This window comes from Paenibacillus sp. cl123 (genome assembly GCF_900101595.1).
Lineage (GTDB): Bacteria > Bacillota > Bacilli > Paenibacillales > NBRC-103111 > Paenibacillus_G.
Genome location: NZ_FMYY01000031.1, coordinates 1 through 57,671 on the forward strand (window position 1 = coordinate 1; position 57,671 = coordinate 57,671).

General features: G+C 56.4%; 45 protein-coding genes and 2 pseudogenes (1 of these 47 running past the window's edge). 31 read left to right on the top strand and 16 right to left on the bottom strand.

Annotation, left to right across the window (positions count from 1 at the left end; translation table 11 throughout):
* Window positions 1–312: 312 nt before the first annotated feature.
* The 20 genes and pseudogenes from fliW to argH all read left to right on the top strand — a co-directional run bounded on the left by fliW (window position 313) and on the right by argH (window position 21,954).
* Complete coding sequence (gene fliW / locus BLR08_RS27970) at window positions 313–762, top strand: flagellar assembly protein FliW (protein WP_072337870.1); 450 nt, start codon at window positions 313–315, stop codon at window positions 760–762.
* Window positions 763–765: 3 nt separating this feature from the next.
* Window positions 766–993, top strand: coding sequence for a carbon storage regulator CsrA (gene csrA / locus BLR08_RS27975; RefSeq protein WP_072337869.1), 228 nt, complete (start codon window positions 766–768; stop codon window positions 991–993).
* A gap of 154 nt (window positions 994–1,147) precedes the next feature.
* Window positions 1,148–1,504: pseudogene (locus BLR08_RS27980) on the top strand (flagellin); the annotation flags it as partial.
* Window positions 1,505–2,968: 1,464 nt separating this feature from the next.
* Window positions 2,969–3,208, top strand: a pseudogene (locus BLR08_RS32205) (flagellin); the annotation flags it as partial.
* Between the two features lie 132 nt (window positions 3,209–3,340).
* Window positions 3,341–5,233, top strand: coding sequence for a flagellar filament capping protein FliD (gene fliD, locus BLR08_RS27990; protein WP_176835625.1), 1,893 nt, complete (start codon window positions 3,341–3,343; stop codon window positions 5,231–5,233).
* Window positions 5,234–5,252: 19 nt separating this feature from the next.
* Complete coding sequence (locus tag BLR08_RS27995; RefSeq protein ID WP_072337866.1) at window positions 5,253–5,630, top strand: flagellar protein FlaG; 378 nt, start codon at window positions 5,253–5,255, stop codon at window positions 5,628–5,630.
* A 44-nt stretch (window positions 5,631–5,674) separates the two neighbouring features.
* On the top strand, window positions 5,675–6,079 hold the full coding sequence (fliS, locus tag BLR08_RS28000; RefSeq protein WP_072337865.1) for a flagellar export chaperone FliS: 405 nt from the start codon (window positions 5,675–5,677) through the stop codon (window positions 6,077–6,079).
* On the top strand, window positions 6,072–6,410 hold the full coding sequence (locus BLR08_RS28005; RefSeq protein WP_072337864.1) for a flagellar protein FliT: 339 nt from the start codon (window positions 6,072–6,074) through the stop codon (window positions 6,408–6,410). Before fliS ends, BLR08_RS28005 begins: the two co-directional genes overlap by 8 nt.
* Before the next feature lie 363 nt (window positions 6,411–6,773).
* Entirely contained in the window at window positions 6,774–6,971 is a 198-nt protein-coding gene (locus tag BLR08_RS28010; RefSeq protein ID WP_010496818.1) for a cold shock domain-containing protein, read from the top strand.
* Between the two features lie 220 nt (window positions 6,972–7,191).
* Entirely contained in the window at window positions 7,192–7,743 is a 552-nt protein-coding gene (gene hpf, locus BLR08_RS28015; protein WP_072337863.1) for a ribosome hibernation-promoting factor, HPF/YfiA family, read from the top strand.
* A 250-nt stretch (window positions 7,744–7,993) separates the two neighbouring features.
* Window positions 7,994–10,501, top strand: a complete 2,508-nt coding sequence (gene secA / locus BLR08_RS28020) for a preprotein translocase subunit SecA (protein ID WP_072337862.1) — start codon at window positions 7,994–7,996, stop codon at window positions 10,499–10,501.
* Between the two features lie 127 nt (window positions 10,502–10,628).
* Window positions 10,629–11,748 (top strand): peptide chain release factor 2 gene (prfB, locus tag BLR08_RS28025; protein ID WP_143014485.1). Its coding sequence is split into 2 segments (ribosomal slippage): window positions 10,629–10,700 and window positions 10,702–11,748, totalling 1,119 coding nucleotides; the frame shifts between segments, so codons are not numbered across the junction.
* 593 nt (window positions 11,749–12,341) lie between these two features.
* On the top strand, window positions 12,342–13,166 hold the full coding sequence (locus tag BLR08_RS28030) for a YitT family protein (protein ID WP_072337877.1): 825 nt from the start codon (window positions 12,342–12,344) through the stop codon (window positions 13,164–13,166).
* A gap of 279 nt (window positions 13,167–13,445) precedes the next feature.
* Window positions 13,446–14,495 carry an N-acetyl-gamma-glutamyl-phosphate reductase gene (gene argC / locus BLR08_RS28035; protein WP_072337860.1) on the top strand — a complete coding sequence of 350 codons (1,050 nt, stop codon included), beginning with the start codon at window positions 13,446–13,448 and terminating at the stop codon, window positions 14,493–14,495.
* Window positions 14,496–14,521: 26 nt separating this feature from the next.
* Complete coding sequence (gene argJ / locus BLR08_RS28040) at window positions 14,522–15,748, top strand: bifunctional glutamate N-acetyltransferase/amino-acid acetyltransferase ArgJ (RefSeq protein ID WP_072337859.1); 1,227 nt, start codon at window positions 14,522–14,524, stop codon at window positions 15,746–15,748.
* Window positions 15,749–15,812: 64 nt separating this feature from the next.
* Window positions 15,813–16,595 (top strand): acetylglutamate kinase, encoded by a 783-nt coding sequence (gene argB, locus BLR08_RS28045; RefSeq protein ID WP_072337858.1) that lies wholly within the window; start codon window positions 15,813–15,815, stop codon window positions 16,593–16,595.
* An 81-nt stretch (window positions 16,596–16,676) separates the two neighbouring features.
* The gene (locus tag BLR08_RS28050; RefSeq protein WP_072337857.1) at window positions 16,677–17,867 is read left to right on the top strand and encodes an aspartate aminotransferase family protein; all 1,191 of its coding nucleotides are present in this window, start codon (window positions 16,677–16,679) and stop codon (window positions 17,865–17,867) included.
* 332 nt (window positions 17,868–18,199) lie between these two features.
* Window positions 18,200–19,159, top strand: a complete 960-nt coding sequence (argF, locus tag BLR08_RS28055; protein ID WP_371117788.1) for an ornithine carbamoyltransferase — start codon at window positions 18,200–18,202, stop codon at window positions 19,157–19,159.
* Window positions 19,160–19,225: 66 nt separating this feature from the next.
* Complete coding sequence (locus BLR08_RS28060; protein ID WP_072337856.1) at window positions 19,226–20,464, top strand: argininosuccinate synthase; 1,239 nt, start codon at window positions 19,226–19,228, stop codon at window positions 20,462–20,464.
* 74 nt (window positions 20,465–20,538) lie between these two features.
* Window positions 20,539–21,954, top strand: coding sequence for an argininosuccinate lyase (gene argH, locus BLR08_RS28065; RefSeq protein ID WP_072337875.1), 1,416 nt, complete (start codon window positions 20,539–20,541; stop codon window positions 21,952–21,954).
* A gap of 230 nt (window positions 21,955–22,184) precedes the next feature.
* Here the strand turns inward: argH and BLR08_RS28070 are convergent, their stop codons facing one another.
* Window positions 22,185–23,663 carry a VanW family protein gene (locus BLR08_RS28070; RefSeq protein WP_072337855.1) on the bottom strand — a complete coding sequence of 493 codons (1,479 nt, stop codon included), beginning with the start codon at window positions 23,661–23,663 and terminating at the stop codon, window positions 22,185–22,187.
* A gap of 361 nt (window positions 23,664–24,024) precedes the next feature.
* Between BLR08_RS28070 and ftsE the strand changes: the two genes are divergently transcribed.
* The 5 genes from ftsE (at window position 24,025) to BLR08_RS28095 (ending at window position 29,967) form a co-directional block, all read left to right on the top strand.
* Entirely contained in the window at window positions 24,025–24,711 is a 687-nt protein-coding gene (ftsE, locus tag BLR08_RS28075; protein WP_072337854.1) for a cell division ATP-binding protein FtsE, read from the top strand.
* Window positions 24,701–25,618 carry a permease-like cell division protein FtsX gene (gene ftsX, locus BLR08_RS28080; protein WP_072337853.1) on the top strand — a complete coding sequence of 306 codons (918 nt, stop codon included), beginning with the start codon at window positions 24,701–24,703 and terminating at the stop codon, window positions 25,616–25,618. Before ftsE ends, ftsX begins: the two co-directional genes overlap by 11 nt.
* Before the next feature lie 63 nt (window positions 25,619–25,681).
* On the top strand, window positions 25,682–26,902 hold the full coding sequence (locus tag BLR08_RS28085) for a murein hydrolase activator EnvC family protein (protein WP_072337852.1): 1,221 nt from the start codon (window positions 25,682–25,684) through the stop codon (window positions 26,900–26,902).
* A gap of 151 nt (window positions 26,903–27,053) precedes the next feature.
* Complete coding sequence (locus tag BLR08_RS28090) at window positions 27,054–28,505, top strand: S41 family peptidase (RefSeq protein ID WP_072337851.1); 1,452 nt, start codon at window positions 27,054–27,056, stop codon at window positions 28,503–28,505.
* A 169-nt stretch (window positions 28,506–28,674) separates the two neighbouring features.
* Window positions 28,675–29,967 carry a PDZ domain-containing protein gene (locus BLR08_RS28095; protein WP_072337850.1) on the top strand — a complete coding sequence of 431 codons (1,293 nt, stop codon included), beginning with the start codon at window positions 28,675–28,677 and terminating at the stop codon, window positions 29,965–29,967.
* A 204-nt stretch (window positions 29,968–30,171) separates the two neighbouring features.
* Here BLR08_RS28095 and BLR08_RS28100 read toward each other — a convergent pair whose 3' ends face one another.
* Both BLR08_RS28100 and BLR08_RS28105 read right to left on the bottom strand, forming a co-directional pair.
* Window positions 30,172–30,933: a flagellar motor protein MotB gene (locus tag BLR08_RS28100; RefSeq protein WP_072337849.1), complete on the bottom strand. Its 762-nt coding sequence runs from the start codon at window positions 30,931–30,933 to the stop codon at window positions 30,172–30,174.
* Window positions 30,917–31,711, bottom strand: a complete 795-nt coding sequence (locus tag BLR08_RS28105; protein ID WP_072337848.1) for a flagellar motor protein — start codon at window positions 31,709–31,711, stop codon at window positions 30,917–30,919. Before BLR08_RS28105 ends, BLR08_RS28100 begins: the two co-directional genes overlap by 17 nt.
* A gap of 236 nt (window positions 31,712–31,947) precedes the next feature.
* Here BLR08_RS28105 and uvrB point away from each other — a divergent pair, with 236 nt between their 5' ends.
* The 3 genes from uvrB (at window position 31,948) to BLR08_RS28120 (ending at window position 37,301) form a co-directional block, all read left to right on the top strand.
* On the top strand, window positions 31,948–33,945 hold the full coding sequence (gene uvrB / locus BLR08_RS28110; RefSeq protein ID WP_072337847.1) for an excinuclease ABC subunit UvrB: 1,998 nt from the start codon (window positions 31,948–31,950) through the stop codon (window positions 33,943–33,945).
* 22 nt (window positions 33,946–33,967) lie between these two features.
* Window positions 33,968–36,850, top strand: a complete 2,883-nt coding sequence (gene uvrA / locus BLR08_RS28115; protein WP_072337846.1) for an excinuclease ABC subunit UvrA — start codon at window positions 33,968–33,970, stop codon at window positions 36,848–36,850.
* A gap of 238 nt (window positions 36,851–37,088) precedes the next feature.
* Window positions 37,089–37,301, top strand: coding sequence for a DUF2759 family protein (locus BLR08_RS28120; protein WP_072337845.1), 213 nt, complete (start codon window positions 37,089–37,091; stop codon window positions 37,299–37,301).
* A gap of 73 nt (window positions 37,302–37,374) precedes the next feature.
* Here BLR08_RS28120 and BLR08_RS28125 read toward each other — a convergent pair whose 3' ends face one another.
* A complete protein-coding gene (locus BLR08_RS28125; protein ID WP_072337844.1) occupies window positions 37,375–38,343 on the bottom strand; it encodes a sugar phosphate isomerase/epimerase family protein in 969 nt (322 codons plus the stop codon).
* 551 nt (window positions 38,344–38,894) lie between these two features.
* Here BLR08_RS28125 and BLR08_RS28130 point away from each other — a divergent pair.
* Entirely contained in the window at window positions 38,895–39,113 is a 219-nt protein-coding gene (locus tag BLR08_RS28130) for a hypothetical protein (protein ID WP_143014486.1), read from the top strand.
* A gap of 118 nt (window positions 39,114–39,231) precedes the next feature.
* On the opposite strand, the gene BLR08_RS28135 is transcribed toward BLR08_RS28130, so the two are convergent.
* The 6 genes from BLR08_RS28135 to BLR08_RS28160 form a co-directional block, all read right to left on the bottom strand.
* Window positions 39,232–40,386, bottom strand: a complete 1,155-nt coding sequence (locus BLR08_RS28135) for an MBOAT family O-acyltransferase (protein ID WP_072337842.1) — start codon at window positions 40,384–40,386, stop codon at window positions 39,232–39,234.
* A 156-nt stretch (window positions 40,387–40,542) separates the two neighbouring features.
* A complete protein-coding gene (locus BLR08_RS28140) occupies window positions 40,543–41,457 on the bottom strand; it encodes a hypothetical protein (RefSeq protein WP_072337841.1) in 915 nt (304 codons plus the stop codon).
* Between the two features lie 23 nt (window positions 41,458–41,480).
* Window positions 41,481–42,677 carry a class-II aminoacyl-tRNA synthetase family protein gene (locus BLR08_RS28145; protein ID WP_072337840.1) on the bottom strand — a complete coding sequence of 399 codons (1,197 nt, stop codon included), beginning with the start codon at window positions 42,675–42,677 and terminating at the stop codon, window positions 41,481–41,483.
* 6 nt (window positions 42,678–42,683) lie between these two features.
* Window positions 42,684–42,935: an acyl carrier protein gene (locus tag BLR08_RS28150; protein WP_072337839.1), complete on the bottom strand. Its 252-nt coding sequence runs from the start codon at window positions 42,933–42,935 to the stop codon at window positions 42,684–42,686.
* Between the two features lie 130 nt (window positions 42,936–43,065).
* Window positions 43,066–46,401 carry an FG-GAP repeat domain-containing protein gene (locus BLR08_RS28155; protein ID WP_256257825.1) on the bottom strand — a complete coding sequence of 1,112 codons (3,336 nt, stop codon included), beginning with the start codon at window positions 46,399–46,401 and terminating at the stop codon, window positions 43,066–43,068.
* Window positions 46,402–46,511: 110 nt separating this feature from the next.
* Window positions 46,512–48,029, bottom strand: a complete 1,518-nt coding sequence (locus BLR08_RS28160; RefSeq protein WP_072337838.1) for a sensor domain-containing diguanylate cyclase — start codon at window positions 48,027–48,029, stop codon at window positions 46,512–46,514.
* Window positions 48,030–48,350: 321 nt separating this feature from the next.
* Here BLR08_RS28160 and BLR08_RS28165 point away from each other — a divergent pair, with 321 nt between their 5' ends.
* Window positions 48,351–50,870 (top strand): U32 family peptidase, encoded by a 2,520-nt coding sequence (locus BLR08_RS28165; protein ID WP_072337837.1) that lies wholly within the window; start codon window positions 48,351–48,353, stop codon window positions 50,868–50,870.
* Window positions 50,871–51,407: 537 nt separating this feature from the next.
* On the opposite strand, the gene BLR08_RS28170 is transcribed toward BLR08_RS28165, so the two are convergent.
* The 6 genes from BLR08_RS28170 to BLR08_RS28195 form a co-directional block, all read right to left on the bottom strand.
* On the bottom strand, window positions 51,408–52,097 hold the full coding sequence (locus BLR08_RS28170; RefSeq protein WP_072337836.1) for a response regulator transcription factor: 690 nt from the start codon (window positions 52,095–52,097) through the stop codon (window positions 51,408–51,410).
* Window positions 52,094–53,584 carry a sensor histidine kinase gene (locus tag BLR08_RS28175; protein WP_072337835.1) on the bottom strand — a complete coding sequence of 497 codons (1,491 nt, stop codon included), beginning with the start codon at window positions 53,582–53,584 and terminating at the stop codon, window positions 52,094–52,096. The genes BLR08_RS28170 and BLR08_RS28175 overlap by 4 nt, the downstream gene beginning before the upstream one ends.
* A gap of 5 nt (window positions 53,585–53,589) precedes the next feature.
* On the bottom strand, window positions 53,590–54,342 hold the full coding sequence (locus tag BLR08_RS28180; protein ID WP_072337834.1) for an ABC transporter permease: 753 nt from the start codon (window positions 54,340–54,342) through the stop codon (window positions 53,590–53,592).
* Window positions 54,335–55,072 (bottom strand): ABC transporter ATP-binding protein, encoded by a 738-nt coding sequence (locus tag BLR08_RS28185; protein ID WP_072337833.1) that lies wholly within the window; start codon window positions 55,070–55,072, stop codon window positions 54,335–54,337. The genes BLR08_RS28180 and BLR08_RS28185 overlap by 8 nt, the downstream gene beginning before the upstream one ends.
* A 19-nt stretch (window positions 55,073–55,091) precedes the next feature.
* Window positions 55,092–56,030: a hypothetical protein gene (locus BLR08_RS28190; RefSeq protein WP_072337832.1), complete on the bottom strand. Its 939-nt coding sequence runs from the start codon at window positions 56,028–56,030 to the stop codon at window positions 55,092–55,094.
* A 253-nt stretch (window positions 56,031–56,283) separates the two neighbouring features.
* A complete protein-coding gene (locus BLR08_RS28195; protein WP_072337831.1) occupies window positions 56,284–57,351 on the bottom strand; it encodes a glycine-rich domain-containing protein in 1,068 nt (355 codons plus the stop codon).
* Window positions 57,352–57,625: 274 nt separating this feature from the next.
* Here BLR08_RS28195 and BLR08_RS28200 point away from each other — a divergent pair, with 274 nt between their 5' ends.
* On the top strand, window positions 57,626–57,671 hold the 5' portion of the coding sequence (locus BLR08_RS28200) for an ABC transporter ATP-binding protein (protein ID WP_083537542.1). The gene runs 1,058 nt beyond the window's last position; the window shows 46 of its 1,104 coding nt (coding positions 1–46); its start codon is at window positions 57,626–57,628; its stop codon lies off the right edge, out of view.

A 57,671-nucleotide genomic window follows, 5' to 3' on the forward strand; every position in this document is an offset into this window, starting at 1 on the left:
ACCCCGTAAAGGAGCAAGAATCGGCATCCACCCCTTGAGAGGTAGAACGAAGGAATGTGAGGGCATAGACCCAGCGTGACATGGGAGGGTAAACCCCGAGGGTGAATGTGGATATCCAACTGTGCGATCATACCGAATCATCCACAGTTTTGGAATCTGACATCCTAAGCTCTATTCCCGCCTACGCTCTGACTCCAGTCAGTTGCATAGGCTACATTCTCCGCTATTACCGCTCAAGCTGTCAAAGTTGAAATATTGAGAATACGTGAGAAAACAGAAGAAAACATTACTTTATAGTGGGAGGCATATGAGATGAAGGCGAATACCCGTTTTTTTGGGGAAGTTACGTTCGAAGAGAAGGACTTGTTCATTTTTGTCCAAGGAATGCCAGGTTTGGAGGCTTACACACGGTATCTACTAATCCCCGTGGAAGAAGGGGTGCCGTTCTATTATATGCAGTCTATCGAGGAACCTAACCTCGCTTTTATGATAACCGATCCGTTTCAGTTCTTCCTTGACTACGACTTCTCCGTCGACGAGCTTCTGCAGCAGGAGCTAAAGCTTGAAGGGGCCGGGGAGGTTGAAGTATGGTCGGTCGTAACCGTTAATGAGAATTTGGAAGAGGCCACGATTAATCTGCTGGCTCCTATTGTTGTGAACTCCGGCAAGAAGCTGGCCAAGCAGATTATTCTTCATGACTCTGCCTATCAAGTCAAAGAGAAGCTGCTTCTTCCAACGGAAGCCGCAGCCAAGGGGGAATAAGCGATGCTTGTCCTGTCCAGGAAAAAAGGCGAGTCCATCATGATCGGAGAGCAAGTCGAGATCGTAGTTCTATCGTCAGAAGGCGACAATGTTCGCATAGGCATTAAGGCACCCAAGCATATTCAGGTATACCGGCATGAGGTCTATCAGGCTATCAAGGAATCCAACAAACAGGCCAGCGAGCAGCTGCTGAACCCGAAGAGCATCAGCGATTGGTTAAAAAAACGATAAACTTCGGAAAAATTTTCTGAGTCCCTCTTCATTTTCAAATTGTCCCGTACGATATATATAGTATTGGGGTCAGCTAGGGCGGCCGACCTATGGCTAACCCCACTATAAATCCACACGGACGTGGAATTTCGTACATTCAGGGAGGAAGAGAACAATGAGAATTAACCACAATATTGCGGCATTGAACACTCACCGTCAACTGACGGGCAACACAGCTTCCGCAAGCAAAGCCATGGAAAAGCTGTCTTCCGGTCTTCGCATCAACCGTGCAGGCGATGACGCTGCAGGTCTGGCGATCTCCGAAAAAATGCGCGGCCAAATCCGCGGCTTGGATCAAGCTACACGGAATGCTCAAGACGGTATCTCGATGATCCAAACAGCTGAGGGCGCGCTGAACGAAGCTCACTCGATCCTCCAACGTATGCGTGAACTCGCCGGCCAATCCGCGAACGACACGAACGTTAACATCGACCGTGATGAGATTCAAAAGGAAATGAACCAGCTGACTTCTGAGTTGAACCGTATTGGTAACACGACGGAGTTCAATACACAGAAGCTGCTTGATGGCGGCGGCAGCAAGAAAACTGACCTGACGGTTGGAGTTACTACCGAAGGTGGTAAAAAAGGCGCTATTTCTTCGTTCTCCACAATCACAGGCAGTGAGACTGGTAAGTCCAAGCTTGATATTACACTTGCTAACGGCATGACCTTGTCGATTGAGGCTCAAAATGTTGGCACAGATTTAAATGGTTTGAACATTACATTTGCTGATAATGGTGGCGGAGCTACAACCGTAGCTAAATCGGGGTCTACAGTTACAGTAAGTCTGGATGCTGCTGGCGCAGGCGATACGCTAGCTAATATCCAAAACGCATTGAACAGTTCTGGACTAGTAACAAGCCCTGTCAATGTCACCCTTACCAATGCTGCAGGTACAGTACAAGCTGGTACAACTGCAATCGAAACGGCTACTCATGCAATTGTTGGTAAAAACGGCACGTTCGCCAAAGGCTTGGATGCTGAAGTACGCGGCAGCTTCTCCTTCGACATTACAGAGAAGTTTAAAAACACTGGCGAAACGATTGATTTCAAAATCCCTACTGCCGGGTCCCCTAGCGAGCTGACAACTGTTCAACTGACATCTGTTGCTACCGGCGCAGGTGCTGGCCAGTTTAACATTGGCACTGCCGGCGACTTGCTGAGCGTAGAAGAGCAAGCTAAGAGCATCCGCGATGCACTGGCAAGCGACGCTACAGTAAGCGGCGTTTATGACGTCACTGTCGTTAAGAACAAAATCGTCCTGACCGAAAAAGCAGGAGCAGCTCAAGGCGTAGGTTTGGAAAAAGGCGTAGTAAACTCTGCTGCCAAAGCAGGTGAGTTCACTTATACCCATACTGGCGGCAAAGTAGTCGAGGCTGGCGGTAAATTCGAGATCGACGGACAAGAAATTCTTGTTGTTGATGGTAAGGGCGAGGATGACGCAGCTTTGGTAGCTGCAGGTAAAGCGATCATCTTTGATGAAACTCTCTCAGCTGGTTCGACAACTGCCAATGGCCAAGCTGCATTGCTGGCAACTGCCATCGGAACTAACAACGCCGCATTGAGCGCTAAGTACTCTGCTGCCGCTGTTGCTGGAACGATCACGCTGACACAAAGAGCGAATGTCGAATCCGACAATGCTCCAACTATCAAGTCGTCCGACAAAGCGGGCAACGGCTTCGAAGCTAGCTTCCAAATCGGCGCTAATACAGGTCAAAGCATCACAATCCAAATCGACGATATGCGTTCCGAAGCTCTTGGTATCAGTGGAACTACTGCCGGCGGTACGGCAACAGCGAAAAATGGCTCCGTAGCTTCCTTCGTTGCTACGAAAAACGTTACTAACGGTACGAACAACACAGCTGTTGAGTACTCCCTGGACGTGTCCACACATGAAAAAGCTTCCGCAGCGATCAGCGTAATCAACGACGCTCTGGAGAAAGTATCTGCACAACGTTCGACGCTTGGTGCGTTCCAAAACCGCCTTGAGCACACGATCAACAACTTGGGCACTTCCTCCGAGAACTTGACTGCTGCTGAATCCCGTATCCGCGATGTGGATATGGCGAAAGAAATGATGGAGTTCACAAAGAACAACATCCTTTCCCAAGCTGCTCAAGCGATGCTGGCTCAAGCCAACCAACAGCCGCAAGGCGTACTTCAACTGCTTCGTTAATTTTAACTTTCGAAGAAACTCTAGGATCCCTAGAGTTTCTTTTTTTATACCTGCAAACATTTTCCTAAATAAATGGCCGGATTATGCCGATAAAGCTAGTAATAGCTATGCATGAAGGGTGGCGCTACGAAGATGCCAGTAATGCGGATTAACGGTTTTTCGTCAGGTATGGATATCGATGAGATGGTCAAGAAGCTGATGCAGGCGCATCGCGTTCCGTCAGAGAAGCTGGTACAGAAGAAGGCTCAGCTGGAATGGCAGCGTGATGACTACAGAGCTTTGAACACGAAAATGATGGATTTTCGTAATACAGCTTTCAATATGAAGCTGCAATCTTCTTATACAGCCAAGAAAGCAACCTCCTCGAACGAGGGTGTCGTTACGGCTTCCGGTACATCCGGCGGGACAGATGGTACCTACACCTTGAGAATCAAGCAGCTGGCCGAGACGGCTTCGCTGACTTCTGGCGACGTTGTTACTTCCGGTCCAGGAGACTCCAAAGCCAGTCTGGAAAGCATCGGGTTGACGCTGGATACGTCGATGTACATCAGCGGGGAAAAGGGTTCCTCCGTGATCAAGCTCAGCAAAACCGATACGGTCACCGATGTAGTGAACTCTATCAATTCCCGATCTTCCCAAACGGGAGTAAAAGCAAGCTACGATGCCAACTTGGACCGTTTCTTCTTTAGTTCTACCAACACCGGTGATGATGCAAATGTAACGCTACGGCTGTTGAACGAAGGCTCCGCCAGCAATCTGCTGAGCACGGTATTCAAGCTGCCCACAGCGCCAGCTGTGCCAGGCGCCAGCCTTAAGATGGATGCGGCGAAAACGATCGAAGCCGGGGGAACGGCGACATTTGATTCTCTCAGTCAGATTGTTAATAAAAGCATGACCGGAGTTCAGAAGCTTAAGGTAAAATACGGAAGCGAAGAGATTGAGCTCAATTTCACAAATAAGACCACGGTCGGGCAAGTCATCGATACGATCAACGGTTCGAAGCTGGGCAAGGCGGGATTAACGGCCTCGCTGGACCCTACAACCAAAAAGCTCGCTTTTTTCAATCCCGATAGCGGTAAAGACTTAAACTTCGAGAACGTCGACTCGGGAACAGTAGATGCTAATCTCGGACTAAATTCGCTTTCCTCTCAGCCGAATATGGATTATTCCGAAATATCGGTAAGCGGCAAAAGCGCTATCGTCGATTACAACGATGTGGAGAACGCCAAGTTTGCCTCCAATACGTTCAGCATCAATGGAATTCAGTTCACAGCCAGAAAAATTCAGGCTGCCAGCGAAGATCCGGTTAAAATAACGGTCAATCAGGATATCGATGCGGTTTTCAATTCAATCAAGACTTTTATTGATAAATACAACGACACGATAGCTACGATCAGTAAAAAAATCTCCGAGCAGAAGTATCGGAGCTTCACTCCGCTGACCGATGAGCAAAAGAAAGAAATGAAGGAAAATGATATTAAACTTTGGGAGGAAAAGGCGAAAAGCGGGATGCTTCGCAGAGATCCGATTTTCACTTCGGCCTTATCCGGCTTCAGAAGTGCATTTAACAACACCGTATCGGGCATACCCTCAGGTGATATTAACGAACTTTCGTTGATCGGCATCAAGACAGGCGCGTATTTCGAAGAAGGGAAGTTGAATATTGACGAACAGAAACTGAGGGAGGCCATTACTAACAATCCGGAGCAGGTTATGGCGCTCTTTACACGTAACGATAATGACCCCGACTCCCAGGCCGGCGACGGACTTGCCGTTAGGCTGTACGATCAAGTATCTGCGGTTATGAAGCAAGTGTCCGAGAAGGCGGGAAGTACATCTGATGTAACAAGTGTAGAAACGATCCTCGGTAAACAGCTTAGGGACGTAGAGACTCGAATTACCAGATATACAAGTAAGCTTGGCGCACTCGAAGAGCGGTACTATAAGCAGTTCACTGCCATGGAGAAGGCATTGCAGCAAATGAACACGCAGAGCAGTTGGTTGTCCCAACAACTAGGCGGCTAATGAATCGGGGGTCCCACACATGAGTATTTCAATAACTGGAAACCAATATCCCAGGCCGGATGATACAGGGAGCGGCGAGCCTGCTGCGAAAGCGGCTCCTGCTGTCCCCATATCTATCACTAACACAGTAAAGCTGAAGGAAGCTGAGCTGAAGGGCGAATACTACACGTTAAGTGACGAGCAGTTTGTTAAATCGATAGAACGTGCCATTAAAGCCATTCAGGGGAAAACAACTACTTTGGAATTTGGCGTGCACGAACAAACGAAGAGTATTACGGTTAAGGTTTTGGACAAAGAAACCGGTGAAGTCATTAGAGAGGTTCCCCCTGAAAAAACGCTTGATTTCGTTGCTAAAATGATGGAGATGGCCGGTATCATTATTGATGAACGCAGATGATGACAGCATACCTGTGAAAATTTCAGGATTAAGAGGGGATAGCTATGATCAATCAACCTAGAAATAAGTATATGGAAACCTCCATCCAGACAGCTACGCCTGCCCAACTGCTCATGATGCTGAGCGATGGAGCTATCCGATTTTGCAAGCTTGCCGTCGAAGCGTTGAATCAAAGAAATTATGAGGAAGCCAATCTCAACATCGGAAAAGTACAGGCCATTCTGGGGGAACTCGCGGCGACTTTGGATCACACTGCTCCTATAGCTGAGGGGCTGCTGAAGTTGTATGATTACTTTATCCATCGTTTAATTGAAGCCAATGTGAAGAAGTCTCCGGAAATCGCAGAGGAAGTGCTTGATTTTCTAAGAGAATTGAAGGAAACATGGCTGGAAGCAGCTAGAATTAGCAAGGCAACAACCCCAAACGCCGCGGGAATCCAGCATGCCTGAGTCAACGGAACTGCTACAGTTGTTGCTTCAGCTATCTCTAGAGATTGCCGGTGACTTGAAAGATGCCACTTTTGAAGAATTGGAGCAGTTTGTAGAGAAGCGAGAAGCAGTTCTGACCGCTCTTCAGCGGAAGGGAGCGGAATTCAGCCTTGCCGACCGGAAACTGATCCAAAGCATTGTGGAAATGGATAGCCAAATTGCTCAGCGGATGCAGTCATTACAAGAGGAGGCGTCCGCTGAACTAAGTAAAGTAAGAGGCTCACGCGTGCATCGAAATGCTTATGAAAGCAGCTATAATGGGGAGAGTTTGTTCTTCGACCAAAAAAAATAGCTTTATATACAATATAGAAGACAGATTTTTTCAATGCTGCTGTTCTCCACGGAGATAGCGGCTTTTTCGTATTTGTTATAAAATATTCAGTTGTGGACGGGAAAAGAGCTTTAAATGTTTCTCCACACCCACCTGTGGACAATGTGGATAACTCTGTTGACAACTTCGCGGAAAATGTCGGAAAACCGCGACGGGACAAGGTTTTTCGATGTGAATAAATTATCAACGGGATGTTAATACTGGAATTTTCTAAATATTTAGCTAACATGGTGGATGTTGGATTGACAGCGGTTACTTGCGGTGATATATTCGAAATGTGGGCAGATGCTTGCAGTTATTTGACGATGAAGGGAATGTTATTGCATGCAAGGTAAAGTGAAATGGTTCAACGCAGAAAAAGGCTATGGTTTCATTGAGCGTGAAGACGGTGGCGACGTATTCGTTCACTTCTCCGCGATCCAAACAGACGGATTCAAGACTTTGGAAGAAGGCCAATCCGTTGAGTTTGACATCGTAGAGGGCGCGCGCGGTCCTCAAGCAGCTAACGTCGTCAAGTTGTAATCATCCCGCCGTCATCGGCGGCCCGTATAGATGGTTATGGTTTTGAGTGAATGTGGCAGCGATAACCAACACCCTGGGGAACCGGGGTGTTTTTTTGCGTGTCCTATTGTTCGTCCCAAATTGTACAAATATTTTGTGAATTTACCGTGTCGATTATGAAGGATTTTTGAAGGTCGAGGGGGAATATAGTATACTGTAGGTATGAAAGGAGGAGTTGTACATGAAATTCAATATCCGTGGTGAGAATATCGAAGTGACTGAGGCTTTGAGGGACCATGTGGAGAAGAAGCTTAGCAGGCTGGAAAGGTACATCGAAGCTCCCCCTACATCTGAAGTACATGTTACGCTTAGCGTCCTGAAGGGCCTCCAAACGGTCGAGGTGACCGTACCGCTTCCGGCCTTCATGCTGCGTGCCGAAGAGAAGCATTCCGATCTCTACGCGGCTGTGGACCTCGTGGTGGACAAGCTGGAGCGTCAGATCCGCAAGGCTAAGACCAAGGCCAACCGCAAGGTTAGACAGGAAGGCAGTTTGAAGGACCTGTTCCGTATCGAGCCTGCAGCTACGGCGGTCTATGACGAGGACGAAGAAGAGTTCGAGCTGGTGCGTACCAAGAAATTCACTTTGAAGCCGATGGATATCGATGAAGCCATCCTTCAGATGAATATGGTTGGCCATAGCTTCTTCGTATTCGCAAATTCCGATACATCTCAAGTGAATGTAGTGTACAAACGTGATGACGGCAAGTACGGTTTGATCGAGCCTGCCCGTTAATCCTCTTAAACTAGCACATACGATATGACTGAGCCTGTCTGGACGCATATGCGACTGGACAGGCTCTATTTGGCATGCCCGAGCGCCCCATGAAACTTTTTCACGCCGGGAGCGTCTGTATGTGTAGATCGAGCGGTGAGATACTAAAAGAATCGGTGTCCGCGCCCAGCGGCTGGTTGCGGGATATGTCGCAAAAATGATACAATTTAAGTTAACGATTATGGTTCGATAAAGGAAGGGGTTTAGCAGCATGCTAGGACTCGTTAAGAAGCTTTTTGGCGATCAGAATGAACGTGAGTTAAAGCGGTTGTGGAAGGCCGTTGAGCATATCAATTCGCTGGAGCCGAGTATTGAGGTGCTATCGGACGAGCAGCTGAAGGGCAAGACGGCCGAGTTCCGCGAGAGACTAAACAATGGGGCGGACCTGGACGAACTGCTGCCCGAAGCATTCGCTGTCGTACGGGAAGCTTCCAAGCGCGTGCTCGGCAAGCGGCATTATGATGTACAGCTGATCGGCGGCATGACGCTTCATGAGGGCCGGATCGCCGAGATGCGCACAGGGGAAGGTAAGACGCTGGTCGGAACGCTCCCTGTATATTTGAACGCGCTGACGGGCAAGGGCGTCCATGTAGTTACGGTCAACGACTACCTGGCTACGCGGGACAGCGGCGAGATGGGCAAAATCTATGAATTCCTGGGTATGACGGTCGGGGTCAACCTGCCGAATCTGTCGCACCCGGAGAAGCAAGCGGCTTACGCCTGTGATATTACGTACGGAACGAATAACGAGTTCGGTTTCGACTATCTGCGTGATAACATGGTTGTATATAAAGAGCAGATGGTACAGAAGCCGCTTTACTTTGCGGTTATTGACGAAGTCGATTCGATTTTGGTCGACGAGGCGCGGACGCCGCTTATTATTTCCGGACAGGCTGCCAAGTCGACGGATATGTACTATATGGCGGATCATTTTGTGAGTAAGCTGACCGAAGAGGAAGACTACACGATCGACGTGAAGCTGCGCAGCGTAGCGCTGACGGAAGAGGGCGTGGCTAAGGCGGAGAAGGCATTCGGCGTAGAGAACTTATTCGACCATGAGAATGTCACGCTGAACCATCATATCCAGCAAGCGCTGAAGGCCCATGTTATCATGCGTCTGGATGTTGACTATGTGGTGCAGGAAGGCGAGATCGTCATCGTTGACGAATTCACCGGGCGTCTCATGGTCGGCCGCCGCTACAGCGAAGGGCTCCATCAGGCGATCGAAGCGAAAGAAAAACTGCAGGTGCAGAACGAGTCGATGACGCTGGCGACCATCACGCTGCAGAACTACTTCCGGATGTACCGCAAGCTGTCCGGGATGACCGGTACGGCGAAGACGGAAGAAGAGGAATTGAAGAAAATCTACGGGCTGGACGTTATTGTCGTACCGACAAACCGCCCGATGATTCGTAAAGATATCCCTGACGTCGTCTACAAGTCGGTGGGCAGCAAATTCCGCGCCGTCGTCAATGAGATCGTGGAACGGCATAAGAAAAACCAGCCGGTGCTGGTCGGTACGGTATCCATTGAGAACTCCGAGCGCTTGTCTGAAATGCTGAAGAAGAAGGGCGTGCCGCATAAGGTCCTCAATGCTAAATACCATGCCGAGGAAGCCGAGATCGTATCGCGCGCAGGTCAAGCTGGCGCTGTTACGATCGCCACGAACATGGCCGGCCGGGGTACGGATATTACGCTGGGCGAAGGAGTAGCCGAGATCGGCGGTTTGCATATTATAGGTACGGAACGTCATGAGAGCCGCCGGATTGACAACCAGCTTCGGGGCCGGGCAGGCCGTCAAGGCGATCCGGGCTCGTCGCAGTTCTACCTCTCGCTTGAGGATGAATTGATGAGAAGGTTCGGCGCCGAGAATATTATGGGCATGATGGACCGCCTCGGCTTTGAAGAAGACCAGCCGATCGAGAGCAAGCTGATCTCCCGGGCTATCGAGTCGGCGCAGAAGCGCGTAGAGGGGAATAACTTCGACGTTCGGAAGGTCGTCCTTCAATATGACGATGTGATGAACCAGCAGCGCGAGATTATTTACAAGCAGCGTCGCGAGGTGATCGAGTCCGAGAATATCCGGGATATTGTGCTCGGGATGATGCTGCCGGTGGTGGACCGCATCGTGGAAGCGCACTGTCCGGCTGATCTCGTACCGGAGGAATGGGATCTGCAGGCGATCATCGATTATGCCAACGGCACCTTCCTGCATGAAGGTCAGCTGACGGCCGAAGAGCTGTGGGGCAAGGAGAAGGAAGAAGTGGCCGAGCTGATCAAAGACCTGCTTACCCGGTTGTACGAAGAGCGGGAGCAGCAGATTGGCGAGGAATTCTTTCGCGAGTTCGAGAAGGTCGTTGTGCTTCGCGCAGTAGACAGCAAGTGGATGGATCACATCGATGCGATGGACCAGCTGCGCCAAGGGATTCATCTTCGGGCCTACGGCGGTACAGATCCGCTGCGTGAGTACCAATTCGAAGGCTATGAGATGTTCCAGGAAATGATCCAAAGCATCCAGGAGGAAGTTTCCACTTATGTCATGAAGGCACATGTGGAGACGAACATGGTGCGGGAAGCGGTCGTGGATGAGCATGAGATGGCTACGAATGCAGAGCCTGCGGTGAAGAAGCCGACGGTTAACAAGCAGGACGTTATCGGCCGCAACGATCTGTGCCCATGCGGCAGCGGCAAGAAATACAAGCAATGCCACGGCGTATAAAGTCTGTGCGATAATTATCGCAGAAGCGGATAGCAAGAGGGAGGTCGGGGCGCTGCTCCGGTCTCCTTTTTCCACGAATAGGCGCAGCGGCAGCGGACAACTAATCCAAATAAAGAGGTGCTTACGTATGTTGGAAGCGGAAGTAAAGCGGGATTTACAAGAAACGGCCAAGCGATTGGCTGAGCTTAGGGGGTCACTTTGACTTAGATCTGAAGCTGGAGCAGATCGCGGACTTCGAAGAGAAGATGTCGGCGCCGGATTTCTGGGAAGACAATGAGAAGGCGCAGAAGCTGATCGCCGATATGAATGCGGTGAAGGGCGGAGTCGAGCAATTCCAGAAACTGGAGTCGGAATTCGAGGATCTGGAAGTGATGGTTGAGCTGATGGCGGAAGAGCAGGACGAGAGCATGATCGCTGATATCGAGTCGGGCCTGTCCGGCTTGGTCCGCAAGCTGGAAAATTTCGAGCTGCAGCTGCTGCTCAATCAGCCGTACGACCGGCTGGATGCGATATTGGAGCTGCATCCCGGGGCAGGCGGCACGGAGTCGCAGGACTGGGCCGAGATGCTGCTCCGCATGTACCGCCGCTGGGCGGAGAAGCGGGCCTTCAAGGTCGAGGTGCTGGATTATCTGCCTGGCGATGAGGCTGGGGTGAAGAGCGTCACGCTTTCGATCAAGGGCTATAATGCCTATGGATACCTGAAGGCGGAGAAAGGCGTACACCGGCTGGTGCGGATCTCGCCCTTCGACGCATCAGGCCGGCGCCATACGTCGTTCGTCTCCTGCGATGTAATGCCGGAGATTGACGACGATGTCGAAGTTGAGATTCGTACGGAGGATTTGAAGATCGACACATACCGGTCATCCGGAGCGGGCGGCCAGCATATCAACACCACGGACTCGGCCGTGCGGATTACGCATATTCCGACCGGTGTCGTCGTCAGCTGCCAGACGCAGCGCTCGCAGATTAAGAACAGGGAGCAGGCGATGAAGATGCTGCGCTCCAAGCTGTACGAGAAGAAGATCGAGGAGCAGCAAAAACATCTGGCCGAAATACGCGGCGAAGTGTCGGATATTGCCTGGGGAAGCCAAATTCGTTCTTACGTTTTCCACCCTTACAGCATGGTGAAGGATCATCGGACGCTGGAGGAGACGGGAAATATCGGGGCGGTGATGGACGGAGATCTGGACCCGTTTATCGATGCGTATTTGCGTCAGCAGATCAACAAGCCAACGAAAGAACAATAGAAATCCTGTAACTATAACCGGCAAGGAGATTTGGGCTATCACCTACACAAGCTGCGATCACACTCCACGCGCCATCCGGTAGCGACTGGGTACGAGGAGGAGCGGGATCGGGCAGCTGTGTAGGTCTTTGGCTTGGAGACGGGGTGAAGTCCTTGGAAAGTAGAAGCGATCGGAAGAAAGGCAAGAAGCTGTGGCGTAAGGACGGGCGGGACCCCGCTTCTGCTGAGGTGTGGACACGAACTCCTCCGGCTGCCGCCCACAAGGCAGATTCGGCCGCTTCACGCCGCACGGATCACCCTGCTTCTCTCCGGGATTCGGGGCCGGTGAGCGATTATCCGTCTTCGGGAGCGGCTGGTCCGGAGCGGGAGAAAATCGCGCTGGGCAGCCCGGTGCAGCCGGGACTGACAGAGCCGTTAGGGGCTGCACAGCAGAAGTCCGCCGGCCTGGAGAAGGAAGAAAGGCTGACCAGAGCAGGGCGGGGAAAACGGCACCCGGGCCAGCAGCCGTCAGCTCCGGCAGGGACGCCGGGCGAGCCGGGCAAGCGCAACCGGCGCAGAGCCAGGACCCGTCTCGACAGTCCCTGGCACCGGGTGATGGAATACATACTGCTTGTAATCGGTTCCTTATTGATCGCGCTGAGCTTCAATTTATTTTTCTATCCGAATCAGCTGGCGTCGGGGGGCGTATCGGGGCTCAGCATTATTGCCGATTCGATGTTCGGGCTGGAACCTGCGCTCACACAGTGGGCGCTGAATATCCCGCTTTTCTTCGCGGGTCTTCTGCTTATCGGGCGGAACTTCGGGGTCAAGACGGCCGTCGGCTCCGTCCTGCTGCCGCTGCTTGTGCTGCTGACCCGGGAACTGCCGAGCCTGACGACAAACATACTGCTTGCGAGTATTTACGGAGGCATCCTGCTGGGGATCGGGATCGGACTGGTGTACCGCGGACGGGGATCGACCGGTGGCTTTTCGGTAGCGGCGCAAATTTTGCACAAGTATACGGGTATCGGCTTCGGGTTGTGTGTGGCGCTCTTGGACGGTCTGGTTATTGTAACGGCTGGTATATTCATCTCCCCGGAGAAGGCGATGTATGCGTTGATTGGTCTATTCGTCACAAGCAAGACAATCAATGTGGTGCAGATCGGGCTCAGCTATTCCAAGGTGGCGTTTATTATCTCGGATTCGGTGGAAGAGATCCGGGAAGCGATTCTGTACGAACTGGACCGCGGCTTGACGAAGCTGCAGGCGACAGGCGGCTATACGGGCGAGGACCGGACAGTGCTCATGGTCGTAGTCGGACAAACCGAGGTTACCCGGCTGAAAGAGCTGGTGCGCTCGGTCGACCCGCAGGCGTTCGTCATACTGAGCGATACGAATGAGGTATTGGGCGAAGGCTTCAAGCTCACAGGTCCTTCGTAGAAGAAACGTCAGGCGGAGCATGAGGATTGCGCTTGCCTGACGAACGCCGGCTGAGTTACGATGGACAAGCGCAGGGGTAAGCTGGAAGACTGCTTGCTGGCAAAAGGCCAGGGACGAGCGGCAACTGGGCAATAGATCAAAAGCAACAGATGAGAAGCAATAGGCAGCTGAGCAATAGATTTAAGAAGCAAGAGGCGTAACAGGGGAAAATACCGATTGAATTTTTATACCTACGAATGTATAATAATACAATAGTTTTCATGTGGAGGGACGGAAACCATGACTACCCGATTAAGAGCCGCCATCGTAGGATCGACCGGATATGGCGGCGTTGAGCTGATCCGGCTGCTGCTTACGCATCCGAATGTGGAGATTACGTCCGTGATTTCGTCGTCGACGGCCGGCGTACCTATAGCGGATGGCTATCCGCATCTGAATCAGATCGTAACCGATCATCTCGACGGGATCGATATTCCGCTTATAGCGAGCAAAGCCGATGTGGTGTTCCTGGCCACGCCGCATGGGGTAAGCATCGACTTGTCGCCCAAGCTGCTGGATGCCGGCCTTAAGGTGATCGATCTGTCCGGCGACTTTCGCTTGCAGGACGGCAGCGTCTATGAGCAGTGGTATAAACATAAGCCGGCTGCTCCGGACTATCTGGCGAAAGCGGTATACGGACTATGCGAGCTGTTCGGCAATGAGGTGCCGGGCGCCTCGTTTATCTCCAATCCGGGGTGCTACCCGACGGCTTCTATCCTGGGGCTGGCGCCGCTTGCAGCCAAACGCTGGATCGATCTGAAGTCCATCATTATCGATGCGAAATCGGGCGTATCCGGGGCGGGGCGCGGCTTGAGCCAGACCGTGCATTATGCGGAGATCAACGAGAACTTCCTGGCGTATAAAGTGAACCGCCATCAGCATACGCCCGAGATCGAGCAGGCGGTCAGCCGTCTGGCGGATGAGGAAGTCACCATCACGTTCACGACACACCTGGTGCCGATGACAAGGGGTATCATGGCGACGATCTATGTGAACCTGAATCAGACGCGCAGCGAGCAGGAGATTCATGACCTGTTCCGCAGTTATTATGAAGGAAGACCGTTCGTCCGGGTACGCCCGCTGGGCAAATATCCGGGGACGAAGGAAGTCGCCGGCTCCAACTACTGCGATATCGGGCTCTCGCTCGATGCGCGCACCGGCAGGCTTACGATCGTGTCTGTCATCGACAACATGGTCAAGGGCGCGGCCGGGCAAGCGGTACAGAATTTGAATATCATGATGGGCTGGGATGAGGCAACTGGACTTGCATTCACCCCGGTGTATCCATAAGGCAAGAGGGACGGGGGAAGGTCTATATGTCGAATCAACAATCATTTACGGTGATTCCGGACGGTACGGTAACGACGCCTAAGGGGTTTCGGGCCGGGGGGCTGCATTGCGGCCTGAAAAAAACGGAGCGCCATGATCTGGGCGCCATTTATTGCGAAGTGCCCGCTAACGCGGCGGGCGTTTATACGCTGAACCAATTCCAGGCGGCTCCGCTGCGCGTGACGCAGGAGAGCATTGCGGCGGGCGGCAAGCTGCAGGCTATGCTCGTCAACAGCGGCAATGCCAACGCCTGCACCGGCCAGCAGGGCGAAGACGACGCACGCGCGATGCGCGCGGCGGGCGCGAGGGCTTTCGGCGTCGCCGAGCAGCTCGTGGGCGTTACCTCCACCGGCGTGATCGGCGAGCTGCTGCCGATGGGCAAGGTGCTCAGCGGCATCGAGAAGCTGCCTGCGGCGGTGAAGCTTGAAGGCGGAGACGACTTCTGCCAGGCGATCCTGACCACGGACCTGGTGAAGAAGGAAATCTGCGTGCAGGTAACCGTAGGCGGCCGGACGGTACATATCGCAGGGGCGGCCAAAGGCTCCGGCATGATTCATCCGAATATGGCGACCATGCTCGGCTTCATGACGACGGATGCGAATATTGAAAGCGCGCAGCTCCAGAAGCTGCTTAACGATATTACGGACTCTACCTTCAATATGATCACGGTGGACGGCGACACCAGCACGAATGATATGGTCGTTGTCATGGCCAGCGGCTTGGCCGAGAACGAATCGCTTACACCGGAGCACCCGGACTGGGCGGCGTTTGCCGCCGGCTTCAACTATGTCGGCGAAGTGCTAGCCAAGGCTATCGCCCGCGACGGCGAAGGGGCCACCAAGCTGATCGAGGTTACCGTGGCGCAGGCTGATTCGCGCGAGGCGGCGCGGGCTATCGCCAAGACCGTCATCGGCTCCAGCCTGGTGAAGTCGGCCTGCTTTGGCGCTGACGCGAACTGGGGCCGCATCATTGCGGCGGTCGGGCGCGCCGGGCATCCGGTGCAAACGGAGACGGTGGATATTCGTCTCGGCGACATTCCCGTGCTGGTGCAGTCGCGTCCGGTCCGATTCGACGAGGAGCGCGCGGCCGAGTACCTCAAGGGCGAGCTTGTTCAGATTTACGTCGATCTGCATATGGGCGGAGCTAACGCGACGGCTTGGGGCTGCGATCTGACGTATGATTATGTGCGCATTAACGCCGCTTACCGGACGTAGGCTGGCGTAGAGGTTTAGCAATAGAAATTTAGAATCCCTTGGGAATCAGGAGGACCGATCACTTATGTTCGTCATGAAATGCGGCGGCAGCACGCTGGCCGCTTTGCCCGATGCGTTCTTCGAGGACCTGAAGCAGCTGCAGGAAGAAGGCGACATCCCGGTTATCGTCCACGGCGGCGGTCCGGCCATCTCCGATACGCTCGGCAAGCTGGGGATCGAGACGGAGTTTGTGGGCGGCCTGCGCAAAACGAATGAAGCCGTTCTCGACGTCGTCGAGATGGTATTGGCGGGGAAAATCAACAAGGAAATCGTCCGCAAAATCCAGCAGTCCGGCGCCAAGGCAGTTGGCCTGTCCGGCGTGGACGGCAATCTGCTGCAAACGCAGCCGGTTGCGAACGCCCATGAGGTCGGTTTGGTTGGCGATGTGACTCATGTGAATGCCGAGCTGGTCCGGGGAGTTGTAGCGATGGGCTACATGCCGGTCATTGCGCCGGTCGGGATCGGAGCGGATGGCAGCCAGCGCTACAATATCAATGCCGACACGGCGGCGGGAGCCGTAGCGTCGCAGCTCGGCGTGGAACGGATGATCGTCGTCACGGACGTGCCGGGCATCATGAGGTCAGTGGACGGCGAGAAGCGCGTTCTTCCCTCTGTCACCGTGCAGGAGATTGACGACATGATCGCCAGCGGCGAGATTTACGGCGGGATGATACCCAAAGTACGGGCAGCCGTACAGTGCATCCAAGGCGAGGTGCGCGAGGTGGTCATCGTTAATGGAGCGGAGCCGCAGGTGCTCAGCAAGGTTTTGAAAGAGGGCAGCATCGGCACGCGCATCGTCAGGGCTTAATCAGGAGCAGGCTGTGCTCATGAGCCTGTGCTCGGAGGCTTTAACGGCATCATTTATACTTAATATAAAGGAGTGAACGACATGGGAGAGGCTCAAAGCGCATTGTTTCCGAATTACGCCAGATATCCTTTTACGTTTGTGAAGGGGGAAGGCAGCCGATTATGGGATGAGAACGGCAAGGAGTACCTCGACCTGATGTGCGGCCTGGCCGTCACGAATTTGGGGCATGCCCCGAAGCGGGTAACCGAGCGGCTGAAGGAGCAGGCGGATACGCTTTGGCATACGAGCAATCTGTTCCATATTCCCGGTCAGGAGAAGCTGGCGGAGCTGCTTGTGGCGAACAGCTGCGCAGACGCGGTCTTCTTCTGCAACAGCGGCGCGGAAGCGAACGAAGCGGCGATCAAGATCGCCCGCCGGTATTTCTCCAAGGTGCTGGAGCAGCCGGAGCGCTATGAGATCATTACTTTCGACATGTCGTTCCACGGACGGACTCTGGCTACCTTGACGGCTACGGGACAGGAAAAGGTGAAAGAAGGCTTTGCTCCGCTGCCGGCAGGGTTCGTGTATGCGCCCTATAACGATGCGGCAGCGGTGGAGAAGCTGATCTCGCCGCGCACCTGCGCCGTCATGCTGGAGCTGGTGCAAGGAGAGGGCGGCGTGAATCCGGCCGAACCCGGCTTCGTGAAGACTGTCGCCGAGCTGTGCGAACGCCATGGTCTGCTGCTGATCCTGGACGAAATTCAGACCGGCGTAGGACGCACCGGCAAGATGTTTGCCTATGAGCATTATGGCATCGAGCCGGATCTGTTTACGCTCGCCAAAGGTTTGGGCAGCGGGATGCCGATCGGCGCTATGCTCGGCAAAGAGAAGCTGCGCGGGGCGTTCATCGCGGGCTCCCACGGCACGACATTCGGCGGCAACTACTTGTCGACGGCGGCGGGCGTTGCTACGATGGAGACGATGCTGGAAGAGGATGTCCCGGCCAAGGCGGCGGCCATGAGCGATTATATCTTCAGCGAGCTGAAGACCAAGCTGGCGGGCAATCCGCTGGTCGGGGAGATCCGCGGCCTCGGGATGCTGATAGGCATCGGCTTGACGGTACCGAATACGGAGCTGATCAAGTCGATTCATGAGCAGGGTGTCCTGGTCGTGCCGGCAGGCCCGAATGTGATCCGGCTTGCTCCAAGCCTGCTGATCAGCAAGGAAGAGATCGACCGCGGGCTCGAAACGATCTGTCAGACGCTGGCCAAGGCCGCTGCCGCAGCGGTTTAAGCCGCAGGCCGATAGGCCGCCGGAGGAGCAAACGCAGGCTGCGCTGCAGCCGGAAGCGGGCAGCCCAGGCAGGGAGCGGGCAGACCGGTCGGCGAAAAGGAAGCGCCCGGGCAGTTAGAAGCGGTCCCGGCACCTGCCGGACCGTACTCCTGCGCTATGAGCCTTAGAAATCCAGTGAACAAGAGGCCAGAGAGCCGATAGGGAGTTGAAACAGCGAGTGGAAACCCCGATCGGCCGCAGGCCGCGTGTTATTCACCGGACTTCTAGCGCGCAGAAACGAGTGAATGAAGGCAGCACCCGATAGATTCAGCGGAAACAGAAGGGAGATGAACATGTTGGCTGGAACGACAGAGCAAGATTTGGCGATGCAGTTGAAGGGCCGGGATTTCATCGGTCTCGTCGACTATACGTCGGAGGAGATTCGTTACTTGATCGATCTGGCGATCGATCTGAAGAAAAAGCAAAAGGCGGGCGAGATTTACCAGCCGCTGAAGGGCAAGACGCTCGGGATGATTTTCGAGAAGTCGTCGACGCGTACGCGCGTATCCTTTGAGGTCGGGATGTACCAATTAGGGGGCCACGCGCTGTTCCTCAGCAAAAATGACCTGCAAATCGGCCGCGGCGAGACGATCGCGGACACGGCGCAGACGATGTCCCGGTACTTGGACGGCATCATGATCCGTACGTATGCGCACCGCACCGTGATCGAGCTGGCGCGCAATGCGACGGTACCGGTCATCAACGGCCTGACCGACTTGTCCCACCCATGCCAGGCGCTGGCGGACTATCAGACGGTGCTGGAGAAGAAGGGCCGTTTGGAAGGGCTGAAGGTCGCTTACATCGGAGACGGCAACAATATGGTGCATTCGCTGCTGATGGGCGCCGCCAAGCTGGGCATCAACTTCGCCGTAGCTACTCCGGAAGGCTATGAGCCTGACGGCGAGGTGCTTCAGCTGTCGCGTGAAGCGGCTGCGAAGACGGGAGCGGGCGTGCTGTTCACCAACGATCCGCGCGAAGCGATCGCAGACGCCGATGTGGTGTACACCGACGTATGGGCGAGCATGGGCTTTGAAGCGGAGCAGAAGGAACGGGAGATCGCGTTCAAGCAGTTCCAGGTCAACGAAGCGCTGGTGAAGTATGCGAAGTCCGATTATTTGTTCATGCATTGCCTGCCTGCTCATCGCGGGGAAGAAGTGAGCGAAGGCGTAATCGACGGAAGCAACTCGGTTATTTTTGACCAGGCGGAAAATCGTCTGCATGCGCAGAAGGCGGTCATGGCTGCTATCATGTAAGCCGGCGTTGGGCCAAAGCCCAGGCACCTTATTAATGTTATACAAGAGAAGGAGAGCGGGATACAGATGGCAAAGCAAAAAATCGTATTGGCTTATTCGGGCGGCTTGGATACGTCCGTTATCTTAAAGTGGTTGAAAGAAACCTATGATGCGGAGATCATCGCCTTCACAGCCGATATCGGACAGAAGGATGAGCTGGACGGTCTGGAAGAAAAAGCGCTGAACACCGGCGCGTCCAAAGTTTATATCGATGACCTGCGCGAGGAATTTGCCCGCGACTTCATCTTCCCGATGTTCCAGGCGGGGGCCCTGTACGAAGGACAGTACCTGCTCGGCACAAGCATCGCGCGTCCGTTGATCGCCAAGCGGATGGTCGAGATCGCCCGCGCAGAGGGCGCTACGGCGATCGCTCACGGCGCTACCGGCAAAGGCAACGACCAGGTCCGCTTCGAGCTGACGGCTGCGGCGTTGACACCGGATGTTGAAGTGATCGCGCCATGGCGTCTGGAGCAGTTCCGCGAGGAGTTCCCGGGCCGTGCAGAGATGATCGCCTTCGCCGAGAAGCACGGCATCAATGTGACCGCCTCTGCGGCCAAGCCTTATTCCATGGACCGCAACCTGCTGCACATCAGCTATGAGAGCGGCGTGCTGGAGGACCCTTGGTTCGATCCGAGCGCGAAGGAAAACAAAGAGATGTTCCTGCTGAGCGCCGATCCGGAGGATGCCCCGGACGAGGCCGAATACATCGAGCTGGAGTTTGAGCAGGGCAACTGCGTCGCCATTAACGGCGAACGGATGATTCCGCTGCACATTATGGAGAAGCTTAACGAGCTCGGCGGCAAGCACGGGATCGGCCGCGTGGATATGGTCGAGAACCGCTTCGTCGGCATGAAGAGCCGCGGCGTATACGAGACGCCGGGCGGTACGATTCTGTTCACCGCTCACCGCAAGATCGAGTCGATCACGATGGACCGCGAGGTTATGCATCTGCGCGATTCCTTGATTCCGAAGTATGCATCGCTGGTGTACAACGGCTTCTGGTACGCGCCGGAACGTCTGGCCATCCAGGCTCTGGTTACGGAAAGCCAGAAAAATGTCAGCGGTACGGTTCGCCTTAAGCTGTACAAGGGCAATGTCATCGGCGCGGGCGTACAAAGCCCGGTCAGCTTGTACAACCCGCATATCGCCACGATGGAAGCCGACCCGACCAAGGCTTACGATCAGGGCGATGCGACCGGCTTTATCCGGCTGAACGCGCTTCGTCTGCGTGTAGCGGCTGGCGTGCATCAGAGCGGCAATAAGTAAAATACGCAAGACGCAGGGTTTTCCGCCATGGAAAGCCCTGTGTCTGTGTCAAGAGGAAGAGAGGGGATATGCAAGTGTCTAAGCTGTGGGGCGGACGATTTACGAAGAAAACGGACCAGCTGGTTGAAGAATATACGGCATCCATCCTGTTCGACAAGGAGCTGGCCGAGGAGGATGTGCAGGGCAGCCTGGCGCATGTATCCATGCTGGGCAAATGCGGCATCCTGCCTGCGGATGACGTGGAGAAGATCAAGGATGGACTGCTGAAGGTGCAGGGAATGATCCGCCGCGGCGAGCTGGAGTTTTCGGTGAGCGACGAGGATATCCATATGAACGTCGAGAAAGCGCTGATCGAGGAGGTCGGTCCGGTCGGAGGCAAGCTGCATACCGGACGCAGCCGCAACGATCAGGTAGCGACCGATATGCATTTGTGGCTGCGCAAGCGCGTCGTCGAGTTCGTGGGGCTGCTGAACAAGGTGCAGGAGGCGCTGATCGAGCAGGCGAAGCAAAACCTCGATACGATCGTGCCGGGGTACACGCATCTGCAGCGCGCCCAGCCGATTTTGTTCGCTCATCATCTGCTGGCTTATGTATCGATGTTCCAGCGTGACGCGGAGCGGATGCAGGACAGCTACAAGCGCGTCAATGTGCTGCCGCTCGGAGCGGGGGCGCTGGCCGGGACGACGTTCCCGATCGACCGGCACTATGTGGCGGAGCAGCTTGGCTTCGATCGTGTCTACGAGAATTCGCTGGATGCGGTCAGTGACCGGGACTTTATCGTGGAGTTTCTGTCGAATGCCTCGATGATTATGATGCATCTGTCGCGTCTGAGCGAGGAATTCGTCCTGTGGTCGAGCACGGAGTTCCGCTTCGTGGAGCTGGATGACGCGTTCTGCACAGGCAGCAGCATCATGCCGCAGAAGAAGAATCCCGATGTCGCCGAGCTCGTGCGCGGCAAGACGGGCCGGGTATACGGCAACCTGTTCGGCCTGCTGACGGTGCTGAAGTCGCTGCCGCTGGCCTATAACAAGGACATGCAGGAAGACAAGGAAGGCATGTTCGACACCGTTCGGACGCTGCAGGGCGCTCTGCAGCTGTATGCGCCTATGATCGCAACCATGAAGGTGAACAAGGACCGGATGAGACAAGCCGTGAACCAGGACTTCTCCAACGCGACGGACATCGCCGATTATCTGGTCGGCAAGGGCATGCCTTTCCGTCAGGCTCACGAGGTGATCGGGAAAACGGTGCTGTACTGCATCCAGCAGAATAAATACCTGCTCGACCTGAAGCTGGAAGAATACCATCAGTTCTCCGAGCTGTTCGGCGCGGATATTTACCAGGTGCTGCAGCCGGAGACGGTCGTCGATGCGCGCAACGTCTACGGCGGCACGGCAACGGCTCAAGTGAGCGCAGCGATCGAACGCGCGGAGTCCGCTCTGGCGGAGTCGGCCGCCTGGTTCGACGAGTATTTGAATAAAAGCCGCTGATCCGGCTGACAGCCGCGTGAGCTGCGGCCGCGCTCATATCAGCGTGAGCGCGGCTTCTGCTTTCGGCATCAAGCTAGCATATAGCAGAAATCAGCAAAAACCGTCCGGCGATCGTGAACTGGACTCCAGCTGTTAGACCATTTCTAACGGCTGGAGCTGCAGCTCAGTCCCGGACGGTTATTTGTGTTGAAACGGGGCGGCCTTGCCCGGCAGCTGCGTTGAACGGCTGCTCACCTGAACGTCGGCCCCTTCACGCCATCCTCTACATATGGCGCCCCGCCTCCGGGAGCAGGGCTGCTGCGGTCGAGGCTGCCGCCCTCCCCGGAATTGGTCGCGATGACGGTCGGCTGGGCCGAATACGTATCGCGCGATACTTTCTCTCTGCCCACCTCAATCCCTTGCTGTTTTTTGATCCGGTACGTCTCCACGACATAGCCGGGCTTTCCCTTCGAGATCAACACCTGCTTGCCGCGGGCAAGCGTCGGGTTATGCACGTATTTGGTCGGCGGCTCCAGCTTCTCCAGGGTGCGAGACTCGACCTCGTAAGTGAACTCCGCAGGCGTTTGCCCGAACAGCTTGACGGTCAGCCCGCGGTCATCGGACTGGGTGCGGATCAGCAGGTGATGCGGCGTATTGTTGCGGAATTTGAAGTTGATATGTCCGCTTGCGAAGGTAGCGTCCTGGCCTAGCGGCACGTAGCTGACAGGGAGCGAGTGGTTGCGCCGCTCCACCACTTCGAGACCGGCGCGCAGCACGGCATTGTACAGCGTCGAGGATACCTGGCAGATGCCGCCTCCGACGCCGGGGACAAGCTTGCCGTTCACGATGACCGGCGCTTCCCGGTATCCCATCGCTTTCTCCGTCTGCTCGATAAAGGGAGCATAATCGAACACGGCTCCGGGCGGCAGCAGCACATCATGCAGGGAGGCGGCCGTCGACTGGACGTTATGCAGCCGGCCTGCGGCGCTGCCAGCGCCTCCAGCCGGCGCGGGCGGATACAGGGTCGAGAACTCCCCGATTTTGCGGACAATGCCCTGCTCCCGCAAGGACTGGACCGTTACCGCCGCTCCCCAGGAGCTTAGCGGGACGCTTAGCTCGGGCAGCGTCTCCGGGAGCAGCTCCCATGGGGGAAGGGCCGCGAGCAGCCTGTCGGCCGTCGCCTGCTCATCCGGCCGAACGGCCTGGACTTCGGAGATATAGTCTACCGTATCATCGGGACGGATAACACGCGTCGCATCCTTGGGCTTGTTCCGGTATATATCCGGAAAGGATTGCTGCAGTGCGGCCGACAGCTTGTCTGCGGCTAACGCGGGCGGGGCCGGCCAGCTCTCTCCGCGCATTGCGAAGCGGGCTTTGGCCCGCTGGAACAGGGAGCCCTGGCGCAGTGGCTGCGTCCTCTCCAGAAGGGCTTGAATATTCACGTCGACGCCCAGCTCGCCAAGAGAACGCCGGGCAGCTCCTCCGGGGTCTGCTCCGGTCCTCTGCTCCACCTTCAGCGCGGTCTTCAAGGCAAGGAACGCATCCCGTCTTTCCGCAAGCTGAGTTTCAAACTCCTGAAAGGTCAGCCCTCCAACATCCCACTTGCCAACATGCAGCCGGTGAGGCATATGGGTGGACGAGCCGTACAAGGCGGTTCCCCCGAATCCGGCTGCCGCTAAAGTTAAGGCCGCTATCAGCAGCGGCCGGGCGAGTCTGGCTGAAGATGGCATGAGCGTGTCAGACCTCCTTTGCTGCGGCGGCTCGTACCAAGGCTTGTTGGTTCACTATATGCGCGCGCCGCGGAAAACTTGACACCGGATTTGATTCCGCCGGGAGTGGGGCTGTCCGGAGAGCTCTCCGGCGAATAAGAGACACAGCGGCTTCTTCATGCGGCAATTCTTGCTACAAACCGACCAAGTTCCCCTCTTATGACGCCGGAAAAAGACAGCAGAAGCGTAATGTGTAGAAATTCACGTTCTGTTAAAGGAATTTGCGATTTCGTGTCGAACTTATAAAGGCTAGGGCTATTATCTCTACTGCCTCTACTAGGGCTACGTACAGCTTTCGCTACTAATTTCAGGATGTGATACCGTGATCGAAATGCACGACGTTTGGAAAACGTATCCTGACGGGAGTCATGCGCTCAAAGGCATCAGCGTCAAGGTGGACCAAAGTGAATTCGTCTATGTCGTCGGCCCGTCAGGCGCGGGTAAATCGACGTTCATGAAGATGATCTATAGAGAAGAACGTCCGACCAAAGGGACGATCTTCGTCAACGGCTTCAATCTCGAGAAGCTGAAGCAGCGCAAAATTCCCTATGTACGCCGCAATATCGGCGTTGTTTTTCAAGACTTCCGGCTGCTGCCGAAGCTGACGGTTTTCGAGAACGTAGCTTTTGCGATGGAAGTTATCGAAGCTCCCAAGAAAGTCATCAAGAAACGGACGCTTGAGGTGCTTGAGCTGGTGCGGCTGAAGGACAAGGTTGGCTCGCTGCCGACCCAGCTGTCCGGAGGCGAGCAGCAGCGGGTAGCTATTGCCCGGGCAATAGTAAACAATCCATCGGTCATTATTGCGGATGAGCCGACGGGCAACCTTGATCCGGAAACCTCATGGGGGATTATGAAGCTGATGGAGGAGATTAATTTTCGCGGCACGACAATTGTTATGGCGACGCATAACAAGGAGATCGTCAACACGATGCGCAAGCGAGTGATCGCCATCGAGGCCGGAAAAATCGCCCGCGACGAAGCAAGGGGTGAGTACGGCTATGAAGATTAGCACAGTCGGACGCCATCTCCGCGAGGGTACGAAAAGTGTGCTTCGCAACGGCTGGATGTCCTTCGCTTCGATCAGCTCGATATCGATATCGCTGTTCATTCTCGGCGTTTTTCTGCTGCTTACGCTTAATGTGAATTTCCTGGCTAAACAGATCGAGCAGCAAGTTGAAATACGCGTCTACCTGGAAGTTAATACGCCGCAGGAGCAGATCGGTCTGCTGCAGAATGAAATTGCCTCCATGCCCCAGGTGAGCAAGGTTACCTTCGTATCGAAGGAAGAGGGGCTTGTTTTCTTGCGCGAGAGGCTTGGGGAAAGCGGCAAGCAATTCCTGGAAGGCTTCGATGGGGAGAACAACCCGCTTAACGACTCCTTCACAGTAGAGGTCGCGGAGCCGAGAGAGGTCGCAGCCGTAGCCGGACAGATCAATAAGCTCAACGACAACAAGGAAGTCAAGCCGATCTACCGGGTCAGCTATGGGCAGGGAACGGTTGAAACGATGTTCAAGATCACAGCTATTGTGCGCAACGCCGGTCTTGTGCTTGTGGCGGCGCTCGCATTGACCGCGATGTTTCTGATCTCCAATACGATTAAGATCACGATCGTCGCCAGGCGCCGTGAGATTTCGATTATGAAGCTGGTCGGGGCGACCAATGCCTTTATCCGCTGGCCGTTCTTTATTGAGGGAGCGCTGCTCGGTATTATCGGCTCGGTCATCCCGGTCGGCATCCTGCTGTACGGGTATCAGCAGCTTATGATTTCGACGCAGGTGGATTTGAGCTTGCTGCTGATCCGGCTGCTCCCCTTCCAGGAGGTTGCCGTTCAAACGGCCGGACTGCTGCTGGGGATCGGCATATTGATCGGAATCTGGGGCAGCGTGTTGTCCGTGCGCAAATTTTTGCGTGTATAGCTTGTCTAGCAGCAGCCGTGCAAATGAAGGTCAAACGAACTAATGTTCAAGGAGGAACGGGTATTGAAAAAGTCTTTTCTGCCGCTTGTCTTGTCCGTAGGTCTTGTAGGTACGCTGATCGTGCCGCAGTCCGGGTTTGCTTTGACCGCTTCACAGCGCATCGAGCAAGAGCTGAAGCAGCTGAAGCAAACGAAAGCCGCCGTCGAACAAAAGGTGAACGATACCGAGAAGCAGCTGAATCAGGTCGCAACTGAAAAGCAGCAGACGGAAAAAGACATCGACACGCTGCTTGCCCAGATCGATACGACGAATCAAAGCTTGAATGAGCTCAATGATAAGGTGGAGAACGTCTCGACCTCGCTTCAGGAGAATGCCGTCCAGCTGGAGGAGGCGGAGGGACGGATCGTTTCCCGGGATCAGCTGCTGCGTTCGCGCGTGCGGCTGATGTACATGAACGGGGTAGTCTCCTATGCGGATGTGCTGCTCAGCTCGACCAGCTTCAGCGATTTCCTCGACCGGCTGGAGGCGCTCCGCTCGATCGTCAATCAGGACAAGGAGATTCTGGAGGCGAACAAACGGGACCGGGATACGATAGCGGTCAAGCAGGTGGAGATTGAGAAGCAGCTGACCGAGGTTAAGAACTTGTATGCGCAGACTACCGCCATCAAAGCGGATCTTGTAGTGAAGGAAAAAGAGAAGGAAGTGCGGATCGCCAGCCTCTCCGAGAAAGAAAAGGAGCTGCATGAGATCAGCGAGGAAGTGGAGAAGCAGCTGCTGAAGGTGGCCAGCCAGGAAGCGGCCAAGCAGAAGGCGCTTAAGGAAGCCAAGGCGGCGGAAGCGGCGAAGAAAACGGGCAAGGCTTCGGCGCCTGTATACACGTATGGCGGCGGCAAGTTCGGATATCCGCTGCCGAAGGTCGTGAACATGTCCTCGGACTTCGGGACGCGCAAGGACCCTTTTACAGGCCGTTCTTCCACGCATAACGGGATCGATTTCCCTTCTCCTGCGGGTACGAGCATACTGGCGGCCGAGGATGGCGTCGTCATCGTGGCGTCGTGGTGGAGCGGTTATGGAAACACGGTGATTATCGATCATGGCAAGGGCGTCTGGACGCTGTACGGCCATATCCGCAACGACGGAATCGTCGTGCAGAAGGGCGATACCGTCAAGCGCGGACAGAAGGTGGCGGAGGTCGGCTCAACGGGCCGCTCGACGGGGAACCACTTGCACTTCGAAGTGCGAATCAATGAAAGTCCCGTTGATCCCAAGCCTTACCTCAGATAGGCCGTACGTACGTAAAGGGGCTGTTCATAAATCCGGGGAGCTTGTCATAAACTAGAAAGACAAGTTGTTTGACCATTGATAGGGACAATCGGCTCCGGGTTCCGGAAAACCGATTGCCACCGGGAACAGCAAAGGCGGTGAAGAGAGACGTATGAGGTTTAGAGGGCGTACGGTAGTGGCTTTTATTCTATTATCGATGTTTGCCAGCAGTATCATGACGCTGACGATTGTGCATCCGTCCATCTTCGCAGAGGTGAAGAAGGAGAACGGTGCGGCGGCGGCGGGCAGCAAAGGCTTGAATCCCAAGGATTTGAACAAGATTGCAACAACCTATCAGCTGATCGAGAGCAAGTTTCTTAGCGAGGTGGATCACGAGAAGATCGTGAACGGCGCGATCAACGGCATGCTCGCAACGCTGGATGACCCGTTCACGGTTTATATGGATCAGACGGAAGCCAAGCAATTTGATGAGAACATCACCTCCTCCTTCCAGGGCATCGGAGCGGAAGTCACGACAGAGGACGGCAAGGTGATGATCGTAGCTCCGATCAAGGGCTCGCCTGCGGAGAAGGCGGGGCTTCATGCCAACGATGTGATCGTGTCGGTAAACGGCGAGAAGCTGGACGGGCTGACGCTCAATCAGGCGATTATGAAAATCCGCGGACCCAAAGGGACGCAGGCCAAGCTAGAGGTGCTGCGCCCCGGAGTCGCCGACCCGATCCAGCTGATCGTCGTTCGGGACGATATCGATGTGGAGACCGTGTATGGAGAGATGCTGCAGGGAGGCATCGGCAAGATAGAGATCCGGCAGTTCTCCAGCAATACGGCGGCGCGGTTCAAGGAAGAGCTTGCTTCGCTCGAGAGCCAAGGCATGAAGGGCTTGATCATCGATGTGCGCAATGATCCGGGCGGCCTTCTGACCGCCGTGGTGGATATCGTCGAGCCGTTCGTGCCCAAGGGAAAAGCGATCCTGCAGATCGAAAATCGCAACGGCATCCGGGAAGAGACGAAGTCCGAGAAGGGAACGGGCAAGCCTTATCCGGTCAGCGTATTGATCAATAAAGGAAGCGCGAGCGCATCCGAAATTTTGGCCGGCGCTCTGCATGATTCCGTCGGCAGCGAGCTTGTCGGAGAGACGACCTTCGGCAAGGGGACCGTCCAGGTGACGTTCCAGGAAGAGATGGGGGACGGCAGCAATATCAAGATGACCGTCTACAAGTGGCTGACCCCGAATGGCACCTGGATTCATAAGAAGGGCATCGAGCCTACCCTCGCAGTCGAGCAGCCGGCATATTTCCGGGTTGCGCCGCTGTCGAAGAAGGAAACGCTGAAGCCTGACGCGAACAACGAGGATGTGAAAAATCTCCAGATCATGCTGCAGGGACTGGGGCTCAATCCGGAGCGGACAGACGGGTACTATCATGACAAAACCGCCCAGGCGGTCAAGTCGTTCCAGCGGGCGAACGGGCTGCCGACGACGGGCGAGGTGGATGTCGAGACGGCAAACAAGCTGGAGAGAGCGATCCTCGCGGCGATCCGCGATCCGAAAAACGATGCGCAGTTGAAAGCTGCCGTCGAAGCGATGCAAAAAGCGATCCGCTAAACGCCTCTGCCAAATTCAGGGCATAGGCAGGAAATGGCCGTTTGCGCGTCGAACTGCTAAAGAAGGCGATTCCCCGGAAGGCCGGGGAGGCGACCTTCTTTTTTCTTATTTATTTCTCAGGCAGCTCGGCTTACAAGGGCTTCCATATAATGAAACAAAGGAGCGGGCTATGGATTGGATTCAAGCTTTCGGATGGCAATGGCTTCATGCGCTGGCTCAGCTTTTTCTGCAGCCCTTCTATTACGTGGGCATCCTTTTCATTGTCTTGCAATACCGCAGACAGGTCGCGCTGGAACGCAGACTATTCTCCACCAAGCTGCACGGACTGCTTTCCGAGACGTGGCGAACGGTGCTGTGGGGCTGGCTAGGCGGCTTGGGGGCTTCCGTCTTGATGGCGGGCGTAGGCGCGACAATCAGCCCGGATGCGGTCATCTTGCTGTGGCTGCTGTCGCTGCTGCTCATGCTGGTGCGCGTCCGCTACTTGTGCTGGGCTTACGCGGTCGGTGCGATCGGCGTGCTTCAAGCCATAGCGGGCATCCTCCCGGGCTTCCGTACCTCGGAGAGCTGGCGCTGGCTGGCCGAGCCGCTGCTGTCCCTTCAGATGCCGGCGCTGCTGGCGTTAGTCGCTATCCTGCATTTGGCGGAAGCGGTCTTCGTGCGGATGCAGGGCGCGCGGTTCGGGATGCCGCTGTTCGTGGAAACCAAGCGCGGCAAAATCGTCGGCGGCTACCGGCTGCAAGGCTTCTGGCCGATGACGCTGTTCCTGCTCGTGCCGCTGCAGCAGGCGGGAGGCGGCCCGGCTCTGCCGTGGACTCCGCTGCTCGGCGGCGAAGCGTGGCTGAACGGCTGGACGATCATCGGCTTCCCGGTGATGATCGGCTTCAGCGAGATGACGATCTCGCGGCTGCCCCAGCTGAAGGCCAGAGCCAGCTCCGGCCTGCTGTTCCTGTATGCGGCGGCCGTACTGGGGCTCGCGGCGCTCAGCGCATGGCTGCCATTTTTCACGATCCCAGCCTGCTTATTAGCCATCGGGCTCCACGAGGGCATGATATGGTACAGCAGATGGGATGAAAGCAGGCGCGTTCCGATATTTACGCAGGACCGCAAGGGGCTGAAAATACTGGCGATCCTTCCGGGAAGCCCGGCGGAGGAGCTTGGGCTGAAGGCCGGCGAGATCGTCGCCAAGGTGAATGGAGCTCCCGTGCGCAATAAGCAGGAGCTGCATCAGGCGTTTCAATTGAATCCTGCTTTTTGCAGGCTGGAAATACTCGATGATGCGGGAGAGAAGCGGCTGTTGAAGCGCGGAATTTTCGCCGGCGAACATCATCAGCTCGGTATCGTGCTCGTGCCCGATCATGAGGTGATGTATTACCTGGAGGAGCGGCCGGATTCGATCTGGGCTTACCTCAGCCGCAGGCTTGTTGGCCTTCTGCGCAATGAGAAGCGTTCCCGAAGCGTATGAGCTTGTCGGTTTATGACTATCGCAAGGAAAGTATGTAAGGAATGCAGAGGGTTTAGCGAAGCGGAGGCAGGCAAGAAAGCCTGCCGGTTGCGTGCAAGGCGTTGCCGGCTAGGGACATGATACAAGAAGGACCTGACGAATGCTGTACATTCATCAGGTCCTTCTTGGCTCAGGAGCGTAGCGCTCGACTGTAGCTCCCGGCCATCAGCGCAGCACGACAATTTCGACACGGCGGTTCCGGGCGCGGTTCTCTTCACTATTGTTTTCGGCTACGGGCCTTGTGTCGGCATAAGAGGTGGAGATGAACTTCTTGGCGTCCACCTGGGCGTCATAAATGAAGTAGCGCAGCACGGACAAGGAACGGGCCTGCGACAGCCCCCAGTTATCCTTGTATACCGAGCCGGTCGAAAGAGGCAGATCGTCGGTATGCCCTTCGATGCTGACCGTGGAGTCGAGCTTCCGGAACAAGGTCGCGAGCTGCGTCAGGATCGGGATGGCCTCCTGCTTCAGGTCGGCCTTGCCGAGATCGAACAGGAACAGGTCGTTCAGCGTAACGGCGACGCCGCGCTGCGTATCGGCGGCCGACACCTGGGCCTGCAGATTGTTTTCCTGCACATAGGCTTGGACCTGCTCCAGCAGGTCCTCTAGCTGCTGTTCCTTCTCGCGCTTCAGCTCGGCGTTTCTCTGCTCTTGATCGGGATCTTGCGTGTCCGGAGCCGGGGTGCCCGGCGGGTGCATGGAACCGGTGATGCCCTGGCCCTGCGGGACGATGGAATCGGCCTTCGTAAATTCGAATTTGAGCGCCTGAGCCAGCACCTCGTACTTCTGGACGTCGATCTTGCTCATCGCATACATGATGATGAAGAAGATGAGCAGCAGAGTGATCAGATCGGAGTAGGTGATCAGCCACCGTTCGTGATTGCCCCCGTCGGCGGCCTTTTGTCTGCGTCTAATTCTCCTCGCCACGGTTCCCACCTGCGCTCTCGGCTTTAGTAGCGTGACGTTCATGAGTGAAGGAGTACAGCTTCTTGCGGATCAGCTGCGGGTTTTCCCCCGCTTGCAGCGCCAGGATGCCTTCCAGCATCAGCTCCATGTCGGAGACTTGGCTTTGGCTGCGAATTTTAATCTTGCTGGCGATGGGTAAATAAATAACATTGGCGGATGCGACTCCGTATAAGGTGGCGGCGAACGCCACGGCTATCGCCGGCCCCAGGTTGCCGGGGTCGGACAAGTTGCCGAGCACGTGGATCAGGCCCATCACCGTACCGATGATCCCCATCGTCGGAGCGTAGCCGCCGGCTGCTTCGAACATCTTCGCCCAGCCTTCGTGGTGATGCTCGACAGCGTCGATCTCAAGCTCCAAAATTTGCCGGGTCAGCTCAGGGTCTGTGCCGTCCACGACCATCAGCAGCCCATCCTTCAGAAAAGGATTGTCATGCTCATGGGCGCGGTTCTCCAAGGCGAGCACGCCTTCGCGGCGGGCGATCGCGGCCATCTCGACGAGCTCCTCGATGGTTTCGCGCGTATCGCGCTTATTCTCCTTGAAGGCCAAGGCGAGCGCCTTGCCGATCTGGCTGAGCTGCGACCGCGGGAAGCTGACGATAACGGCGCCGAACGTTCCTCCGAATACGATCAGCATCGCGCTGGGAACGATCAGGGCGTCGAGATGCCCCCCGTCCCATAAGTAGCCGCCGACAAGCGCGGCCAGACCGATAAGCAGGCCGATCAATGTTGCGATATCCACGTTTATCTCACCTCTGCATTCGTCAGTAATAAGCAGGACCGGATTGCGGAAACGGAGGCGATGCCGATTGCAACACGTCCGGAAAACAGGTATAATATATGGGAACAAATATTCCTATACAACGAGAGAAGCCGAACAAGCTTAAAGCGTATTCGCATAGATGCATACTTTTTTATCGGATATTGGAAGCGTAAAGTTTAGGGAATGCCTACTCTTTTTCATGAACGGGTGATGAGATGAATGAAGTGATTGTAAGCGACAGGAAGTTCCAGTTAAAGTCCGATTTTACTCCGCAAGGCGACCAGCCTGCGGCAATCGAGCAGCTGCTTGCCAGCATCAGGTCCGGCCAGAGGCATCAGACGCTGCTGGGCGCGACGGGTACAGGGAAGACGTTCACGGCCGCGCAGGTAATTGCGCAGCTGAACCGGCCGACCTTGCTGATCGCTCATAACAAAACCTTGGCCGCGCAGCTGTGCAGCGAGCTGAAGGAGTTTTTCCCGCACAATGCGGTGGAGTATTTTGTAAGTTATTACGACTACTACCAGCCGGAAGCTTATATTCCTTCCTCCGACACGTTTATCGAGAAGGATTCCAGCATCAACGACGAGATCGACAAGCTGCGCCACTCGGCGACCAGCTCCTTATTCGAGCGCCGCGATGTCATCATCGTAGCCAGCGTCTCGTGTATTTACGGCTTGGGTTCCCCGATCGAATACCGCAGCCTGGTGATGTCTCTGCGGGTGGGCATGGAGCGTTCGCGCAACGACATCCTGCACCGTCTGATCGATATCCAGTACCAGCGCAACGATATGAACTTCATCCGAGGCACCTTCCGCGTGCGGGGCGATGTCGTGGAGATTTTTCCGGCCTCGCATTCGGAGCATGCGGTCCGCGTCGAGCTGTTCGGGGATGAGATCGAACGCATTACCGAGATTAACGTGCTTACCGGGGAGATTATCGCCGAGCGGGATCACATCGCGATCTTCCCGGCCTCTCACTTCGTGACGCAGGAGGAGACGATGAAGGTCGCGCTCGTCAATATCGAGCGTGAGCTGGAGGAACGGCTTGCCGTGCTCCGCGAACAAGGCAAGCTGCTGGAGGCGCAGCGGCTGGAGCAGCGGACGCGTTATGATATCGAGATGATGCAGGAGATGGGCTTCTGCTCGGGCATCGAGAACTATTCGGGGCCGCTGACGTTCCGCGAGCGGGGGGCGACGCCTTATACGCTGTTCGACTATTTCCCGGACGACATGCTGGTCGTAATCGACGAGTCCCACGTGACGCTGCCGCAGATCCGGGCGATGTACAACGGGGACCGCGCCCGCAAGGAAGTGCTCGTCGATCACGGCTTCCGCCTGCCCTCGGCGATGGACAACCGTCCTCTGCGGTTCGAGGAATTCGAGTCGAAGGTTAACCAGCTTCTTTATATCTCCGCTACGCCGGGGCCGTATGAGCTGGAGCATTGCCCGGTGATGGTCCAGCAGATTATCCGGCCGACCGGGCTGGTGGATCCCATCATCGAGGTGCGCCCGACCAAAGGCCAGATCGATGATCTGCTGGGAGAGATTCAAGACCGCATCGCCAAGGACGAGAGGGTGCTTGTGACGACGCTGACGAAGAAGATGGCCGAGGATTTGACGGATTATTTCAAGGAAATCGGCATCAAGGTCCGCTATCTTCACTCCGACATCAAGACGCTGGAGCGGATGCAGATTTTGCGCGATCTACGTTTGGGCGTGTTTCATGTGCTCGTCGGCATCAACCTGCTGAGGGAAGGGCTCGATCTTCCCGAGGTATCGCTCGTAGCGATCCTGGACGCCGACAAGGAAGGCTTCCTGCGGGCGGAGCGCTCACTTATCCAGACGATCGGGCGCGCGGCGCGCAATGCGAACGGCCGGGTTATTATGTACGGGGATAAAATCACCGACTCTATGGACAAGGCGATCACGGAGACCAGTCGCCGGCGCGCCATTCAGACCGCTTATAACGAGCAGCACGGCATTACGCCGCAGACGATACAGAAGAAAGTGCGCGATGTCATCGAAGCGACGAAGGTGGCCGAGCAGAAGGCCGACTACTTGACCGACGTCAAGCAGGCGAAGATGTCGAAGAAGGACCGGCTGGCTCTGATCGAGCGACTGGAGCAGGAAATGAAGGAAGCCGCCAAAAATCTGCAGTTCGAACGCGCAGCCGAGCTTCGCGACGCCGTTCTGGAGATGAAGGCCGAGCTGTAGATAGAAAGGTAGGAAACGACGAGTGGCCAGAGACCAAATTATTATCAAGGGCGCCAGAGCCCATAATCTCAAAAATATCGACGTTACGATCCCCCGCGACAAGTTTGTCGTTTTGACCGGGCTCAGCGGCTCGGGCAAGTCCTCGTTGGCGTTCGATACGATCTACGCAGAGGGCCAGCGCCGCTACGTAGAGTCCTTGTCGGCATATGCCCGGCAGTTCCTCGGCCAGATGGACAAGCCGGACGTCGATTCGATCGAAGGCTTGTCGCCGGCGATCTCGATCGATCAGAAGACGACGAGCCGCAATCCTCGTTCCACGGTAGGCACCGTTACCGAGATTTACGACTACCTGCGGCTGTTGTTTGCCCGGATCGGCCGGCCGCATTGTCCGACGCATGGGATCGAGATTACTTCCCAGACCGTCGAGCAGATGGTGGATCGGATCATGGAATACCCTGAGCGGACGAAGCTGCAGATTTTGGCTCCGCTCGTATCCGGCCGCAAGGGGGAGCATGCCAAGCTGTTCACGGATATCCAGAAGCAGGGCTTCGTACGCGTACGGGTAAACGGCGAAATCCGGGAGCTGTCGGAGACAATCGAGCTGGAGAAAAACAAGAAGCATACGATCGAAGTGGTTGTCGACCGGATCGTGGTCAAGGATGATGTGCAGTCGCGGCTGGCCGACTCGCTGGAGACGGCGCTGAAGCTGGCGGACGGACGAGTCATCGTCGATGTGATGGAGAAGGAGGAGCTGCTGTTCAGCCAAAACCTGGCTTGTCCCGAGTGCGGCTTCAGCATCGAGGAGCTGGCTCCCCGGATGTTCTCCTTCAACAGTCCGTTCGGGGCATGTCCGGAGTGCGACGGTCTGGGCCAGAGGATGATCGTGGACCCGGATTTGCTGGTTCCCAATCCGAAGCAGACGATTGAGAATGGAGCGTTCGAAGCGTGGGCGGGCAGCACCTCCAATTATTATCCGCAATTTCTGGCGGCGGTGTGCGCCCATTACGGGATTCCGCGCGACGTGCCGGTTCAGGAGCTCACCAAAGAGCAGATGAGCAAGCTGCTGAACGGAACGGGCGGGGAGAAGGTCCGGTTCAAGTATGAGAACGACTTCGGGCATAAGAAGGAAGCTATGGTCGCCTTCGAGGGCATTATTCATAACCTGGAGCGCCGCTATCGGGACACGTTCTCGGAGGGCATCCGTGAGCATATCGAGCAATATATGAGCGCCAAGCCATGCTCCAAGTGCAAAGGACATCGTTTGAAGCCCGAGACGCTCGCAGTTACGGTCAACAAGCGGAATATCGCACATGTGACCTCCTTGTCCATCGGGGAAGCTCATGAATGGTTCGATTCGCTGCAACTGTCGGAACGCGAGCTGCAGATCGCCCACCTGATTTTGAAGGAAATTAAGTCCCGGCTCGGCTTCCTGGTGAACGTAGGACTCGATTACTTGACCATGCACCGGGCGGCAGGCACGTTATCCGGCGGAGAAGCTCAGCGTATCCGTCTGGCGACGCAGATCGGTTCCAGCCTGATGGGGGTGTTGTATATCCTCGACGAGCCAAGTATCGGGCTTCATCAGAGAGATAACGACAGGCTTATTCAGACGCTGGTGCATATGCGCGATCTGGGCAATACGCTGATCGTCGTCGAGCATGACGAGGATACGATGCTGGCGGCGGATTATATTATCGACATCGGTCCGGGCGCGGGCATCCATGGCGGCCAGGTGGTGGCCCAGGGCACGCCGCAGGAAATCATGGAGGATGAGGCTTCCTTGACCGGGCAATACCTCAGCGGCCGCAAGTTTATCCCTGTGCCGGCGGAACGGCGCAAGACGGGCGACAAATGGCTGGAGATCCGCGGCGCCAAGGAGAACAATCTGCGCGGCGTGAACGTCAAAATTCCGCTCGGCGTCTTCAGCTGTGTAACAGGAGTGTCCGGTTCCGGCAAAAGCACGCTGATCAATGAAATTTTGTACAAGACGCTGGCGAAGGAATTGAACGGGGCGAAGGTGAAACCGGGCGAATACAAGGAGTTCAAAGGCCTGGAGCATATCGATAAGGTAATCGATATCGATCAGTCTCCGATCGGACGGACGCCGCGGTCCAACCCGGCTACGTATACGGGCGTATTCGACGATATTCGGGACTTGTACGCGACGACCAATGAAGCGAAAGTGCGGGGCTACAAGAAGGGGCGCTTCAGCTTCAACGTCAAGGGCGGACGCTGCGAGGCATGCCGGGGAGACGGGATCATCAAGATCGAGATGCACTTCCTGCCTGATGTGTATGTGCCTTGCGAGATTTGCAAAGGCAAGCGGTATAACCGGGAAACGCTGGAGATCAAGTATAAGGGACAAAGCATCGCCGATCTGCTCGAGATGACGATCGAGGATGCGTGCGAATTTTTCAAAAACGTTCCGCGCATCCACCGTAAGCTTCAGACGATTCTGGATGTCGGTCTCGGCTACATGAAACTGGGCCAGCCGGCCACTACGCTGTCGGGCGGGGAAGCGCAGCGTGTGAAGCTGGCGGCCGAGCTGTACCGCCGCAGCACGGGCAAGACCGTCTACATCCTGGACGAGCCGACGACCGGCCTGCATATCGACGATATCGACCGACTGCTGAAGGTGCTTCACCGCTTGGTAGAGAGCGGGGAGTCCGTGCTTGTGATCGAGCATAACCTTGATGTGATCAAGACTGCCGACTACCTGATCGATCTGGGACCTGAAGGCGGTACGCGCGGCGGAACGATTGTCGCGACGGGTACGCCGGAAGCTGTAGTGAAGGTAGAAGGATCTTACACGGGGAAATACTTAAAGCCTGTGCTGGAGCGCGACCGGGAGCGTTCGGAGGATTATGCTAGGAGGCTCAAAGAGCTGGCGGATACGACGGTGTAAGTAAAGCAAACGGCAAGAGGGTGAGGAATCGCGAACGTAACTCGTTTGCGGTTCCTTACGACTTTTTAGAGGATAGCCGCAGGTTAGAGACGACTCAGGAATAAAAAGTTGACAATCTTGTTACACTTTATAAGAATGTCCGGTTTGAAATTTGCGGCTCGGACAAATCGCTTGCACTTCAAAGCGACTCAGGCTAAGATTAGAGTAAGAATTTCTGCATATAGAAGGAGGTCCCTCCATGTTTTTGGCTGAAGAGGCAGCAGCAACTGCCAGTACGTTTAATGGGTTCGATATTTTTGTAGTTCTGTTTACCATCGTCATCGCGATCGGTGTTGTCCGTCAGTTGATCGCTCCGAAGAAAAATCCGTTAGCCATTGGTTTCGGACTTGTAGCCCTGGCTGTCTTTGGACTCATGGACGTTATTATGATTCAGGGATGGATGGGCGGTTAGTCCCTATCTCTGTCCAAATAAGCGCGGAACAAAAAAGGGTGTCTCCCCGTAGGAGATACCCTTTTTTTCTGCTCTATACCCACCACATTTGACCGAGAGGCTGCTTGATCAGCACTTGCTGCAGGTTTTGCACAGCTTTAGCGAAGCCTTCCTCGATTGACATTAATCCGTCCTCATGCTCGATGCTGACGACATAATCGTAGCCGACGAGTCTGAGCGCGCTGATGATATCGGCCCATGTCTTCAGATCATGGCCATAGCCGACTGTGCGGAACTGCCAGGCACGGTCCAGCATATTGGTGTAGGACTGCATATCCGTCAGGCCGTAACGATGGACATTGACCGGGTCGATCGTCGTATCCTTGGCATGGAAGTGATGAATCGCGCCGGCGCGGCCGAGAATTTGAATCGCTTGTACCGGATCGATCCCTTGCCACCACATATGGCTCGGATCGAGGTTGGCCCCGATTACATCGCCGGCCGCTTCACGCAGGCGCAGCAAAGTAGCGGGGGTATGAACGGAGAAGCCTCCGTGCAGCTCAAGACCGATTTTGATGCCGCGGTCAGACGCATACTTACCGGTTTCGGTCCAGTAAGGGATAACCTTATTGGCCCACTGCCAATCGAGAATTTCCTGGAAATCAGGCGGCCACGGGGCGACCGGCCAGTTCGGATACTTGGCATCGTCGGAATCGCCCGGGCAGCCGGAGAACGTATTGACGACCGGCACCTCGAGCCGCTGGGCGAGGTCAAGCGTTTTGAGTATAGCGTCGTGGAAATCCTTCGCTATCGCCTTCTGAGGGTGCAGCGGGTTGCCGTGAACGCTCAGTGCGCTGATCGTGAGACCGCGTGATTCTACCGCTTTCTTGAACGCTTTAAGCTTGCCTTCATCGGCCAGGAGCTCATCCGGATCGCAATGCGAATTCCCGGGATAGCCGCCCGTGCCGATCTCGACTGCATCCAAACCGTGCGCGGCGATAATATCGAGCGCTTCTTCCAATGGTTTTTGCTGAAATAAAACGGCAAATACTCCTAACTTCATGAATAAGGCACCTCCACTAATTTCGACAATGTACGCGTGTTCAATCGTAAGCCTAAACCAAATTATAACATTAGTAGGGCAGGTTCTCAAAGTATCTATTTGCGACATGTCGGAATCATCCGCATTCTCCAATCATCCGCTGGCGCGAAACGGCATGAGAGGCATGTCTGCGGGGAAATCTAACTAAGCCGGACAGGGCGGTAAGCCTGCCAAGCCGAGGATAGTATGCCCGGTTCGGGCGGGTTCAACGAGCAAAAACAGAATTATTAAAGTTTATATGTGAGCAGTCGGCCAATCGTGTCTGTGTTGTGACAAATCCTCCAATTCGACATTTACGCTCGACAGTATTCCCGTTTCTTTGTAACGAACATCACTTATAATGGGAGATACCTTCCGAGGAAGCAGTCAAAGACTTTTTAAAGAGAGGGCGGATCGTATTGGTGAGAATCAAAGACACTCAACTCGTAGAAACTGTTGCAGGTACCTGGCTACGCTTCCCAAACAGCTTTAAAAAGTTTAATTGTCTGGTCGAACTGCCCGGGCAGCTCACGATGAATATCAATTCAAAGTCGGGCAGCATTCACATCCACAAGAAGGACGGCAATAATGTGTACCAGCCGCTCGGCGAGCTGACCTTGTCCGTATCAAGCAATCAGCTCCAGCTAGGGACTCATGGAGTACAGCAGGCAGGGCAACTGCAGTATGGGGGACTTCCAATCGGCGCTTATGACAAGGGTGAGAAGCCTGTCAGGCAGTCCGACGCGAGCTGACACGGGGAAGGAAGCGCTCCGGAGCTGGCGAATAAACAAATAAGCAGCGTTTCCGGGAGGATAATGGCTCTAGCTGCCCGGAGAACGCTGCTTTTCAATTGGCAATATTAGGGTGCAGCTACCAAGGCCAATTGGCCAGGCCGCTGTAGATTTTGTATACGGCCGCGCTGTTGCCGCTATAAACGATGACGGCGGCGGTAACAAACAGCTGGGTCAGGGCGCAGCGCGCATAGAAGTACCGCTTGGAAACCTTGCGCTTGTTCACGGTCGTGTAACCCAGAATATTCTCAAGCCCGAGCAGCAGCCCGTGATAGACGCCCCACAGCACGTACAGCCAGCTGAACCCGTGCCACAAACCGATCAGCACCATAACGAGCATGGACAAGCCGGCAGCCGTCCACTTGGTCGGCGTTTTCCGCGAGACGAACATAAAGATATGATCGCGGAACCAGTCGCCCAGCGTCGCGTGCCAATTGCGCCAATATTGGGTCAGCGTCGGAGACTGGAACGGCTTCTTGAAGTTCTCGGGCACGTTATAGCCCATAAGCCGGCCGAAGCCGACGGCGATGTCCGAGTAGCCGGAGAAGTCGAAGAAAATAAGCGCATAAAACCAGATCATTAGAAATACGGACTCATGCACCTGGAGCTGCTCCGCGCCGGACACGCGATTGAATACATCGGTCATCCACGTGACAAGCACGATTTTCTTGAACATGCCGAGAATAATGCGCTTGACATATTGCTCGGTTTGGGCCGCGTCCACTTGGTAAGGCTGCTTCGTATCGGCCATGAAATCGCGGAATTTCAGGATGGGGCCGGAGGTGAAGGTCGGGATGAACAAAATATAGTTAAAGTAGTCCAGCGCGCTTGCCCGGGAGTCTTTGCCGATAAAATAAGCGAAGTATAAGGCATCGATCACTTTGAGCACGTTATAGATCAAGCCCAGCGCAATGACGACATCGAACAGCGGATGCGTAAACAGCTCCATGCCGAACAGGCGCAGTGTGCACACGGCAGCCACATTGGCCGCGATCAGCAGGACAAAGGCGGTTTTCCGAAAGCTCGCAAGGCGGCCCAGGAACAAGAAAGCTGCATAGTTAAGCGCCGTATACGCCAGATAGAACACAAACAGCTTCTGGCTGAACACGAACAAAAAGCAGAGATTGAACGCCAGCAGCAAATAGCGCTTATTGCCCGGCCAGCGGCGGGTGAGTGCGAGCACAAGCACCATGCCGATGATGGCCAGAACGGCGTTCATATTCAAATACCACATGGTTGATTATCCTCCAAGCGTGCAGGCGTCCCCGCCGAATCTCCCGGTTAAACCTCCGCTGCAGCCGCAGCCCCGGCACTTAAAATCCTTCATAAATAAACAAGCCTTCGCCTGTAAAATAAACAAGCACGAGGATCAGCATCACGAGATACACGATCACTTCGATGAACCGGCGAGCGATGCGAGCCATGTATCCACCTCCTTCGTAAAGACCGGAGCGCCTTCCTGGCGGCTCAGATGGACGAGATCATGGAGGTATTTCGGATCATAGGAAGTGAGCAGATCCAGCGTAGGCACGTTCGCAGCTTGAAGCCGCGCATCCACCGTTTGCTTCAGCTCGGGCATATACCGCGGCAGCTCGAAGCTGCGATTCCACGGCATCCAGACGACGCGCAGCGGCAGGCTTTGGGACTCGCAATAGCGGATGATCCAATCCAAGGCGTCCAGGTTGTCCTGGTAATCCTTCCGGGTGGCCCAGCCGTATTTCCGGTCGTACTCAAGCTCCTTCTCCTTCAGCTTCTCCGGCTCCATGTGACCGAAATACAGCATTTTGTCGATCCAGCGGGGCTCGTACCGGATCAGTTCCGCCGGATCGAGCTCTACGGCTCCCCGGTACAGCTGTTTGACGGCTTCCGTGCCCGAGTCGCGGAAATAATCTCTGTACTTATAGATATAGGGCTCGTACCAGGCTTTAAACCAGGGGTAGGTCGGGTCCGTCTCCATGATGTCGAGCATCGTATGGACATCAATGCCGATCACAAGCTGCTGCCGGACGTGAAAGCGTCCCTGCTCCAGAATCGCCTTCAGATCGGTCAGCTTGCCGTAGGATAATCCCATCTCGATCAGCTTGGCTGAGGATTCATTCTCGATATAAGCGCCCGTGACGGCCGAGTTGCCGAAGAAGACGGGGCCGCTGGTTTGTCCGCCGTGATGGTACAAGGTTTTCGTGAAGTCATTTTTGTAAAAACGCCGCGACGTGACCATCGGGTCCTGATAAGAGATCAGGAGATCCGATAGCACGAAAGCGGCGAGCAGCAGCAGCACGAAGCTGTTTTTGCGAAGAAATGCCATGGCTACGCCTCACACCACCCGTTCTAGACGGACAGCTGCTGCCAAGCCGCATACTGCTCGCGGAAGGCCGCCGGCCAGTTCGCTTCGTCCAGACCGTATTGGGCGAGGAACGCGAAGGTCCAGCGCTCGATGCCGAAGCCTACGCAGCCGGTGACGGCGGGACGTTTGCCCATGGAGATGTTGAAAGCCGTACCGAAGGTGTTGCTGTGGAAATTGACCGAGCTGCAGGCGATCGATTTCTTGATATGCGGGATCGTCAGGCGCAGCTCGTATTTCATCTCCTGATTGCGCTGGAAGGAAGCTTTGACCTGGAAGTCATTGGTGAAGAAAGGATCGTTGGCGATCTCCAGCATGCTGTCCACATTCCATTCCACGGCAAGCTCTTTCAGGTATTCGATGGCGCGCAGCCGGTTTTCCTTCACGAAATCGGGCTTGCCGACAAAAATAATCTCCCGCATGCTGAAATCCAGCAGCCGCCCGAAGTCCGTATGGTTGCGCGATTCGAACCGGTGACACTTGGAGATGGCGGTAACGACGCGTCCTTCGCCCTCCAGCGTCTCGTGCTGCAGCCCCTCGTAGCAATGGTAGCAGGTTGAAGGGTTCATCGTGAACTTCGGCTTGGGCATGTTCGCATTCAGATCCAGCGGCGTCTCCTGCTTCCATCCGCCCGTATCGCGCACCGATTGGGAGAAGGCTTCGATGATGTCGAGATCCTCGCGCAGATGCGTAAGGAAGTGGATATGCTCGGGGAACGATGTGAAGTGATTCGTCTTGTTGAGCGTATCGGCATGGATGACGGCCGGGTATTCTTCCGTCGTCAGCCCTTCATAACGGGCCGCGATCTTCGTCACGAAGCTGTAGTCGAAGAAGCGCATCAGGCTGGAGAACGGCTCGCGGAAAATAAACAGACCAGGCTCCAGCACCTTGATGATTTTTTTCTCCGTCAGCTCGGCGATGATATCTCCCTCGTAAGGCGTGTCCGTCCGATGCTCGAACAGAATGTTCTCCTTAAAGCCGAAGTCGCCCTGGGAGAAACGGTCGATCAGCTTGCGGACGCGCGCTTCGATCCCGGCATTGCCGCGGGGCGAGTCATGAAGGATACGGATAGTGTCCGCCTCGAGCTGAATGTCGGTGATCGTCTCGTCGATGAACGACGCGGCGTATTTGAGTTGTCCATGCTGGCTGGACGCCAGCCCTTCCAGGGATACGATGCATTCCACCTTGCGTTACCTCGCCTTCTTAGAGTGAATGAATGCTGCAATTTCCCGGACGGTATTCATCGGATGCAGCATCAGATCCTGCGGCGTCACCTGGATGCCGTACGTATGCTCGATATGGGCGATCAGGGCGGTGGCTCCCATCGAGTCGATAAAGCCGTAATCGAACAGATGAACGTCTACGGAGAAATCTTCATCGTCCTGATCGATATCGTAGCGGCTGCGGATATGCGTTTCCAGCTCATCAAGCAATGGCTGCATAAATAAAGCCTCCTTGGTAGGTAAAATAGGCGTATGTGTGAAAGTCAAAAGCCAAACGAGCCGGGCGGACGAAAATGTCAAGCGCAGCGACTGCGTGCAACGATCGGGCGCGACGGTTACACGCAGCGGTCTAAGACGGGTCCCACGTAATTTTCAGCTCGACCGGATTGCCGAAATGAGTCACAGTGTAGCTTCCGGCAGCTTCGTCCCTCTCGATGGTCAGATCCGGACCCTCGATCTGCAGCGGGAGGCGGCTAAGCAGCACGACCTGCTGCATGCCCGCCGCCTGCAGGCTCAGCTGCCAGCGGTCTTCGGCCGGCTGCAGCGCGTAAGGCACGTTAACCCGCAGCATGCGGATGCCGCCATCGGCCGTGAGGTCCGGCAGAGGAGCCGGAGCCGGGGCTGGGGAGGCAGCGCTTGCGCCGCCGATCCCCAAGCCAGCGCTAGAGCCAGTGGCTGCGCCGGAGGAAGGCTTCACGAAGCGCACCTCCTCCTGCCGGGCGGCTCCGAAGTAAAGCTTGCCGCCGCGCAGATCGCGGACGGCGGAAGCCGTAGCCGGCAGCCGGCCCGTGTAGGCGCTGCCCGGCTCGACGATTAACCCGAGCGTGCCCTGGTACTCGGCCGCTTGCTCCGGTACGCCCGACACGTCGGGGGTGGCACGGAAGCGCGGATCGGCTTGCAGCCCGAGCAGCCGCTTCAGCCGCAGCACGGCGGCGTCCGTCCAGGGCCGCGTCAGCTTGACCCGGGTCGTCTGGGCGTTCAGGAAAGAGCGGGCCATCTGCGTTTCGGTCATAAAGTTATAGCTGTATGTGTCGCGCAGTCCGTCAAGATAAGTGACGAACTCCAGCAGCTCCTGCTCGCGCAGGGGAAAGTGGTATTCGATATGTTCGAAATAATCGATCGGCAGATCGTTGGCCGCGTATGCCTCGAATAAATCCTTGGTCGAATACTGTGGATCGGTGCGCAGCACCGGAGCCGGCGTATAGAGCATCATCGGCTTCTGCAGGTCGGGCTCGCCCGAGGCGTCCGTCATCAGGAAGGGCAGGCCCCAATTGTACTCGACGCCAAGCCGCGGGTCGGCCTTGATGAACGACGGCTTGAAGCCGAAGTTGAACCAGATGCCGGCGTCCCGCTCATTGCCGAGCGTCTGCAGCCGTTCCGGGTTGTTGATCCGCCATGTATGCTGATTCGTGCCGGGATGCTTCCAAGGAATGCCCAGCTTGTCAAAGGCTGCGCGGTGAAGCGCAATTTCCCGCTTCTCCTGCGCATCGCTCATATATTGATGAAAGTACAGATGCGGGTACAGCTCAAGCCCGCGGTCCGTGGTGTGGCGGATAAAGGCCTGCAGCTGCTCCTTGTAAGGAAATGCCGGGTCGTCTATCGGCCAAGGGGAGCTGAACTCCAGCTGCCCGACGACCAGATCGTCCCGGCCGTCGCCGTTCAGGTCGATCCACAGCGGCACGGCGTTATGCCCGCCTACGAGAGCCTTGCTGCCGAGCTGGTTCGTGCCGGCGCCTTCGATGACGCCGGCGTCGCGCCAGACGACGCGGCCGCCGTTGTCCGTCTGCTGCAGATAGACGCGCAGGTCGCCTTCCAGGCCGCCGACGACCAGGTCGGCGCGCCCGTCCCCGTCCATGTCGCGGACGGACGGGGCGGCATAGGCGGACGGCAGCCGCGCCAGCAGCTCGCCGCGCCCGAACGCGAGCGCCCCGCCGGGGCCGCGCTCGCCGGCATGCAGCGTCACCGCTCCGCCGCCATCCCCGACCACGAGGTCGGGGATGCCGTCTCCGGTGACGTCAGCGACAGCCGCCGCCACCGGCGCGGCGGCGCGGATCGGCTGCCCGCCGCCGAGCAGCGGCACGGGCGCCGTGAACACGCCGCCGGCCTCGCCGTAGGCGGCGGCCAGTGTGCCGTCCGACCGGCCGATGACCAGGTCCGGCCGGCCGTCGCCGTTCAGGTCGTACGCCGCTACGCTTGCGTACGAACCGCCTGCGGTCAGCGGCGCGCCTGCGGCTGTGCGCAGCGCCTGCGGCTGACCGAAGGCGAGCGGCGCAGCCAGCCCCTCAGGGAGCTGCTGGCCGTCGTAGGCTCCATCCGCGGCTTGGACGCCGGGATACGCATACAGCGCGCCGTCGCTGGAGCCGACGACGAGATCCAGGCGGCCGTCGCCGTCCAGATCGGCGACGGCCGGCACCGCGCGCACCGGCTCGGAGATCTTGTCGCCGAGCGAGCGATACTCCGGATACGGCGCCAGACGGATCGGCCGTCCGTCCGCCAGCAAGCGCGTGCCGCTGGAGTAGAACGAATTCGGCATCTCGCCGGCAAAGGCCGGCTTCTCATTCGTGCCGGTGTTCAGATGCACGACGACGGACTCCTGCCACCGGCCCCAAGTGAAGGCGGATCTCACGAGCGAGAACGAAGGCACCTGCTGGTAGCGCTGCAGCAGCTCCGTCCACTGGATGCCTTCGCCGTCGCGGATCGCCTCCATCGCCTCGAAATGGTTCTGATGCGCCATCGCCGGGCGGCCGTACGGCCCCAGCGACTTCTTGACGCTGAAGCCCAGCTTGAGCCGGGACACATAAGCCGCATATTCCGTACGCAGCAGCGCATTGCCGGAGGCGAACGTAAAGTGGAAGTAAGGCTCGATCTTCAACTGATTGCGGTCGAAATAAAGCGCTCCGACGCTTGGCTTCACCGCCGCGTTATCCTCGGCGGCCAGCCGCTCGAAGCCAAGCGCCGGGTCCATGCCGCTCTGCAGGTCGTAGCCGGTCACATAGTAACGGCTTGGCAGCAGCGTGCCGCTGAGAAACACCGTGCCTGACCCGATCTGGTTCACGCTGTACAGCGTAAGCCCGTCCATCGTGACGAGCGGCTGGGCCGTCGAAGGCCGGATGCCTTTTCCCCAGGAGAAGCGGCTCAGGCTCGCTTGCGTATCATGGCGAAAAAACGTATCGGCGAACGTCTTCAGCACCTGCTGGACCCCGAGCACATCGGCGTCGACACCGGGGTACTCCCACAGAGTGGTCCCTGGGGGCGTCGGCAGCCGGGACGCCGCCGGTACGGGCACGTCCAGCACCTCGGCAGCCCCGAGGAAGGCGGGGTCGAAGTCGGTGGCAAATGCATTCTCAAGGAACAGATGCCCGCCCTGCCGGACGTACTCGTTCAGCATCCTGCGCTGAGCGTCCGTCATCGTGCCGTGCAGGGCCGGGTCCAAATAAATCGTATCGTAATGCTTCAACTGACGTGCGTTAAGGTTGCCCAGCTCGCGTTTGTCCAGCGACAGTCCGGCAAGCAGCGACTGCCGCAGCTGGCCGTAGGCCGCCTGATCGGAATCGGCCCCTTGGGTGGCATACAGCATGCGCACCTCCAACTGCTTCTCGAAGGGAAACAGGACAAACAGAAGAACCGCAAGCGGCAGCAGCCCGAGCGCGGTCACAACCACCTTGCGGAAAGGAGTACGTATCAAAGTCAATCCCTCATTAGGCAGCATGCAACGTTGACAGCGGCGCGAAAGCCGTAGAACGTTGTCAATAAATTGGCAGTCCTCCGTCATTATAGCACGGATGCCCGTCTTTGTTAACTTGAGCCGGCCGATTCGGGCACATAGGCGGCTACCCGGTTGCGCCCTTCCTCCTTGGCGCGGTACAGTGCTTTGTCGGCGCAGGACAGCAGCTCATCCGGCAGTCCGCAAGGATCGGGAATGGCCGAGGCGAGCCCGATGCTGACGGTAACATGATCCGCGATCTTGGAGCGCTCATGAGCCAGCGCCAGCTGTTCGATCCGCACGCGGAGCCGTTCCGCGATCCGCGTCGCCTCTTGAAGCGAAACGCCTTTCAGCACGGCTGCAAACTCCTCTCCGCCATAGCGGGCGACGAAGTGGCCGTCCTCCGACAGCTGCTTATGAGCCTCCCGTGCAATCGTCCGGAGCACCTCGTCGCCCTTCAGATGGCCGTAGCTGTCGTTATAGCGCTTGAAATAGTCGACGTCCAGCAGGAACAATGTCAGTTCCGTCTGCTCCGCTTGCCCCTGCGTCCAGGCATGGGATAAAAAGTGATCCAGTCTGCGGCGGTTCGGGATGCCGGTCAGCCCATCGAGATCGGACAGCTTCTGGAGCTGGTCCAGCGCCTCCTGCAGCTTCTTCTCCGTTCGTTTCCGCTCGGTCACATCCCGTACGCTGATGAGGATGGCCTGCTCGTCCTTGTAGAACGTCAGCGAGATCGACATCTCCGTCTCGACCAAGGTCCCGTCCAGGCAAACAAATTGCTGTTCGAACAGCTCCGGCTTCAGCTTGTGGGCCATCAGCCCGTCCCAATACCGGGACAGCTTTTCCTGGTAAGCAGGCTCAACGAAGTCTTTGTAGGGACGGTCGACAACGTCCTTGCGGGAGATGGCGCGCAGCAGCTGGAGTCCCTTGTCATTGGCAAACGTGATGATCCCGCTCCTCGCTATGACGAACGTGGCGTCCGGAGATGAAGAGATGAGCCGTCGGTAACGCTCCTCGCTTTCCTTCAGCTTGACGGTCGCGGCATGCGAGCGGACGATGTAGAGGAACACATACACGGACAGAACGCCGACCAGGCCGGAGAATACCCAGTGATAGATGAGCACGGAGGTCAGCTTGTCCAGATTCCCGGACCAATAAAGATTGAGGCCCATCACGACAGAAATGAAACTAAGACCTATCGCATTGAACAGCAGGAACCGGGGCATCGTCAGGCCCCGCCGGCCGGACAGCGCTCCGAAAACCAGGGAGAGAGATAAGATCATGATGCCGGAGGTGATAGACGGAAGCGATACGCCGAACAGGGAGAGGCGCCCCGTTACAATGAGGACTGCCGTTAGGAAGGAAACGACCGGTCCTCCTTGAAGTGCAGCGATCACAAGGGGGATATGCCGCAGATCGGCAATCACATTCGCCTCCACACGCAGGGTGAAGGCCATTAGCAGCAGTCCCAGCAGGCCGAAGCAGACGCTCCCGAATACTTTCCAGGTCAAGGGGGATTGCCGGGTGAGCGGGCGTTTCATAAACAGCTGTCCGATCAGAAAAAGAGAAGCCACCAGTATGGAGGCGTTGATGATAAAGTCCTTGAACATGACGGAAAGGTCACCACCATCCGAATAAAGAGTGTAGGTCAGGAAGCATGCGGAATCGATTAGGGCGAAAGCCAATCCATCGGTATTGCCGGTTCTCTATGCAAGCGGTCATTGGCAATTGGGCATGTATACGCATTATATTCGTCATGATTTGACAATTTTCCTTGTGGATATACAGTTTTTGATCTAGTTTTGAATCTTTTGTCCTTACTTGGCAATAAAGGGGTCATGGTTTGGCCGGCTTATTTCTGTTACACTAGATGAAGGTATGCATAAACACACTGCTGCCATTAAGGTTTGCAAAGCTTGGAGGAAGAAATGATGCGTGATATTCGCCGATCAAATATAGAATTGCTGGCGCCGGCCGGCGACTGGGACTGCCTGCGGGCAGCCGTTGCGAACGGAGCGGACGCCGTTTTTTTCGGGGTGGAGAAGTTTAATGCGCGGGCGCGGGCTCATAACTTTCAAACGGACGAGCTGCCCGACATTATGTCCTTCCTGCACAGGTATGGGGTCAAAGGCTATCTGACGTTCAACATCCTCGTATTTGAGGAAGAACTGGAGGGAGCCAAGGAGCTGATCGAAGCCTGTATCGATGCGGGAGTGGATGCGGTCATCGTGCAGGATCTGGGGCTGGTGCGGATGATTCGGGAAATATCGCCGGACTTCCCGATCCACGGCTCGACGCAGATGACGATCACCTCGCCGGAAGCCGTGGAGTTTACGAAGCCGTTCGATCTGGAGATTGTCGTGCTCGGCCGCGAGAACAATCTTAAGCAGATCAAGCAGATCGGCGATCAGGCCAAGCTGCCGATGGAGGTATTCGTTCATGGCGCGCTGTGCGTGTCGTATTCGGGGCAATGCCTCACCTCCGAGATGTGGGGAGGCCGTTCCGCCAATCGCGGGGAATGCGCGCAGGCTTGCCGCCTGCCTTACGATCTGATGGTGGATGGCGAGCAGAAGCCGATGGGCGATGTAGCCTATCTGCTGTCGCCCAAGGACTTGGCGGCCATTGAGCTGATTCCGGAGCTGATCGAGGCGGGCGTGAAGTCGTTCAAGATCGAAGGAAGGCTAAAAAGTCCGGAATACGTGGCCAATGTGGTCGGGAAGTACCGCCGGGCTATCGACCGGTATTTCGACGGAGAGAACGCGGCGCCGACCAAGGAGGAGCTGCGGGAGCTGGAGCAAAGCTTCTCCCGCGGATTTACGCACGGCTTCTTGAAGGGGACGAACAACAAGCAGCTCGTGGAGGGCACTTTTCCGAAAAGCCGCGGCGTTTACTTGGGCCGGGTGAAGCAGCTGCTTCGCGACGGCGTAGCCTGTGAGCTGGAGGCGCCGCTCAAGCGCGGGGACGGGATTGTCTTCGACGCCGGAGACCCGACGAAAAAGGAAGAGGGCGGCCGGGTTTACGATCTTCGCCGTCATGGGGTCAAGTTTGAAGGGGAAGCGCCCGGTGGCTTGATCGAGATCATACCGGGACGAAATGACATTGACCTAAAGCGGGTGCATGTCGGCGACCGGATCTGGAAGACGAATGATCCGCATCTGGACAAGCGGCTTCGGCAAACGTACGAGACGGACAAGCCGTACCGCACCTTTCCCGTCCGGGTGAAAGTAACCGGCACGGCCGGACAGCCGCTGCGCAGCATCTGGACCGATCCGGGCACTGGCGCGTCGGTTACGGTAGACTCGGAGCTGCCGCTGGTTCCTGCGGAGAAGCGCCCTATGGATGCGGCTCTGTTCGAGGAGCAGTTCGGCCGGCTTGGCGGCACCGTATTCGAGCTTGAAGCGGTGGAGGTGCATCTGAACGGCGATCTGATCGTGCCGATGCGCGAGCTGAACCAGATGCGCCGTCAGGCAGCGGAGCTGCTGCTTGCCTATCGGGAGCGTCCGCGAGCTTATGTCAAGCGTCTCGTGTCGGCCTACGACGATGTGTCGCAAGCTGCACCGGTATCCGCCTCCCCTGCGGGAGGAAAGGCTCATGCCGGGCTGACGGCGCTCTGCCGCAGTTTGCCGCAGGTCGAGGCTGCGCTTTCCACGGATGTGGAGATGATCTACGCCGATTTCGAGTTCATCAAACAGTTCCCGGCAGCCGTCGAGGCATGCCGCCGTGCGGGCAAGAAGATCGCGCTGGCGACTCCGCGCATCCATATGCCGGGGGAAACCGGTTATTTCGCCAATATCCTTAAGCTGAAGCCCGATGCGGTGCTTGTACGCAATACGGGGGCTGTCTACTGGTTCATGAAGCATCTGGCTGAGCATCCGGAAGAGCATCAGCCGGAGCTGATCGGGGACTTCTCGCTGAATGTGGCGAACCACAAGGCGGTGTCGCTCTTTACGGACGCGGGTCTCTCCCGGGTTACGCCTTCTTACGACCTGAACATTCAACAGATGGTCGATTTGCTTCGCCGCTGTGACACTTCCCGTCTCGAGGTTGTCATCCACCAGCATATGCCGATGTTCCATACGGAGCATTGCGTGTACTGCACGTTCATGAGTCCGGGCACGGACTATACGAACTGCGGGCGTCCGTGTGAGGAACAGCGGGCTTCGCTGCGCGACCGCGTCGGATTTTCGCATCCGGTGAGGGTGGATGAGGGCTGCCGCAACACGGTATACAACGCGATCGATCAGTCGGGGGCCGAGTACTTGGCGAACTTTATGGAGCTGGGCGTGAATCGGTACCGTATTGAATTTCTGGAGGAGACCCCGGAGAAGGTTCAGGAAGTAATTGAGCTGTACTCCCGGGCGCTGCGCGGAGAAGTAAGCGGCACTCACGTATGGAAGACGCTCAAGTCTACGAATCAGCTCGGCGTTACACGCGGGCAGCTGGTGAAATAATGCATAGGCTGGCAAATGGCTTGCGCTGTTTGCCGGCCTTTTATTTATGGGCGGGGGTCGTGAAGAAAAGTCGTGCGATAGGCGGCAGTGTCTATTTTGCTGGGCTATCCGGCCAACATCCCGCAGGGGCAGCCCCGGACGCCTGCGCTAGGGCGCTTTACGGTGATCGGCGAAGCATGAGCATAAGCCAAGGAAGTAAGGATGATCGTGGGCCCCCGGAATGAGAACAGGGCTTCAAGAGGGGGAGCATGGAGTTGTTCGCAAACTTGAGGCTGCTGATCAATGAGAAGTGGGCGCATGAAGAGCTTGAGGCATGGAGAGCTTGAGGCTTGAAGATAATGTGAAGCTGGGGCGTGGAGAGAGCGTCGTTCTTCCGGGCAGCCTACGGAAATTATCCCCTTGGCTCAGGCAAGAAAGGTTTTGTCGCCGCGTCCGCCCCTTACCTGAGCAAAGGGGATAAGGTTCAAAGGCTTTTCGCGGAGGAACGGAAGACGGAGGGGCGATGAGGGAGGCCCCTTTCCAATAGGCCCTCCCTCCTCAAATGCGGAACCGGTAGCCCGCTCCCCATATCGTCTCGATATATTGCGGATTCGACGGGTCCTGCTCGAGCTTCTCGCGCAGCTTGCGGATATGGACGGTGACAGTGGCGATTTCGCCTATCGCGTCCATTCCCCATAATTGATCGAACAGCTGATCCTTGCTGAACACGCGGTTCGGGTTCGTGGCGAGGAAGGTGAGCAAGTCGAATTCCTTGGTCGTAAACAGAACTTCCTTCTCGTTGACGAAGACGCGGCGCGCCGTTTTGTCGATCAGCAGCCCGCGGATGCGGACTTCGTCGTTTTTCGCCTCGCGTCTGCCCATCAGCCGCTCGTAGCGGGCCAGATGGGCCTTCACCCGGGCTACCAGCTCTCCGGGGCTGAACGGCTTCATGATATAATCGTCGGCGCCGAGGCCGAGGCCGCGAATCTTATCGATGTCTTCGCGCTTGGCGGACACCATCAGGATCGGGATATCTTTCTCGCTGCGGATGCGCCGGCAAATTTCGAAGCCGTCTACCTTCGGAAGCATCAGATCCAGAATAATCAGATCATACTCCCGGCTCATAGCCTGCTGCAGGCCCCGATCCCCGGTAACCTCGATATCGACCTCATAGCCGTTGATCTCCAGATAATCCCTCTCCAGCTCCGCTATGCTCGGCTCATCTTCTATAATCAGAATCCGGCTCACTCCGATTCTCCACCCTTCTCCGTCGTATGCAGCGGCAAGGTCAGGCAGACTGTCGTTCCTTGCCCTAATGTGCTGGCTGCGCTAATCTGTCCCTTATGCTCTTCCATGATCTGCTTGGCGATGGCAAGGCCAAGACCGCTGCCCCCGGTGGACGTATTGCGCGAAGGGTCGGCCCGGTAGAACCGGTCGAAAATATGCGGCAGCTCCTCTTCCGAAATTCCCTGTCCGTTATCCTCGATGCAGACGACGGCCTTGCCGTCCATTTCCCGCACGGTCAGCCGGATGGTGCAGTTGGCTTTATCGCAATATTTCTCGGCGTTCCCGATGACGTTCAGCAGCACCCGCTTCAGCTTTTCCCGGTCTGCCGTGACAGGCAGCGGGCCGGAAGGCAGCTCGGAGAACAGGAAGGTAACACCCTTCTTCTCCATGTCGAACGCCAGCTCCTGGGCGCAATCCCTTATATAATCGACCAGATCGAGCCTCTCGAACTGGAACGGCACCTTGCCGAGATCGAGCTTGGAGAACAGGAACAATTCGTCGATCAGCCGGTCCATGTCGGTCGTTTTATTGTAGATGGTCCGCACGTACCGGTCCAGCTTCTCGGGGGAGTTGGTCACCCCGTCCATGATGCCCTCTACATAGCCTTTAATCGCCGTGACCGGCGTTTTCAGATCATGCGAGATATTGGAGATCAGCTCCTTGCGGTTCTCCTCATACTGGAGCTGCAGCTCTACGGACTGCTTCAGCCTGCGGCGCATGTCTTCGAAAGCCCGGCTGAGCTGCCCGATCTCGTCGTCGGTCTGGGGGATGACCTCGAAGTCCAGATTGCCGTCCTTGATCTCCTCGGCTGCCCGCTTGAGGGCACGAAGGGGGCGTATGATGCTTCGCGACACCAGGTAAGTCAACGCCCCGTTCGTCAGCACCAGGATCACGATAAAAGCAACGATGACCGATGTGGAGAACTGATGCAAATATTTCTGAAAAGGGCTGCCGTCCAGGAAGATAAAGGCTGAGCCCTTGCTTTGATCGGAAAATATAAAATCCTGCTGACGGCTGATCCACAGCGGCCCCTGATTATGCTTGAATTTGGTTGCGGAAGCCCCGTAGGCCCCATAGGGAGGCAGCTGGGAAATATCCGGCACCTGATCCGGTTTTATATAGGAAGACATATGCGTGATCGCTTGATCCTTGCGAATGATCAGCCCCATATTAATCTGATGCAGCCGCTCCTCCAGCTGACTGAGAAAGAAGGCATCCAGGAACTGATCGGGGTTCGCCTCGGATGCGGCCTTGATATATACGGACAGCTCGGCCTCCTGCTCGATGATCCGTTTGAACGGACTGCCCTCCGAATAATTGACCTGGAAGACCGACTTCAGGCTGCCGAGCGTCGCGATGCCGATCAGAATGACGGCCAGCACGGACAAGACAAGCGGTACGATCAGCATCGCAATATAAGATAGGACCAGCCGTAAGCGAATAGACACCCGGATCAGAGCTCCTTTTTATCAAACCCGTAAAAACCTACTGTAAAAAACAATATACTACACGCCGCCAGAAACATAAAGGCGCTGGCGATGCTGCCGGCCGCCGCCGTCCCTCCCAGCCACAGCATGTGCCAGCCGGTATAAGCCGTCGGCGAATAAACGCCCAGTGACGGGACGAACATGGCCGCCGCCTTGAGCCCCGCGTACAGCAGCAGGGTGGCGGTCAGCGCCGAGCTGCCGGTGGAGAAAAGCTGCGCCACGCAGGCGGCGGCGATGCTAAGGGTCAGAAGCGGGAGCAGTGCGGCGCTGTATGCCAGCACGCCGTCCAGCAGCGCTTCCGCCGCTCCGCCGCCGGGACGGAAGAAGAGGGCGGCCAGACTGGAGGAGAGCAGTCCGGCGAGTACGCAGAGCGCGATGTACAAGGCCAGCGCCGTTTGCTTCGCTGCGAAAATTTTGAATCTGGAGACGGGGCGGGTCAGCGTGAGCTTCATCGTGCGTTCCCCGATCTCGCCCGAGAAGCTGTCGGCCGCTCCCATAAATACGAACAATGGGAATAACACGGAGGTAAACAGGTTCAGCATCAGGATCGGGAAATCCCGGGCCGTGACGGCGCCGAGACCGATGCCGTTCTGGAAGCGGGTGAGCAGCCAGGCGGCGAGGAATGGAACCAGCAGGGTAACGCCGAGGAATAACAGCGACCTCCGCTTTGCGAGCAGCTTGACAGTTTCCACCTGTATCCCTGCTATCAGATTAAGCATAGGCGGCCGCCCTCCCCGCGTTTTCGAGGATGCGCAAGTATGCGCGCTCCAGCGTTCCATGCGCTTCCGTCAATTCTTTGACCAGCCCCTCGCCGATCAGCCGCCCATGATGGAGGACGCCGATCCGGCTGCACATCAACTCCATCTCATGGATAAGATGGCTGGATATCAGAAAGGTGATGCTTTCTTCCCGGGCGAGGCACAGCATCGTCTCCCGCATCTGGACCGTGCCTTCGATATCCAGCCCGTTCGTCGGCTCATCCAGAATCAGCAGCTTCGGCTTGGACAGCAGCGCCCCGGCCAGTCCGAGCCGCTGCTTCATCCCGAGCGAGTAGCCGGCCGCCTTCTCGTGCTGGTAGGCGGTCAAGCCGGTAAGCTCGAGCACTTCATCGATGCGCGCTTGGCCGATACCGGGATAGAAGCGAGCGGCCAGCTCCAGATTGCGCCTTCCGCTCATATACGTATAGGCTTCGGCCGCTTCGATCATAACGCCTACTTGGGCCATCGCCTGCTCGTACCGTGCGGATACCGGTTGTCCGAACAGCCTTATCTCTCCCCGGTCCGCACGGGCAAGCCCGGTCATCACTTTCATCACCGTCGTTTTCCCAGCGCCGTTAGGGCCGAAGAAACCGTAAATATCTCCCTGCTGCACTGTCATATTTAGGTCTGCAATTCCGCGCTGATTCCTATACAGCTTGGTGAGCTGACGGACTTCGATGACCGGCTGCATGATAGCCACCCCTCCCTGGTTACTTGCCGAAGCTCCGGCCCTTATGCCAGCCTTCATCGGGCTTTATTGTCTCGACCTGCTTGCCTGTCAAATCGACCGTATCCGGTGTGGTGCTGCCCAGACTGGACAAGGTGATATCTACTTGCAACTGTACGTCATGCTCTGTCCCGCTGCGGTCTTTGCCGGAAATCTGAATCAAGGCGCTTTGATTCGTAATATGATTATCCGAATCGACCGTTGCGTTCATCTCGACCGCATCCATCTTGATATCGCCGGTGAGTTGCGGCAGGCTCTGGTGAATGGATCGAACATCGATGCCGAGTGTATCGGACGGTAGCGGCGCAGGACGCTCGCCAAGCTCGCCGGAAGCGCCGTGCTTGATGAGGAGAGAGCCTATCGTGTTCACGACGGGAGAGATTTGAGTGCCGGACAGCTTGAAGTGAAGCTCCTTCGTATTGCCGGACCCTTCAGTCATTGTAACCGCCTGCTTCAGATTGCCGACAAGCGCATCGACGAGATGCTCGACTTCTTGAACCGTCTGCGCATCGGGCGCCTTCTTGTCGTCGCTGCGGGCATGCTTGAAACGCCCGTTTGCTTCTCCGGCTTCCAGAATCTTGTAGGTGTCGGAATTATCGGTTTTCACGATCCGCTTCCCATCCTGGCTGTAGAACCGGATCGTCTGCGCTTCCGACCCGTCCGTTACGGTCAGGCTGGCGCTTCCTGTCCGGTCGTTTCCGCCGGTCTTGATCACGGACTTCACGCTCAGCAGCTCCTGCCCGTTATCCGTGAGCGCGACATTCACCTGACGGGTGGCGTTGCCGATTGCCGCGGTCTGCTTGAAGGCGGATTTGTAAGCCTCATACCCCGGCGCTTCCCCAACTCCCGCATACACGCTCGTCAACAGCAGCATGCTGCCAACCGCCACGCCTACTCCCATCATTGCCAATTTTTTATTCATTCGTTTGGCCTCCGTTTCTTCTCCGTATGATCTGTATGGACGTCTCAGCCTTCCATATACGCATCATACCCCGGCAGCCTAAACGGCCTCTAAAGCAGAGATAAACGGAGTCTTAAACAATTCTTAAAAAAATATAAACGGCCATTCGCCCAGCATGCGGTCCAATGAAAAAAAGCCTATCGCAAGATAGGCTGGATCAAGGAGGGGCATAGCCGACTCTTATTTTTGCCGCTTCCGGCAGAGAGAGGGACGCTCAGTCCCCACCCCCGCCGCAGCTGCTGCAGGAGGAACCCGAAGAGCAGCTGGACGACGAGCCTCCGTCAGAGCTTCCGCCTCCATCCCCGCTGCAGCTGCTGTCGCCGCCGGAGTCATCCCGGTCATCGTTCCAGTAAGAGGCCCCGCAGGCGCTGCTGCAGGAGCTGCTGGACGCCGCGGCGCGCTGTCTGGCCTCCTCTTCCAGGAGATGCTGTTCCATCAGCCCGTCGAAGTCTGCAGCCTCGGCAGCCGAATATACCATAAGCGCCCCGGCCAAATAAGGCATATAATCGGGCGAACCCGCCTGAGGCCGTTTCGCTTTGTAGGCGGCGCCCGGTCTGGCCGATGCCGCTTGCTCCCGGGCAAGCCGCAGCAGCAGGCTGGTTGTCTCCCGGATATCGGAGTAACGCGCGGCCGCCGTCTGATTGAACAGGCGTGCAAGCGACTCGGATGGCGGCGATATCTGCAGTTCCTCCAGCAGCTCCCGGCTTAGCGGATAGCGGAAGAAGGGACCCCAGATGCGAGCCGAGTAGGGTGTCGGCACAAAAAGCTGGGCGTACACCCAGTCGAACCAGGCCCGGCCGCCAGGATCGGGCTCGGCGGCCTCTCCGGTGTGAGGGGCATGGTGGATAGTCGATCCTACGAACGCTTCTCCGAACCTAGTGTATTCTCTGGTAAACATGAGCATCTCATGCCAGATGTCGTCAACCGGCGCGCTGAACATCGGAACGTCGCGCAGCACCGCGGTCATCAGAAAGTAGCGCTTCAGCTCAAGGAACTTCCAATTGAACTCCGCATCGCTCATCGCGGGATGCTCCGCCTTCACCCGCTCTCTGATCTTGGCGGTGAACGTTTCGTTCAAAGCCCGCTCCATTCGCAAAACGGCAGGCTGCAGAGGAAGCATGCGCTGCAGACCTAGCATCTCGGGGAGGGGCGTGTCCTTATACGGTGCACGTCGTCTGCGCCGGCTGCGGGAGGAGGATGCGAGCTTGCGGACGATACGGATGGCGGAGAGGATCGAGACGATAACGAGCAAGACAACGATGGTTGGGATAAGTCCTGACATACTAAACCTCCTTAGGTGGAGTGGGGAATGCCGCGGGAACAATCCCGGCGTGCTAGCTTCATCTTACCATAAGTGAAGACGCCGAGACTTCCTGAATTGGGATGATTGTCAGCACACTTTTTGTTCACAATTTAGACACATTTTTTTAAGCCTTTTTTCAGGTTGGGTTAAGCTGGGATTATTGTTTGCCCGCTATATTGGGTTTGGCGATTAAGCAGCCCGAAAGTTGGATATGGCTGTAGCAAGGATATGTGGGATGATAGGGGGTTTCGACGTGCTTGAGGTCAAACAAGTAAGCAAGCTGTATGAGAACCAGAGAG

What these genes read in the sequence shown, in the direction of transcription:
- fliW (WP_072337870.1), top strand. Translation starts at nt 313, where the DNA reads ATGAAGGCGAATACCCGTTTTTTTGGGGAAGTTACGTTCGAAGAGAAG.
- csrA (WP_072337869.1), top strand. Translation starts at nt 766, where the DNA reads ATGCTTGTCCTGTCCAGGAAAAAAGGCGAGTCCATCATGATCGGAGAG.
- fliD (WP_176835625.1), top strand. Translation starts at nt 3,341, where the DNA reads ATGCCAGTAATGCGGATTAACGGTTTTTCGTCAGGTATGGATATCGAT.
- BLR08_RS27995 (WP_072337866.1), top strand. Translation starts at nt 5,253, where the DNA reads ATGAGTATTTCAATAACTGGAAACCAATATCCCAGGCCGGATGATACA.
- fliS (WP_072337865.1), top strand. Translation starts at nt 5,675, where the DNA reads ATGATCAATCAACCTAGAAATAAGTATATGGAAACCTCCATCCAGACA.
- BLR08_RS28005 (WP_072337864.1), top strand. Translation starts at nt 6,072, where the DNA reads ATGCCTGAGTCAACGGAACTGCTACAGTTGTTGCTTCAGCTATCTCTA.
- BLR08_RS28010 (WP_010496818.1), top strand. Translation starts at nt 6,774, where the DNA reads ATGCAAGGTAAAGTGAAATGGTTCAACGCAGAAAAAGGCTATGGTTTC.
- hpf (WP_072337863.1), top strand. Translation starts at nt 7,192, where the DNA reads ATGAAATTCAATATCCGTGGTGAGAATATCGAAGTGACTGAGGCTTTG.
- secA (WP_072337862.1), top strand. Translation starts at nt 7,994, where the DNA reads ATGCTAGGACTCGTTAAGAAGCTTTTTGGCGATCAGAATGAACGTGAG.
- BLR08_RS28030 (WP_072337877.1), top strand. Translation starts at nt 12,342, where the DNA reads ATGGAATACATACTGCTTGTAATCGGTTCCTTATTGATCGCGCTGAGC.
- argC (WP_072337860.1), top strand. Translation starts at nt 13,446, where the DNA reads ATGACTACCCGATTAAGAGCCGCCATCGTAGGATCGACCGGATATGGC.
- argJ (WP_072337859.1), top strand. Translation starts at nt 14,522, where the DNA reads ATGTCGAATCAACAATCATTTACGGTGATTCCGGACGGTACGGTAACG.
- argB (WP_072337858.1), top strand. Translation starts at nt 15,813, where the DNA reads ATGTTCGTCATGAAATGCGGCGGCAGCACGCTGGCCGCTTTGCCCGAT.
- BLR08_RS28050 (WP_072337857.1), top strand. Translation starts at nt 16,677, where the DNA reads ATGGGAGAGGCTCAAAGCGCATTGTTTCCGAATTACGCCAGATATCCT.
- argF (WP_371117788.1), top strand. Translation starts at nt 18,200, where the DNA reads ATGTTGGCTGGAACGACAGAGCAAGATTTGGCGATGCAGTTGAAGGGC.
- BLR08_RS28060 (WP_072337856.1), top strand. Translation starts at nt 19,226, where the DNA reads ATGGCAAAGCAAAAAATCGTATTGGCTTATTCGGGCGGCTTGGATACG.
- BLR08_RS28070 (WP_072337855.1), bottom strand. Translation starts at nt 23,663, where the DNA reads ATGCCATCTTCAGCCAGACTCGCCCGGCCGCTGCTGATAGCGGCCTTA.
- ftsX (WP_072337853.1), top strand. Translation starts at nt 24,701, where the DNA reads ATGAAGATTAGCACAGTCGGACGCCATCTCCGCGAGGGTACGAAAAGT.
- BLR08_RS28090 (WP_072337851.1), top strand. Translation starts at nt 27,054, where the DNA reads ATGAGGTTTAGAGGGCGTACGGTAGTGGCTTTTATTCTATTATCGATG.
- BLR08_RS28095 (WP_072337850.1), top strand. Translation starts at nt 28,675, where the DNA reads ATGGATTGGATTCAAGCTTTCGGATGGCAATGGCTTCATGCGCTGGCT.
- uvrB (WP_072337847.1), top strand. Translation starts at nt 31,948, where the DNA reads ATGAATGAAGTGATTGTAAGCGACAGGAAGTTCCAGTTAAAGTCCGAT.
- BLR08_RS28120 (WP_072337845.1), top strand. Translation starts at nt 37,089, where the DNA reads ATGTTTTTGGCTGAAGAGGCAGCAGCAACTGCCAGTACGTTTAATGGG.
- BLR08_RS28125 (WP_072337844.1), bottom strand. Translation starts at nt 38,343, where the DNA reads ATGAAGTTAGGAGTATTTGCCGTTTTATTTCAGCAAAAACCATTGGAA.
- BLR08_RS28130 (WP_143014486.1), top strand. Translation starts at nt 38,895, where the DNA reads ATGAATATCAATTCAAAGTCGGGCAGCATTCACATCCACAAGAAGGAC.
- BLR08_RS28135 (WP_072337842.1), bottom strand. Translation starts at nt 40,386, where the DNA reads ATGTGGTATTTGAATATGAACGCCGTTCTGGCCATCATCGGCATGGTG.
- BLR08_RS28140 (WP_072337841.1), bottom strand. Translation starts at nt 41,457, where the DNA reads ATGGCATTTCTTCGCAAAAACAGCTTCGTGCTGCTGCTGCTCGCCGCT.
- BLR08_RS28150 (WP_072337839.1), bottom strand. Translation starts at nt 42,935, where the DNA reads ATGCAGCCATTGCTTGATGAGCTGGAAACGCATATCCGCAGCCGCTAC.
- BLR08_RS28160 (WP_072337838.1), bottom strand. Translation starts at nt 48,029, where the DNA reads ATGTTCAAGGACTTTATCATCAACGCCTCCATACTGGTGGCTTCTCTT.
- BLR08_RS28165 (WP_072337837.1), top strand. Translation starts at nt 48,351, where the DNA reads ATGCGTGATATTCGCCGATCAAATATAGAATTGCTGGCGCCGGCCGGC.
- BLR08_RS28180 (WP_072337834.1), bottom strand. Translation starts at nt 54,342, where the DNA reads ATGCTTAATCTGATAGCAGGGATACAGGTGGAAACTGTCAAGCTGCTC.
- BLR08_RS28185 (WP_072337833.1), bottom strand. Translation starts at nt 55,072, where the DNA reads ATGCAGCCGGTCATCGAAGTCCGTCAGCTCACCAAGCTGTATAGGAAT.
- BLR08_RS28190 (WP_072337832.1), bottom strand. Translation starts at nt 56,030, where the DNA reads ATGAATAAAAAATTGGCAATGATGGGAGTAGGCGTGGCGGTTGGCAGC.
- BLR08_RS28195 (WP_072337831.1), bottom strand. Translation starts at nt 57,351, where the DNA reads ATGTCAGGACTTATCCCAACCATCGTTGTCTTGCTCGTTATCGTCTCG.